Raw genomic sequence first — 52625 nt, 5'->3', positions numbered from 1 at the left:
CGGATGTGCAGGTGAATGTGCCGCCGGAAGTGTTCAGTTCCAGCGGGCAGCGAGCGCAGCCCTGTAGTCAGTGCTGTATTTACCAGGATCAAAACTATTCCGAAGGGGCGGTGATTAAAGCGGATGGTGTACTGCTTCAGTGCCAGCGCGATGATAAAACGATCAGCACGAATCCGCTGGTCTGGCGGCGCGTAAAAGAATAAAGGCTTCTAACAGCGGGATATCGGCAGGCGCCAGCGGATAACGCCGCGCCTCTTCGGGTGAACACCAGACCATATTCTGGTGTTCATACGCATTCAGTTCTCCCTGAAAAGACGGTACATGCCAGGCATGTAAATGAATCAGCCGGCCCGAAACCTCACGTTGATGGCTGGCGATATAGCGTCCAACGGCTGCGTCGATGCCTAATTCTTCACGCAGTTCACGCACCAGAGCCTGAGGCTGACTTTCGCCCGACTCAACTTTACCGCCAGCAAATTCCCACATGCCTGGCTGATCCGCATCCGGCGAACGCTGAGCCAGTAAAATTTTGCCATCACGTTCAATGATAGCGGCGACCACGTCGAGGGTTTTCATCATATTCATCAAGATCTAACAGCAGAAAATGACATACTATATTTATCTTTGAGTTATCTAAAGTATTCAGGAGTCATCGTTGAACGATCCTCACTCGTGGGTAAGTCCGTTAACGCGTATTCCCTCCAGTTTGCAACCGCTCGTCGCGACGCAGAAAAAACATTATGGCGATGTGCTGCATCCCACGCGCTGGTGGGGGCGGATGCCGTTTCTGTTTTGGCTGGTGGCGCTGTTTGTCGGGTTTCTGGAGCGTAAAAAGGCGCGCTTAACGCCGGTGATGCGCGCATTGTTAATGACCCGCGTTTCTCAGGTATGTCATTGCGCCTTCTGTGTTGATGCCAACAGCTTACGGCTGGCGGAACGCTGTGGCGCGCTGGATAAAGTCTTGCAGGTCGCCAACTGGCAAGAATCAACGCTGTTTAACGCAGAAGAGCGCATAGCGCTGGCCTATGCGGATGCGGTGACCGCCACGCCACCGCAGGTTGACGATGCGCTGAAAACGCAAATGAAGCAGCATTTTACCGATGACGTCATTACTGAAATGACCGCGCTGATTGCGTTTCAAAATCTCTCGGCGCGTTTTAATGCCGCCCTCGATATTCCTTCGCAAGGACTGTGCGACAGTTTTAAAGGACGCCCGCATGCTTGACCGTCATCTTCATCCACGGTTAAAACCGCTGTTGCATCGCGGTGTGGGCATTATTGATAAACCAGCGATTACCCCGGATGGCCTGACGCTGGTCGGTTTTGCTATTGGCGTGTTGGCCCTGCCATTTCTGGCGTTAGGCTGGTATCTGGCGGCGCTGGTGGTCATTGTGCTTAATCGCTTGTTTGACGGGCTGGACGGGGCGCTGGCACGGCGCAGAGGGCTAACCGACGCGGGAGGATTTCTCGATATCTCACTCGATTTTCTGTTTTACGCCTTAGTACCGTTTGGTTTTATTCTTGCCGCACCTGCGCAAAACGCACTGGCTGGGGGCTGGCTGTTGTTTGCGTTTATGGGTACTGGTAGCAGCTTCCTCGCCTTCGCTGCCCTGGCAGCGAAATACGATATTGATAACCCAGGCTACGCGCATAAATCGTTTTATTATCTGGGAGGGCTAACCGAAGGCACCGAGACTATTTTGCTGTTTGTTTTGGGCTGTTTGTTCCCGGGATATTTTGCCGTGCTGGCGTGGGTCTTTGGCGCGCTGTGCTGGATGACGACGTTTACCCGGATCTGGAGCGGATATCTGACGCTGAAATCGGTTCAGCGTCAGGCGTAATGTCTTGCGTTGCCGGATGAGCTTATCCGGCAATCGTGACCATTTTACTTGCTGCTGTCCGGACCACGTTCACCGCTGGCGACCGGGTTTTTCGGATTGCTGCTCCACTCATACCAGCCACCGTCGTAAACAGAGACGTTTTTCCAGCCCATCGCACGAGCATACATAAACGTTTCTGAAGCACGCCAGCCGGTGCCGCAGTAGAAAGAAACCTGCTGGTCTGGCGTGATATTCCACTGTTTCCACATGGCGGCGATATCATCCGCGCTGCGCATGGTGCCGTCCGGATTATGAAAATCTTCCATATGCGTGGAATCACTCCCCGCGTGGCCCCACCGTGCGCCTGCGATCTCACCTTTTGGCTTGATGTAGCTATAGCCGCTGGTGGTACCAATAAACTCAGGCCACGAGCGGATGCTGACCAGCGATGCATCCTGGCGATGCAACAGGCCGCGAGCCTGTTCCATATCCAGCATCAGCTGTGGTTGGGCAGGGATAGCAACGCCAAAATCAGGCTCCGCTTTCACCGTCGGCGGGGTTCCGCGTTCCACCGGTAAACCGGAATCTGACCAGGTTTGCCACCCGCCGTCGAGCAGACGCACATCTTTCACACCGGCATACAGCATGATTTGCGCCACGCGCGCGGCGGCGTAGACGTCGCGACCGTAGAGGATCACCGTGGTGTCGTGACGGATGCCGTGTTTCGCCAGCATGGTTTTAAGCTGCGCGTCGGAAACTTTATTCCATAGCGGTTCGCTTTCGACTTCGTTGGTATCAATGTAGCCCGCACCGGGGATATGGCTGAGCAGATACAGCTTCGGCGCTCCCCAGGCGGCTTCAATCACTTTCCAGTCACCCGACGGCTTGGCGGTCACGTCTTTTCCCTGCTGCAGGTCGTGCAGCCACTGCGGGTAAACCAGTTGTTCGAAGTGCGGCAGACGTTGCAGGCGGACAGGATCCGCAAGGGCGTCGCTGAGGGTTGAAATATGGCTAAAACCGACTTTCTGCAGGCGGGATTTAACGGCCTGTATCTCGCTATCGCTGCCATATAACGCCACCGGCGCATCGGTTTTCAGCTGATGCGCCTTAACCCAGGCATTGAGTTGTTCATCATTCATTTTGTCGAGCCAGGCGGCAGACAGGTTCAGTGCGGAGGGTTCATGTCCGGAAGGACCATTGAGCGATTGCGGCCAGCCGTTGTAAAAAGCGCTCTGACGGGTATCGATCGCCGCGCCTTGCTTTTGCTGTAACTGGTTGAGGGTGAGGGTCTGTGCTGTTTCAGCAGCCCAGGAAGGAGCGCAAGCGAGCCCTAAAGCCAGTGCCAGCGCGGTCATTTGAGAAACACGTTTCATCGAATAGCCCGACGTTGAAAAAAGAAGACGACATTCTGTGCCGCCGGTTAAGTTAAAACCTTGCGTTAACGCAGCATATCGCCACATTCACGCCCAGTTTTCCATCTGTAATACACGGCCTGCTGGCGGGACATCCTGCGCATCATGCGTAACTTGTACCACCGGAATATTCAACTTGCGCACCTCGGTAAAGACCCACTGGCGAAAGGTATCGCGTAGCGACGCATCCAGTCTGCTAAAGGGTTCATCGAGCAGCAGCGCCTGAGGCTGAGCCAGCAGTGCGCGCAGCAGGGCGACACGCGATCGTTGGCCGCCGGAGAGTGAGGCCGGGTCGCGATGATAAAATCCTGCCAGATCCGCGCGCGTAAGGGCGTTTTCAACAGTATGGCGTCTGGCGGATCCTTGCAAACTGGCGGGTAAGGCCAGCAGTAAATTCTGCCCAACGCTGAAATGGTCAAACAGCAACGCATCCTGGAACAGGATGCCAATCTGGCGCTGCGCGGTGGGCAGCGTGTCTATGCGCCGTTCATTGAGCCACAGTTCGCCTGAAGCCTGAAACTGAGGGGATAATGCGCCGACCATCCACGAAAACAGCGAAGACTTACCACTACCGGAAGGCCCCATGATAGTGACAATGTCACTTTTGTTAACCTGGAAATTTACGTCTTTCAGTAGCGTTATCGCGCCCCGGTACACTGAAAGGCTTTGAACGATGAGCATTAACGGAGTCCTTGTCGAAAGCGGCCGAGCCACGCGGCGAAAAACGCCGTCAGTACGAAAACGGATAGCGGTAACAGAAGTTGCCATAGCGCCTGTGTCGCTAAAATAGCCGTGCTGCCGCCGCTGCTTAATGCCACCGCCTCGGTGGTCAGGGTGGGATAGCGTCCGGCTCCTAACCACAGGGTTGGCATATATTGGGCAATACTGACCGAGAAGCCAACCGCGAAGGCGATCAGTGCCGGGCGTAACAGCAGCGGGAATTTTACCCGCCAAAATATGCGGCCTCGCGCCCAGCCCAGCGTTTGTGCAATCAGAATCAATCGTGGGTCAATGCGTTGCCACGCCGGTTTGAGCACAAACAGCATCCACGGCATCACCCACAGCAGGTGGCCCCAGATGATGGTCGTCATCAGCCCATCTTGTCCGGTATATAACGCCAACAGATACTGACCGGTGACCAGCGGCAACGCGGGCAGGATAATGGGCAGCCAGACCCAACGGTGTCCGGTTTGCGGTCCCCATTCCAGCCACGCAAAGAGTATCAGTAATCCCAGGACGCTGGAGATGAGTCCCAGTTGCAGACTATTGCTAAGCGCCTCGCTGTTGAGCGATGAATAGTTGGCGCAAAGCGCCAGTACCAGGGCGCATACCACTCCGCTGATGGGCAAAAGTTGTACCAGCGGGCGTGCGATTGTAGCGGACGAAAAACGCAGGCGTATTCCGTTTACTGCCGGAATCATACTCCGCCAGCCACGCCAGAACAGATAGCCCACCAGCGCGAAGATAAATAGCAACAACACCAGCAGCAGGCTGGAGAGTGCACCTTTGGCCTGCTGTTCGGCATCACCCTGGCTGAGCCATTGCCAGCTCAGCACGGCAAGCGTGGGCGGATTTCCGGGGCCAAGGACGATGGCCACATCCACAACGGAGAGTGACCAGGCCACGACTGCCAGCATGGCTTTGCCTAACGCAGGGGCGATGGAGGGCAGAACCAGCCAGTTCAGGCATTGCAAACGGCTGTAACCGAGCGAATCCAGGACGATAACCTGCTGTGAAAGTTGTTTTTCACTCAACAGGGCTGAGAGGATCCACAACAAAAAGGCGCTCTCTTTCACCGCCAGCGTGATGCCAAGTCCAATCCCATAGCGGTCCGGTTGCGAGTTGAGAAAAGGCAGCCACTGCCAGAGCATGCCGCCTTCGGCAAAAATCAACAGCATGCTGGTCGCGAATGCGACGTGCGGGATCGCCAGCAGCAACGGCAGGCGTGAGTACAGTCGCGCCCAGCCAGCGCCAGGCCACAAAAAGAGGATCGCCAACAGCGCAATGGTCAGTGCGCCGAACGCCGCCAGACTTACGGAAACCAGCGTTGCCAGCAACGCCTGCGGGAGTTGAGGATCGTCAAAGAGCGCCAGCCAGTGCGTGGTGCGAAGTGCTGGGGCTAGCAGAGAGAACGTTGCAGGCACCAGCGGCAGATAAACTGCCGTCATGATGCCCCACAACAACAGAATTAATGCGTACCGTAGCGGCGTAGCCATTCTTGTTCCAGAGCGTTTACCCAGGCTGCATGTGGTTCTGGCAGTACGGCAGGGAGTCCTTGCGGGATATACGTCAGCAGGGCGTCACGCTGTTCGTCTGGCAGTTTTTGCGGATCAAGCACCGAAGGATCTCCCCAGATAGCAGGGTCAGCTTTACGCAGTTGCGCTTCGGGAGACAGCAGAAAGTTTGCCACGACTTTGGCTCCGGCGCTGGCGCGGGCATTCGCCGGAATAGTGACAAAATGCACGTTGCCGATCATGCCCTGTGAGAAACCAAAACTATAGCTGGTTTTGGGTAATTCGCCGCTGGCCACTTTTTGCTGCGCGTGGGCTGGGTTAAAGGTCAATGATAAACGCAGCGTACCGGTATTCAGTAACGCATCCATCCGCGCAGGCGTGGGCGGAAAATCTTTGCCTTCACGCCATAGTACAGGGTGTAGAGCGTCAAGATAATGCCATAACGGAGCGGTAACGTTGGCGAATGTAGCGGCATCCGGCGCAACTTTCAATGCTTGCGGTTCCGTGGTGAGCATAATCAACAACTGCTCGAGAAAAGCCGTTCCGGTAAAGTCTGGTGGGCGCGGGTAGGTTACTGTGCCAGGATGCGCCTGCGCAAATTCAAGTAACGCCTGCGGGGATTGCGGCGGCTGGGCAGTGAGATCGCGCCGGGCAATGAAGGTTAGCTGTGCGCCGCCCCATGGCGATTCTGCCCCTTCCGTGGGGATGGCAAAGTCTTCACTGACCGGTTTCCGGGTATCAACATAGCGCCAGTTAGGCAACGCCTGCGCCCACTGGGTTTGCAGCAGGCCAGCTTCTTTTAATGTACGGAAGTTTTCACCGTTTACCCACAATAAGTCGACAGATCCGCCGGTTGTTCGCCCGGACGCCGCCTCGGTCTGGATGCGTTTAACGGCGTCGGCGGCATCCGCCAGCCGCACAATTTTCAGGTTAATGGCATAGTGCGTTTTCATCTCGCCGCTAACCCAGTCGAGATACTGATTAACGGCGTTATCGCCACCCCAGGCGTTGAACCATACCGTCTGACCGCGGGCGTCATTTTTGATTTGCTGCCAGCTGGCGTCCTGGGAAAAAGCCGCCAGCGGGCAGAGCAGCAAACTCAGGCACAATAAGCAGTAACGCATAATATCTCCATTGCTAAAAATGGCGTATGTCTCAGGTTTTCTTCCGTTGACGCTCAAGGTAAAGGCTTCTTGCTCCTGCAATCACCACGCTCAGGGCAAACAGGATGAACAGGCCGGTAACAAACCAAAATGTACCGCCGGTTAACAGGCTACCGGCCCACGAATAGACAATCGTGGCGGGTAACTGACCGAAGCCGGTGGCGAGGAGAAAGTGGCGAAAACGAATCGAGGTCAGGCCTGCGGCATAGCTTACCGGGTCGAAGGGCACAAAAGGCAACAGGCGACAGATGAGAATAGTGTGCTTGCCATAACGTTCGAAAAAAGAGTCCATGTTGTTCAGCACTGTTTTCCCGGTCAGCTTTTCCACCGCACTGCGACCCAAAACGCGGGCAATAAAAAAACACAGCGCTGCGCCGACCATCGCGCTGCTCCAGGACAGTACGCCGCCCCAAAACGCGCCAAACAGCGAGGCATTGGCAAACGTAATCACAAAGGCGGGAAGCGGCGCTACGATGGCCTGTAAGATCATCAGGAAGAACGATACAACCGCCGCCTGGGTCCCATACGAACGAATGAAGTTCTCGAGAGCGTGTTGATCCAGCGTAGTAAACGCCGCCAGGCTGTCCCGGAGAAAATCACTGACGCCAGGTATCCACATCCATGCCATCAGCGCGAGCAGCAGCACAACTATTAATCCTGTCCGGTAATAGCGGGTTAATCGCGCTTTGTTCAGCTTTGTCATTTACCTGCACACTCGTGGCTGGACGACGGATCGATATGTTTATATCTGGCCCAGGCTTTTGCCGCCTGAATAAGAATGAATAACGCCAGGCCCGCAACGCTGAGTTTGCCGATAAATGCCAGAGTCATGCCTTCGCTGGCCAGTTCGTGCGACATCAGCGTATAGATAAAGATGCCGGGCAAGGTGGTTACCGCAGATATCACCGTAAATGACCAGAACGGAATAGCCGTCAGTCCATAGGCGTAATTTTGAATATTATAGGGGAACAGTGGGACGAGTCGGGTGAGGATCAGAAAGTCCAATCCGCTATGGGCAATGCCTTTCTCGATTGCTTGAAACGTCGCCGTGTGCCCAACGTATTTCAGCAGTAGATCCCGACCAAGCCAGCGAGCCAGCAAAAACGATAGCGCCGAGGCGACGGTTGCCGCCACTAACGAGACAAGCGTCCCTGTGACAGGGCCAAACAGCACACCGCCGACGATCACCAGAATGCTGCCGGGGATCAGACACAGCGCCGCGATGATGAACAGCAATATATAAAGCGTATAGCCGAACATGCCGCTTTGGCGGATGACGTCTTGTAAATGCTGGAAATTGGTTATCAGGTCGGTCAGGCCGAAATAATGGAAAACTCCCGCCAGAATGCAGAACAGGACCGCGACGATCAGCAGCCGGTATTCTGCGTTATGCGAACTTCTTTTTCATGGGGGTTCTCCTGTAAAACCGAGTGTAACGCAGCGTTTTCGTCAGCGAAAAGTGCGCGCGAAGATATAATAAATTCCCGGACACAACAATGTATTACCGTCGATTTATTGATTTTACACAGAATAAACAGACTCTCCAGGCGAGGCCCGGAGAGTGAAAAATCGCAGGAGGTCAGACGCGGAATTTAGCCCATACCGGCGCATGATCGGACGGTTTTTCCATGCTGCGGATCTCATAGTCGATGCCGGTTTCTTCGCAGCGCTCCGCCAGTGGGTTGCTCGCTAACAGCAGATCGATACGCAGGCCACGGTTATCATCAAAGCCTTTTGAGCGGTAATCAAACCACGAGAACTGGTCATTTTTTTCAGGATAAGCATGACGATAGGTATCCACCAGGCCCCAGCCCAGCAGACGCTCCATCCACTCACGCTCTTCCGGCAGGAAGGAACATTTACCGGTACGCAGCCAGCGTTTACGGTTTTCCTCGCCAATGCCGATATCGAGATCGGTTGGGCTGATGTTCATATCGCCCATGATCAATACCGGATTGTCGCGTTTCAGTTCAGTCTCCAGATAGTTTTGTAGATTCTGGTAAAACGCGGCCTTGGCCGGAAATTTGGTTTCGTGGTCACGGCTTTCGCCCTGCGGGAAATAGCCGTTGATCACGGTAATGCTGCCCAGAGGAGAGGGGATTTCCGCCATGATGATACGACGCTGCGCTTCTTCGCCATCGTCCGGGAAGCCACGACGCACTGCGATTGGCGTTTCTTTCGTTAGCAGCGCCACGCCGTAATGACCTTTCTGACCATGATAAAAGACGTTGTAACCCAGCTTTGCTACCTCTTCGAGAGGGAACATGTCGTCGTGGACTTTTGTCTCCTGTAAGCCAATCACATCCGGTTGGTGTTTTTCGACAATGGCTGCCAGTTGATGAGGACGGGCACGCAGGCCGTTGATATTAAAAGAGACAAATTTCATAGTCGCTGCCGTTTTGCAAGATGAATAGTGCAAGGATGGTAGCAGAATTTCCGCTGGCTGACTGCTTCTTGTCACCTGATTCCAACAATGATTGCCAATGGTGTTAACGATGGAGCAAAAACTGCACCGTTTTGGCGCGAGGCGCGTCAGAACAGAGCAATAATTTCCGATAAATTTCGTATACGATCACAATTCCAGAATTATATTTGGCAACTGAATAAAACTGCGGTTTTTCCTCTATTTAGTCGCCTGATGCGCGAACATATTCACTTTTTATGCGCATAAAGTGAATATCGCCACGTTGTAACCTGTTGATATTCCGTCACCGACCTTTGTTTATGCACTTTTTTTGCTGGCTGGCACGAACCCTGCAATCTACATTTACACCGCAAACACTATATTTATTAACATATAAATAACTTTTTATTTACCGTTGAGGTCGCTATGTCTCTGTCAATTACGCGTGAAAATTTTGATGAATGGATGATGCCCGTATACGCTCCGGCTCCTTTTATTCCGGTGCGTGGTGAAGGTTCACGTCTGTGGGATCAGCAGGGTAAAGAGTATATCGATTTCGCGGGAGGCATTGCGGTTAACGCGCTGGGGCACGCCCATCCGGCTTTGCGCGAGGCATTAAACGACCAGGCGAGCAAATTCTGGCACACAGGAAATGGCTACACCAACGAGCCGGTGCTGCGTCTGGCGAAAAAGCTGATTGACGCCACCTTCGCCGAGCGTGTTTTCTTCTGTAACTCCGGCGCGGAGGCAAACGAAGCGGCATTAAAGCTGGCGCGTAAATTTGCTCACGATCGTTTTGGCAGCCAGAAGAGCGGCATCGTGGCGTTTAAAAATGCTTTCCATGGCCGCACGCTGTTCACCGTCAGCGCCGGAGGACAGCCTGCTTATTCACAAGATTTCGCGCCGCTGCCGCCGGATATCCGCCATGCCGTCTACAACGATCTCGACTCAGCCTGCCAACTGATTGATGACACCACCTGTGCGGTCATCGTTGAACCGGTGCAGGGTGAAGGTGGCGTCGTGCCGGCAACAAATGAATTCTTACAGGGGCTGCGTGAATTATGCGATCGCCACAATGCGCTGCTGATTTTTGACGAAGTCCAGACCGGAGTAGGCCGTACCGGCGAACTGTATGCCTATATGCACTATGGCGTTACGCCAGATCTGCTGACGACAGCCAAAGCGTTGGGCGGCGGTTTCCCCATCGGCGCGTTATTGGCGACGGCAGACTGTGCCAGCGTGATGACGGTTGGTACGCACGGTACAACATACGGCGGAAACCCGCTGGCCACGGCGGTGGCGGGCAAACTGCTGGAGATTGTTAACACCCCGGATATGCTCAACGGTGTTAAGCAGCGCCACGACTGGTTTGTGGAGCGTATTAACGCCATTAACGAACGTTTTGGACTGTTTAGTGAAATTCGTGGGCTCGGCCTGCTGATCGGCTGCGTACTGAACGCGGAATTTGCCGGGAAAGCGAAACTCATCTCGCAAGAGGCGGCCAATGCCGGAGTGATGGTGCTGATCGCCGGCGCTAACGTGGTGCGCTTTGCGCCAGCGTTAAACGTCAGCGAAGAAGAGGTTGCTAGCGGACTGGATCGCTTTGCGCTGGCCTGCGAACGCATTAAAGCAGGAGGTTCATCATGATGGTGATTCGTCCTATTGAACGCGCTGATATCACCGCGCTGATGCAACTGGCCGGTAAGACCGGCGGTGGGCTGACCTCGTTACCGGCCAATGAAGCCACGCTGATGGCGCGTATCGAGCGCTCGCTACAAACCTGGCGCGGTGAGTTGCCGAAAAGTGAGCAAGGCTATGTTTTTGTCCTTGAAGACAGCGCCAGCGGAACCGTGGCAGGGATTTGCGCCATCGAGGTGGCGGTAGGGCTTAACGATCCCTGGTACAACTACCGGGTTGGCACGCTGGTGCACGCCTCGAAAGAACTGAACGTATATAACGCGCTGCCGACGCTGTTTCTGAGTAACGATCACACGGGTAGCAGCGAGCTTTGCTCTCTGTTCCTCGATCCCGACTGGCGTAAAGAGGGCAACGGCTATTTGTTGTCTAAGTCGCGCTTTATGTTTATGGCGGCATTTCGTGACCGGTTTAATGAAAAGGTCGTGGCCGAGATGCGCGGCGTAATCGATGAGCACGGTTACTCCCCCTTCTGGGAAAGCCTCGGCAAACGCTTTTTCTCCATGGAATTCAGCCGGGCGGATTTTCTCTGCGGCACCGGACAAAAAGCCTTTATTGCTGAACTGATGCCCAAGCATCCTATTTATACCCATTTCTTGTCTGATGAAGCGCAAAGCGTAATTGGTCAGGTACATCCGCAAACCGCACCAGCGCGAGCGGTGCTGGAGAAAGAAGGATTTCGCTACCGCAATTATGTCGACATTTTCGACGGCGGGCCGACGCTGGAATGCGATATCGACCGGGTAAGGGCGATTCGTAAAAGCAGGCTGGTGGAGGTGGCGGAAGGTCAGCCTGCAACCGGCGATTACCCGGCCTGTCTGGTCGCCAATGAAAACTATCAAAACTTCCGCGTCATGTTGGTTCGCGCTGACCCGGATACCCAACGTCTGGTACTGACGGCGGCGCAACTGGACGCCCTGAAATGTCATGCGGGCGACCATGTACGTTTTGTGCGTCTTTGTGCAGAGGAGAAAACAGCATGACATTATGGATAAACGGCGACTGGGTGACGGGGCTTGGCGAGCGTCGGGTGAAAACGAATCCGGTAAGCGGTGATGTGCTGTGGCAGGGCAATGACGCCGATGCAACCCAGGTGGCGCAGGCGTGCCGTGCTGCGCGCGCAGCCTTTGCCGGTTGGGCTAAACACCCCTTTAGCGCACGTCAGGCTATTGTTGAAAAATTTGCCTCATTGCTGGAAAGCAATAAAGCCGAGTTAACGCAGATTATCGCCCGGGAAACCGGCAAACCGCGCTGGGAAGCTGCCACGGAACTGACGGCGATGATCAATAAAATTGCTATCTCTGTGCAAGCTTACCATGCGCGTACCGGGGAGCAGCACAGTGAACTACCGGATGGCGCGGCGACGTTGCGCCATCGACCGCACGGCGTGCTGGCGGTATTTGGCCCGTACAACTTCCCGGGCCATTTGCCCAATGGCCATATTGTTCCGGCTCTGCTGGCAGGCAACACGTTGATTTTCAAGCCCAGCGAGCTGACGCCGTGGACCGGTGAAGCCGTGGCAAAACTGTGGCAGCAGGCGGGCTTGCCGCCGGGCGTGCTGAACCTGGTACAGGGCGGACGCGAAACGGGGCAGGCGCTGAGCGCGTTGGATGATCTGGATGGTCTGCTGTTTACCGGCAGTGCCAATACCGGTTATCAGCTGCATCGACAGTTATCCGGCCAGCCGGAAAAAATCCTTGCGCTGGAGATGGGCGGCAACAACCCGCTGATCATTGAGAACCTGGAAGATATAGATGCGGCAGTACATCTGACCATTCAATCCGCATTTGTCACCGCCGGGCAGCGTTGTACCTGCGCCCGTCGCCTGTTGGTTAAAAACGGCGCGCAGGGGGACGCGTTCCTCGCGCGTCTGGTGGAAGTCAGCCAACGACTAATGCCGGGTCACTGGGATGCAGAACCGCAGCCGTTTTTAGGTGGGCTGATTTCTGAACAGGCTGCACAGCACGTTTATGATGCCTGGCAACGTCTGGCGTCGTTGGGGGGGCACACGCTGCTGGCGCCACGCATGGTGAAAGCCGGAACGTCGCTGCTGACCCCTGGTATTATTGAGCTGACCGACGTGCCAAACGTACCCGATGAAGAGGTTTTTGGTCCTCTGCTCGGCGTCTGGCGCTACGATAGCTTTGATGACGCGATTTGTATGGCGAACAACACCCGCTTTGGGTTGTCTTGCGGGCTGGTTTCACCCGATCGCAGCCAGTTTGATCAGCTCCTGCTGGAGGCGCGGGCCGGGATTGTTAACTGGAATAAACCGTTAACCGGCGCGGCAAGCACCGCGCCGTTTGGTGGCGTGGGCGCTTCCGGCAACCATCGCGCCAGCGCGTGGTATGCCGCCGATTATTGCGCCTGGCCGATGGCGAGCCTGGAATCGCCGGCCTTAACTTTGCCGTCGGCGCTCAGCCCCGGTCTGGATTTCTCTCGCGAGGATAAACGATGAAAGCGCGTGAGGTAAATTTCGATGGTCTGGTGGGGCTGACCCATCACTATGCGGGACTGTCATTTGGTAATGAGGCTTCGACCAGCCATCGTTTTCAGGTGTCGAACCCTCGTCTGGCGGCGAAGCAGGGGTTGTTAAAAATGAAAGCGCTGGCGGATGCGGGATTCCCTCAGGCGGTGATCCCGCCTCATGAACGTCCCTATATCCCGGCGCTGCGTCAGCTGGGCTTTTGTGGCAGTGATGAGCAGATTCTGGACAAAGTGGCGCGTCAGGCGCCGCACTGGCTCTCCAGCGCCAGCTCCGCATCACCTATGTGGGTGGCGAATGCGGCAACGGTCTGTCCTTCGGCAGATTCACTGGACGGAAAAGTGCATCTGACGGTGGCGAATCTGAATAATAAGTTCCACCGTTCGCTGGAAGCGCCGACGACCGAAGCGTTGTTACGCTCGATTTTCCGCGATGAAAGTACCTTTGCGATTCACGGCGCGTTGCCTCAGGTTGCGTTGTTCGGTGATGAAGGGGCGGCAAACCATAACCGACTCGGCGGGGACTATGGCGATCCCGGCGTACAACTGTTTATTTACGGTCGTGAAGAGGGGAACGCGTCACAGCCGAGGCGCTACCCGGCGAGGCAATCCCGTGAAGCCAGTGAAGCCGTAGCCCGACTCAATCAGGTCAATCCACATCAGCTTGTTTTTGCTCAGCAAAACCCGGACGTCATCGATCTTGGCGTGTTTCATAACGATGTGATTGCGGTGTCGAATCGTCAGGTGCTGTTTTGTCATCAGCAGGCGTTTGTCAGACAGCAAGCGTTGTTAGAGCAACTACGCCGTCAGGTGGCTGGTTTTACTGCGCTGGAAGTTCCGACAGCAGAGGTGTCGGTGCAGGATGCGGTAACGACCTATCTGTTTAACAGCCAATTACTGAGTCGTGACGACGGTTCGATGATGCTGGTTTTACCGCAGGAGTGTCGGGAGCATGCGGGCGTGTGGCGATATCTGAGCCGCTTGCTTGCAGATGACAATCCGATCGATGACCTGCGGGTCTTTGATTTGCGCGAAAGCATGTCCAACGGCGGCGGCCCGGCTTGTTTACGCCTGCGAGTGGTGCTTACCCCACAGGAGCTGCAGGCCGTGAATCCGGCGGTTATCATGAACGACACGCTGTTCAATACGCTGAATAACTGGGTCGACCGCTACTATCGCGATCGTCTTATCGCAACGGACCTCGCGGATCCGCAGCTGTTGCGCGAAGGGCGTGAAGCGTTGGATTCACTGACGCAATTGCTCAATCTCGGCTCTGTTTATCCCTTCCAGCAGGAGAGAACGAGCCATGGATAATTTTCTGGCCCTGACGCTCGCGGGTAGCATACCGGAGAAAACGCAGGGCACAATTCACGGTTTTGTCTGGCAATGGCTTGGTCGCGGGGTGCTGGAACTGACACCAACTGCGTCGGTTGAACAGTCGCTGGTGCTTTCTGCGGGGATTCACGGCAATGAAACCGCGCCGGTAGAAATACTTGATTCATTGCTGACCAGACTGTTTAACGGTGAGCTGGCGCTAACATGGCGCCTGCTGGTGATTCTCGGTAATCCACAGGCGCTGGCTGCGGGGAAACGTTATTGTCATAGCGACCTGAACCGTATGTTTGGTGGCCGGTGGCAGAGTTTTGCCGAGAGTGAAGAAACGCATAGAGCTCATGAGCTTGAGCTGTGTCTGGAAGATTTTTACTCGCGCGCGAAAGAGCCTGTGCGCTGGCATCTGGATCTTCACACCGCGATTCGCGGCTCACAGCATCTGCGCTTTGGCGTGTTGCCACAACGCAACGTTGCCTGGGACGAAAATTTTCTGGGTTGGCTCGGTGATGCGGGGCTGGAGGCATTGGTTTTCCACCAGACCCCTGGCGGCACCTTCACCCATTTTAGCGCTGAACATTTTGGCGCGCTGGCCTGTACGCTGGAGCTGGGTAAAGCGCTGCCGTTCGGGCAAAACGATCTGACCCAGTTTGCACGCACTGCAGATGCGATGGCGAAGCTGCTGCGGGGCGAGCGAGTGTCTACGGGAGAAACCTCCCCGCTGCGCTACCGTGTGGTCTCTCAGATAACACGGCGGAGCGACGATTTTATTCTCCACATGGATAACCAGACGCTCAACTTTACCCCTTTTACCGAGGGAACGTTACTGGCGCAGGACGGAGATGAACGTTTTATCGTCACCCATGACGTTGAATACGTTCTTTTTCCGAACCCAAACGTGGCCTGTGGTTTACGGGCCGGATTGATGCTCGAAAGGTTTTGATAAATATAACCGCCCTCAGGTTTATTTCTGAGGGCTTATTTTTACGTGCGCTTTAGCTTTATTACGGATTATTCCTGGTAAGTTGCTTCCTTAATAATCACAGTTCAGGTATAGTTCTTCATAATTCTTTCAAAATCATCTGGTTGTAATTTTTCATTTCAACTCTGCGCAATTTATTCTTTTTTTCTCCATAATTGATGAAAGTTTGTTTTTTACACTTTCATTGTTTTACCGTTGCTCTGATTAATTGACGCTTAAGCCGGTAAAGTTAATCTCGTCAACACGACATCACATTGCATAAGAGTCGCATGAATGTCGTAAAAATAACTGAAAGAAAGGATAGAAATTATGCGTAAACTGACTGCTTTGTTTGTTGCCTCTACCCTGGCGCTGGGCGCTGCAAACCTGGCCCATGCTGCTGACACCACAACAGCTGCGCCAGCGGATGCCAAACCAATGATGCATCACAACGGGAAGTTCGCCCCGCATCACGACATGATGTTCAAAGACCTGAACCTGACCGACGCGCAGAAACAGCAGATTCGCGAAATTATGAAAGGTCAGCGCGATCAGATGAAACGTCCGCCGCTGGAAGAACGCCGCGCAATGCACGACATCATCGCCAGCGATAGCTTCGATAAAGCGAAAGCCGAAGCGCAGATTGCGAAGATGGAAGAACAGCGCAAAGCCAACATGCTGGCGCACATGGAAACCCAGAACAAGATTTACAACATTCTGACGCCGGAACAGAAAAAGCAGTTTAATGCCAATTTTGAGAAGCGTCTGACAGAACGCGCAGCGCAGAAAGGTAAAATGCCGGAAGCTGCTGAGTAAACGCCAGGCGTCTACACTAAATTAGTCATGCTGTGTCGGCGTTCAGTGCCGCACAGTGTGCAACAAACTCAAGACCGCCGCTCTTGTCCACAACACGTTTAACGATGTGGGCAGGATCGGCGGTTTTTTCTTTCTCGCCAGGATGATGCGTTAATCTTTTTTGCAAAATACCGTATTCAGCGCTAAGGCTAACCAACCCTGTTGCCGATAACGATACTCTGCAGGGTAAATATCACAATGATGATTTATGGCTGGCTGTTCACGGCAGGTTGACGTGCTACGCCTTTCTGGAGGGGTGATGGAATATTTCGATATCCGCAAAATGCCGGTTAGTCTGTGGCGCAATGGGGCGGGAGAAACGCGAGAGATTTGCTGTTTTCCGCCAGCAACACGCGATTTTCACTGGCGGGCGAGTATCGCCTCCCTTGCAGCGAACGGAGAGTTTTCTCTTTTCCCGGGCGTAGAACGCGTTATTACCTTGCTGGAAGGAGGTGAAGTGACCCTGGAAGAGGCGAACATGTTCACTCACACCCTGAAACAGCATCAACCTTTTACTTTTGCTGGTGACAAGGTAGTAAAAGCAAAGCTGACGGAAGGACGGATGTCGATGGATTTTAATATCATGACCCGACGAGATGTTTGCCAGGCGAAAGTCAGAGTTGCCGATCGCACTTTTACGACCTTTGGTTCTCGTGGCGGCGTCGTGTTTGTTATCAGTGGCGCCTGGCAATTGGGTGAGAAACTGCTGACGGCCGATCAGGGCGCGAGCTGGCACGACGGTAAACACACCCTGCGCCTGTTGGAGCGTGAGGGGAAACTGCTGTTCAGCGAGATTAACTGGATGCCGGGACACTCTCCGGATTCAGTTCAATAATATCGTATTTGCCAGACAGAACAGGCCGACAGAGAATTTTGTAGCCATCATGGTCAAAGCCAGCCGGCATTCTCGCCAGGGTTGTCGCCTCATCCAGCGTTGAAACGGCACCCAGCCAAAACCAGTTATTGATGATATGGTACTGAGTCATTTCAGCGCGGGTTTCTTGCAGCGCAATGGCATTGTTCCACGGCCAGCAGATAACGCGCACTCTTTCCAGCGCCTCAAGCAGGCGCGAATGATGCGCCTGCGGGCTCTCTTTCCCACAGCACGCTCCGGCGCAGCGCTTTAGCGCTGAGCGAAAGCAGGCGCGCCCTCGACTCAGGGGCTCCAGCCCCAACAGGCCGTAGCACAGTTGCTGTTCATCGGCGATGCTTTGCAATGTTTGTAGCGCGGCACGACGATTGGCAAACAAACCAAACAGATTGGGGGAATGGGAGAAATCAATATCTCGTGCGTAAACAACCTGCACAGTCTGGTCGGTGAGCTGCAGGGCGCAAAGCTGACGATTGCGCCGCAGACGTTTGTTAAACAGAGGCTGTTGCTCTTTGATCAGCCGCGCCTCTAACAGTAGGGCGCCAATTTCTCCAGCCGTACAAATCCAGCTAATGCGTTTGGACTGGCGCAGCATTGCCGCTTCGTCCGTGGTACGCAGGTGCGACAACACGCGGCTGCGAATGTTGACGCTTTTGCCTATATAAAGCGGCATGGTGTCGCTTTCGCTATGAAACAGATAGACGCCGGGCACAGCGGGAAGCGCACTCAAAAATGGGCGCAGGTGCTCAGGATATTCATAAATTGCTGCTGCCTCTAATGTCAGGCGAGGGGCTGATTGACGGCGTACCACTTTTCACTCCGCTGCTGGTTATCCATCCAGTATAACAGCTGAGGGGCGATTAAAAAAGCGGCATGGCCATGCCCCTTAGGCCGGAGAGCAGCAAGAGGGACGCTATCCGGCCTGAGGCAGAAAAAATTACGCTTTTTTCCAGAAATCATCAAACACCGTGATGGGTGGGCGACGTTTGTGCTCAGTCTTCACGTACCAACCTTCAATTATTTTCGCGACGTCGGCAGCCAGGGTTTTTCCTTCCAGATAATCGTCGATGTTGTCATAGCTCACGCCCAATGCGGCTTCATCCGGCAGAGAAGGGCGATCGTCTTCAAGATCGGCGGTCGGTGCTTTCTTATATAAATGTTCCGGGCAACCCAGCGCGGCAAGCAGTTGTTTACCCTGGCGCTTGTTCAGGCGGAATATTGGGTTGATGTCAGTACCGCCATCGCCATATTTGGTGAAGAATCCGGTGATGGCTTCTGCTGCATGATCGGTACCCACGACAACGCCGCTGGTCATACCGGCGATGCTGTATTGCGCCTTCATACGTTCACGGGCTTTTTCATTGCCACGCACAAAATCACTCAGCTCAATACCCGCCTCGCGCAGCGCCTGCTCACTGGCCAGCACCGCACCTTTAATATTGACGGTGAGTACGCGGTCCGGTTGTATAAAGGCAATGGCGTCCTGGCAATCCTGTTCGTCAGCCTGAACTCCATATGGCAAACGCACCGCAATAAACTGTAGCGCGTCATTCCCTGTTTCCTGGCGGAGCTCGGAAATGGCCATTTGGCAGAGCTTCCCGGCGAGTGTTGAGTCTTGTCCGCCGCTAATTCCTAACACCAGTGATTTCAGAAAGGGGTAAGTTTGCAGGTATGATTTGAGGAAATCTACGCTGCGACGAATTTCCTCTTCTGCATTAATGTGCGGTTTTGCGCCAAGCGCTTTGATTATCTCTTGCTGCAGAGTCATGCAACCCCCTGTGAAAAATAAAATGATAAAAAATGATATGTTAAAGCTAACGCGTTGAGGCCCAAACGACAAGGGATGCAAGCCTGATATAACATCATTTTGTTTTAATAGAATTTTCCGAAACGGCCTAAGTATCATCTGATTGCTTGAAAAATGCGTTGTTGTGCTCCAGGCTTACATAACACGCTGAAAAACAAGAGGACGAAAAAATGAACAAGAATCTAACAGGAATTCTGGGTGCAGCGGCTGTTTTGACTATGCTGGCGGGGTGTACGGCCTATGATCGTACCAAAGACCAATTTGTTCAGCCCGTAGTGAAGGATGTGAAGAAAGGGATGAGCCGGGCGCAAGTCGCGCAGATTGCCGGTAAGCCTTCTTCAGAAGTAAGCATGATCCATGCGCGCGGGACCTGTCAGACCTACATCCTGGGTCAACGAGATGGTAAAGCTGAAACCTATTTTGTTGCTTTAGACGATACCGGCCATGTGATTAACTCTGGCTACCAGACCTGCGCAGAGTACGACACAGACCCACAGGCAGCGAAGTAGTAACAACTGTTTATTGCCTGAGCACTCTGAACAACCGGCCATCGCGCCGGTTTTTTTGTGCCGCACGATCTTATTTATTGCCGCGAATTATTTGCCCGAAATGTGAGGGGGGTCATAACGACAGGTCAAGGAGAGACAATTTAGTTGGTCAAGGAAATACCATCCACCGGTACAATCCCGTATACTCGTTTCAGCCACCTAAAAAAGTAATTTAGCTGACGCAAGTTACCCAGAGCATGGATGCAGGTTATGGCTTGCGGAGTGTCTGGTTGACAGATAATCGCACATGAGGATCGTTTTAATGGAAAAGAAACACATTTATCTGTTTTGTTCTGCGGGCATGTCGACTTCATTGTTGGTTTCGAAGATGCGTGCTCAGGCCGAAAAATACGAAGTGCCGGTTATTATTGAAGCGTTTCCTGAAACGCTGGCTGGAGAAAAAGGCCCAGCGGCCGATGTTGTGTTATTAGGTCCACAAATTGCTTATATGTTGCCCGAAATTCAGCGTTTGTTACCCAACAAGCCTGTGGAAGTGATTGACTCGCTGCTGTATGGCAAAGTCGATGGTTTAGGCGTGCTTAAGGCTGCTGTTGCAGCAATTAAAAAAGCCGCAGCAAATTAATTATTTTATTTTAATTTTTCCCGTCAAAGAGTTATTTCATTAACATTCACCGCAATTACTGATTGCGGTATTTAAGGGTATTTTTCTATGAGTAACGCTATTGCTTCACTTGAAAAGGTACTCCTTCCTTTTGCTGTAAAAATTGGAAAGCAGCCACACGTTAATGCAATCAAAAACGGTTTTATTCGTTTGATGCCGTTAACCCTCGCAGGGGCAATGTTTGTATTAATTAATAACGTTTTCCTGAGCTTTGGGGAGGGGTCGTTTTTTTATTCGATGGGCATTCGACTTGATGCTTCAACTATTGAAACACTGAATAGTTTGAAGGGCATCGGTGGAAACGTCTATAACGGTACGTTGGGTATCATGTCCTTGATGGCGCCGTTCTTTATCGGCATGGCGCTGGCGGAAGAACGCAAGGTCGACTCACTGGCTGCCGGGTTGTTATCTGTCGCCGCGTTTATGACCGTAACGCCTTATAGCGTGGGTGAAGCCTATGCTGTTGGTGCTAACTGGTTGGGTGGTGCCAATATTATTTCCGGTATTATTATCGGCCTGGTGGTCGCGGAAATGTTCACTTTTGTGGTCCATCGTAATTGGGTGATTAAATTACCTGATAGCGTACCAACGTCCGTATCGCGTTCCTTCTCTGCGCTGATTCCTGGCTTCCTTATTCTCTCGATTATGGGGATCATCGCCTGGGCGCTGAACACCTGGGGTACCAACTTCCATCAGATCATTATGGATTCCATTTCAACGCCGCTGGCATCGCTGGGTAGCGTAGTGGGTTGGGCCTATGTGATTTTTGTTCCGCTGCTGTGGTTCTTTGGTATTCACGGTTCTTTGGCGCTGACTGCCCTGGACAGCGGAATCATGACGCCATGGGCGCTGGAAAACATCTCTATCTACCAGCAGTTTGGTTCCGTAGACGCCGCGCTGGAAGCCGGTAAGACGTTCCACGTCTGGGCGAAACCGATGCTCGACTCCTATATTTTCCTTGGGGGTAGCGGGGCAACGTTGGGTCTGATTATCGCTATCTTCCTGGCATCGCGTCGTCCAGACTATCGTCAGGTTGCTAAGCTGGCACTGCCGTCAGGTCTCTTCCAGATTAACGAACCTATCCTGTTCGGTCTGCCGATCATCATGAACCCGGTTATGTTTATTCCGTTCATTCTGGTGCAGCCGATTCTGGCGGCGATTACGCTGGCAGCTTACTACTCAGGCATTATTCCACCGATTACCAACATCGCACCGTGGACCATGCCAACCGGTTTGGGCGCGTTCTTTAACACCAACGGTAGCGTCGCCGCTCTGCTGGTCGCGCTGTTCAACCTCGGTATCGCAACGCTGGTTTACCTGCCGTTCGTGGTGGTAGCCAACAAAGCTCAGAACGTTATTGATCAAGAAGAAAGCGAAGAAGATATCGCTAACGCATTGAAATTCTAAATTTAATCCGGCATGGCTTCACCGTCATGCCGGACTGAACCAGAGGAAAAAAGTATGTTGGATATCGAGAATATCGTCGACACGCAGTCAGAAGCAGAAGAACTTGAAGAAGTGGTGATGGGGCTCATCATCAATTCGGGTCAGGCGCGTAGCCTGGCATACGGCGCGCTCAAAATGGCCAAGCAGGGTGATTTTGAAGCAGCGAAGACCATGATGGATCAGTCTCGCCTGGCGTTGAACGAAGCGCACCTCGTGCAAACGAAATTGATTGAAGGCGATCAGGGCGAAGGTAAAATGAAAGTCAGCCTGGTGCTGGTCCACGCACAGGATCACCTGATGACGTCGATGCTGGCGCGCGAGCTGGTCACTGAACTGATTGAACTTCACGAGAAGCTGAAATAGCGAGGAGTGCACAATGCAGCTACAGATTAACGCACCGGAAATCAAAACCGTCTATGAACAGCAACTGTTTAATGGCAAAAATTTCCATGTGTTCATCTATAACAAAACTGAGAGCATCAGTGGGCTGCATCAGCATGACTACTATGAATTTACGCTGGTTTTAACCGGACGCTATTATCAGGAAATCAACGGTAAACGCGTATTGCTTGAGCGCGGGGATTTTGTTTTTATCCCGTTGGGATCGCATCACCAGAGTTTCTATGATTTCGGTGCGACAAGGATCCTCAACGTCGGTATCAGTAAACGTTTTTTTGAACAGCACTACCACCCGCTGCTGCCATTTTGTTTCGTTGCATCGCAGGTCTATCGGGCGAATAACTCGTTTCTTACCTACATTGAAACGGTTATTGCATCACTGAACTTTCGTGAGAGCGGACTCGATGAATTTGTAGAAGTGGTCACCTTCTATATTATTAATCGACTGCGCCATCATCGCGAAGAGCAGGTGCTGGATGATATTCCTCAGTGGCTCAAAACCACCGTCGAGACCATGCACGACAAACGGCAGTTTAGCGAGAATGCGCTGGAAAATATGGTACATCTGTCCGCGAAATCCCAGGAGTATCTGACCCGCGCAACCCAGCGTTATTACAGCAAAACGCCGATGCAGATCATTAATGAAATTCGCATTAATTTTGCTAAAAAACAGCTGGAAATGACTAACTATTCTGTAACGGATATTGCTTATGAGTCTGGTTACAGTAGTCCAAGTTTGTTTATTAAAACGTTTAAAAAACTGACGTCGTTTACGCCAAATAGCTATCGTAAGAAATTAACTGAATTTAATCAGTAGATATTATTTTCCAAAAACTCATTTTTTATAGCTTGCCCTAAATAGCGTCGGGACAGTCACGCTATACCTGACAAACGGGTTGAGCATAATACATGTCAGTGTTTTGACACTGAAGGGAGAACGTATGAGCCAGAAATTAAAAGTCGTCACTATCGGTGGCGGGAGCAGCTACACCCCTGAATTACTTGAAGGCTTTATTAAGCGCTATCACGAATTACCGGTTTCTGAATTGTGGCTGGTTGATGTAGAGGGTGGTAAAGAGAAGCTGGATATTATTTTTGACCTTTGCCAGCGGATGATCGACAAAGCGGGCGTCCCGATGAAGTTGTATAAAACGCTGGATCGCCGCGAAGCGCTGAAAGATGCGGATTTCGTTACCACTCAGCTGCGAGTAGGGCAACTTAAAGCCCGTGAGAAGGATGAGCGTATCCCGCTGAGCCACGGTTATCTGGGACAGGAAACGAACGGTGCGGGCGGTCTGTTCAAAGGTTTGCGTACCATTCCGGTTATTTTTGACATTGTGAAAGATGTGGAAGAACTGTGCCCGAATGCGTGGGTGATTAACTTTACTAACCCGGCAGGGATGGTGACTGAAGCGGTCTATCGTCATACAAATTTCAAGAAATTCATCGGCGTGTGTAATATTCCCGTCGGCATGAAAATGTTCATTAGCGATGTGCTGGCGCTGAAAGAGAGCGATGATTTATCTATCGATCTGTTCGGTCTGAACCATATGGTCTTTATCAAAGACGTACTGGTGAACGGCGTGTCACGTTTTGATGAGCTGCTGGATGGCGTCGCATCGGGCGAATTGAAAGCGTCTACCGTGAAGAACATCTTTGACCTGCCGTTTAGTGAAGGACTGATTCGTTCGCTGAAACTGCTGCCGTGCTCTTATTTGCTCTACTACTTCAAGCCAAAAGAGATGCTGGCGATTGAAATGGGTGAATACTATAAAGGCGGGGCACGCGCTCAGGTGGTACAGAAAGTTGAGAAACAACTTTTTGATCTCTATAAAAATCCTGAGCTGAACGTTAAGCCGAAAGAGCTGGAGCAGCGCGGTGGCGCTTATTACTCTGATGCAGCCTGTGAAGTGATCAACGCTATCTACAACGACAAGCAGACCGAACACTATGTCAACATTCCACACCATGGGCATGTCGATAACATTCCTGCGGACTGGGCGGTAGAAATGACCTGCACGTTGGGACGCAACGGCGCCACGCCACACCCACGTATTACTCATTTTGATGAGAAAGTCCTTGGTCTTATCTATACCATTAAAGGTTTTGAAGTGGCAGCGAGCAACGCGGCACTGAGCGGCGAGCTAAATGACGTGCTGCTGGCACTGAACCTGAGCCCGCTGGTGCATTCTGACCGCGATGCTGAACTCCTCGCGCGTGAATTGATTCTGGCGCATGAACAATGGCTGCCAAATTTCGCCGGGTGCATTGAGAAACTGAAAAGCGAACAACACTAACTGAGGTCGGCTATGGAACGCGTACTGATTGTAAATGCGGATGATTTTGGCCTGAGTAAAGGACAAAACTACGGCATTGTTGAAGCCTGCCGCAATGGCGTGGTCACCTCGACGACGGCGTTGGTGAATGGCGCGGCGATTGACCATGCGGTACAGCTGAGTCGTGACATACCTGCACTTGCCGTCGGGATGCACTTTGTTCTGACGCTGGGCAGACCGTTGACGCCTATGCCGGGCCTTACACGTGACGGATTGCTGGGGAAATGGATCTGGCAGATGGCAGAGGAAGATGCTTTGCCGCTGGATGAAATTTCGCAAGAGCTGGCCGCACAGTATCAGCGTTTTATAGACCTGTTTGGGCGGGAACCGACGCATCTGGATAGTCATCACCATGTGCATATGTTCCCGCAGATTTTCCCCATTGTCGCAAGCTTTGCAGCCGAACGAGGGATTGCGTTGCGTATCGATCGTCAGGCGGTGTTCCAGGCGTCTGATTTACCCGACCGGTTGCGTACTTCCCAGGGATTCAGCAGCGAGTTTTATGGCGAAGCGATTTCTGAGGCGCTGTTTTTACAAACGCTGGACGCCTCAGCAGACCGGGGAGAGTCCTCACTGGAAGTTATGTGTCATCCAGCCTTTATTGATAACACTATTCGTCAAAGTGCCTACTGTTACCCCCGCTTAACTGAGCTTGACGTACTGACGTCTTCGTCACTGAAATATGCTATTGCGGAGCGCGGTTATCGTCTTGGCAGTTTTCTGAACGTGTAATTCCTGAGTTTGCGGCGCAATTATGCGCCGCATTTTTTTAGGCAGGGATCGCGTCGATTTTTCCGGCTCGCGACCAGACACGATGCGCAGTCATCAGTGTCAGCAGGGTATCCATAAACTGTGCGTCTGCACTGTCCGCTTCTACCACGCCTTCCTCACTCTGATGTGTGATATTCAATGCAGCTTTAAGCTGGCGAGCATCTCCAGCCAGGGCGATAGGTTTCAGGTGTTTATACGCTTCGAGTAAGTAATATTTAGCATCTCCATTCATGGCGATATCTGCGATATTCCCACCCGGAACGATAACCGCATCAACCGTCAGCGACGGCGAGCCGGCAAAGGTGCCCGCGATCGTCAGGACGGAGCCATCGTCGGCAACCACATTACCCATTCTGGAATAGAGCAACTTGGCATGAACGCCTTTCGCCTGCAGGGCTTGCATAATGGTGAGCAGATCGTCCGCCTTTATCTGATCATTGAGCAGAATGGCGACCACGCGGCCTTTGATATCACCTTTTGAACCCGCATATAGACTAAGCGAAGGCGCATTGGTTAATCCGTTGACATCCGGCGGAGGGGAGATCTGGGTTTGCTCTTCGGTCAGCTCAAAACCGAGGTTGCTGGCCACGGACTGCGCCAGCGTAGTATCAATATGCGCCAGATGATCGACCACTCTTTCGCGAATATAAGGCCGGGTCACCTTACTGAGTTCGAAACTGAATCCGCCAATAATATGCTGTTGCTCTATTGGCGTCTGGCTTAACCAGAACAGGCGAGGGTGGGCATAGTATTCACCGAAAGAGGGGCTACGCTCACGAATTTTATTCCCGTCAATGCGCTCCTGATACGACTCAAATCCACCACGTTTTGGCCCCGGCGGCGTTTCTCGTGGCCAGTTGTCATTGATGGAGTTAGGTTCATAGTTGGCGGGATTGGTATCAATATCCATGCGATGCATACCGTCGCGCTGGAAGTTATGATACGGGCAGGTAGGACGATTGATTGGGATTTCATGGAAGTTGGGCCCACCCAGGCGACTGATCTGTGTGTCCGTATACGAGAACAGTCTGCCCTGTAACAGAGGATCATTGGTAAAATCGATGCCCGGAACGATGTGACCGGGATGAAATGCCGCCTGTTCGTTTTCTGCGAAGAAATTGTCCGGGTTGCGGTTTAGTACCATTTTACCGACGCGCTGAACCGGAACCAGCTCTTCCGGGATGAGCTTGGTCGGGTCGAGCAGGTCAAAATCGAATTTAAACTCATCTTCCTCCGGGATTAACTGCAGGCCAAGTTCGTATTCCGGGTAATCACCGGCTTCAATTGCCTCCCACAGATCGCGGCGATGGAAATCAGGATCGCGTCCCGTCAGTTTCTGTGCTTCATCCCATACCAGAGAAGCTTTGCCAGCCAGCGGTTTCCAGTGGAAGCGGACGAAAGTGGCTTTCCCCTGCGCATTAATCAGCCGAAAAGTATGGATACCGAAACCTTCCATCGTGCGATAACTACGTGGGATCCCCCGGTCAGACATCGCCCACATCACGTTGTGCAGGGTTTCAGGTTGCAATGAGACATAATCCCAGAAGGTATCATGTGCGCTTTGGCCCTGCGGGATAGCCCAATGTGGCTCCGGTTTTACGGCATGGACGAAATCAGGGAATTTATGTGCATCCTGAATAAAAAAGATCGGCGTGTTATTTCCTACCAGATCAAAGATGCCCTCTTCAGTATAAAATTTTGTCGCAAATCCCCGAATATCTCTGACCGTATCCGCTGAGCCTGCGCCGCCCTGGACAGTTGAGAAACGGACAAAAACGGGTGTTATCTTGTTTTCTTCGGATAAGAAATCGGCTTTTGTCGTTGCGCTTAAATCGGTATAAGACTGAAAGTAACCGTGCGCGGCTGACCCTCGGGCGTGAACGATACGTTCTGGTATACGTTCGTGATCGAAATGGGTGATTTTTTCTCGCAGGATAAAATCTTCCAGTAATGTTGGCCCGCGATTTCCGGCGCGCAGCGAGTTTTGATCGTCCGCAATGCGTACGCCCTGATTGGTGGTCAGGGCAAAATCTTCGCTTCCTTTGCGAAAACTGTCCAGCGCGTTGAGTTTGTCACTTCTGATGTCAGGTGCTTTTAAGCTGCCGGACGTAGTAGGTTGCATGCCCGGAGGCGTCGGTTCAGGCGTTGGACGATGTGAACCGTCTGCTGGCGCCAGAGAATCAAGACCAGGTTTGGACTCGCTGGCGTCATGAACCGGCGCAGTGTGATGGAGCGGATGCTTATCTTTCTGTGACATTAAACTCGTCTCCTGTATTCATCGCTGAAAGGGTCGTTGTTGCTGTCAAAAGCTTTAACTATAGACCACTCATTCAGCCCTGCAGGAATATACGGGGAGGTAAAGCGCGATGAGGCAGACAAACCGCGCACGCAAGGCAGGACGCAGGAGGGGAAAATCGGCTAAGATAGCAGTTTTCTGATTTTTAGAATTTGTCTTTAGTGAAACAACTGATTATGAAACCTCTTCGCCAACAAAATCGTCCGGTTATTAGCTACGTGCCACGCGTGGAGCCTGCTCCGCCAGAGCATGCGGTTAAAATGGATGCGTTTCGTGACGTATGGATACTGCGCGGGAAATATGTCGCTTTTGTCTTAATGGGGGAGTCGTTTCAGCGTTCGCCTGCATTTACGGTTCCGGAATCAGCGCAACGCTGGGCTAATCAGATTCGTCAGGAAAATGAACTGAGCGATTGACTGGATATAAAAAACCGCCGGGGCATTACACGCCGGCGGTTTTTTGTTTTTCAGCAAACAGGCTTAGCGATGCGCCAGTTCCGCGTTATCGTCGCTGTCCAGAATCGTTTTATCGGTCTGCTTCAGCCATTGGCTGGTCAGCGTACCGGCAGTCATGGAGCCGCTGACGTTCAGCGCAGTACGACCCATATCAATCAGTGGTTCAACGGAGATCAGCAGAGCAACCAGCGTCACCGGCAGACCCATGGCAGGCAGAACGATCAGCGCAGCAAAGGTCGCGCCGCCACCCACACCCGCAACGCCTGCGGAACTCACTGTCACGATACCTACCAGCGTGGCAATCCACATCGGATCCAGCGGGTTAATACCGACGGTCGGGGCGACCATCACCGCCAGCATGGCCGGGTACAGGCCGGCACAACCGTTCTGACCAATCGTGGCGCCAAATGAGGCGGCAAAACTGGCAATGGATTCAGGTACGCCCAGACGACGGGTTTGTGCTTCCACGTTCAGCGGGATAGACGCGGCGCTGGAACGGCTGGTGAAGGCGAAAGTCAGCACCGGCCAGACTTTACGGAAGTATTTCAGCGGGCTAACGCCGTTCACACCCAGCAGGATCCCGTGTACCACAAACATGATACCCAGACCGAGATACGAAGCGACGACGAAGCTACCCAGCTTGATGATGTCCTGCAGGTTGGAGCCTGCAACCACTTTAGTCATCAGCGCCAGAACACCGTACGGCGTTAATTGCATGACCAGACGAACCAATTTCATCACCCAGCTTTGCAGGGTATCGATAGCGACCAGAACGCGCTCGCCTTTTGGTGCGTCATCTTTCAGCAGTTTCAGTGCGGCTACACCGAGGAATGCAGCGAAGATAACTACGCTGATAATCGACGTCGGGTTCGCTCCGGTCAGATCGGCAAACGGGTTTTTCGGGATGAACGACAGCACCAGTTGCGGAACGCTGAGGTCGGCAACTTTACCAACATAATTGGTTTCGATGGCGTTCAGGCGAGCGGTTTCAGCCCCACCTTGTACCAGACCTTCGGCGGTCAGGCCGAACAGGTTGGTCACCAGAACACCTACCAGTGCGGCAATCAGCGTAGTAAACAGCAGCGTGCCGATGGTCAGGAAGCTAATTTTACCTAACTGAGAGGCGTTGTGCAGACGTGCAACGGCACTGAGTATAGAGGCAAAGACCAGCGGCATAACAATCATTTGCAGCAACTGGACGTAACCGTTGCCGACAATGTTGAACCACTGTACGGAATCTTTAAGAACCTGGCTGTCGGAGCCATAAATGGTATGCAGCGCGAGGCCAAACACCACGCCCATGACCAGACCGACCAGTACTTTTTTTGCCAGACTCCACTGTTTGTGACGGGCTTGCGCCAGCACGAACAGCAGCACTACGAACACGATAATGTTCGCGATTAATGGAAAGTTCATCCCCGTTCTCCTGATCTTATTATGCGGATCACCGTACGATGGTGATTCTGTTGGCGCAAGATTAGCAGAACTGTGACATGCCTCTTATATTCAAATGGAATTGTTTATGCCAAAAATGACATTTCGGCTGATTTATTAGTCAACCTGGTGCGTTATGAAACGATTAAACTGCATTTGTAGCGTATTTATCATTTGCGATGACCAGCGTACTGCACTGTTTTCTTGTACGGTCTGCGGCATCCAGATGGCCCAGGCAAACAGCGCCATACACAGGAATCGCTCCAGTTGATTCCCTTTTTGCGGCACAAGGATCGGCAGGCGAAAACGCCAGCGGCAGGGCCAAAGCAGGGGCACGCCCGCCGGGGTCAGCATATCGGCCAGAATATGGCTGAGATAACCGAGAACCATGCCTTGTAAGGCATCGGCCGGAATTATCCAGGTATCAGGAACTTTCAGGTAAAACGTGGCCAGCAGGGCAAAGACTGCCAGCAGGCTATGCGTAAACCCGCGATGGCCAAATGCGCGGGCAATGGGTTTTGATATCCACTTCAGACGCTGGCCGAGCAGGGATTTTGGATGATCGATATCCGGCAACAGGCACGTTAAAATGGCTGAAGGAACAATATGCCACCAGTCACCCTGCGCAAGAACGGGCGTTAGCTCGGCATTCTTGGCAAATACCGCACAGGCAATAGAAAAAAGAAGGTGGCCTTCCGCCGTCATGATAAAACCCAATAAACTGTCGATTCATACAGTATAGGGGTTTTATACAGTAGGCGGAAGAGGTGACGTTGTAACCCTTTGTCACAAGTGCGCCTTTACCGCGCCAGCCAACCGCCATCCACGGCCAGCGTATAGCCATGTATATAGTCAGAGGCAGGACTGGCGAGGAAAACGACCGGGCCTTTCAGATCGTCAGGCGTGCCCCAGCGTCCGGCTGGAATACGATCGACAATCTCCTGATTGCGCTCGCTGTCTTCACGTAATTGCTGCGTGTTATTGGTCGCCATATAGCCGGGCGCAATAGCGTTGACATTAATACCTTGCGCAGCCCATTCATTGGCCAGCAGGCGGGTGATACCCAGTACACCGCTTTTAGATGCGGTATAGGAAGGAACGCGGATCCCGCCCTGAAATGAGAGCATTGAGGCAATATTAATTATTTTCCCACCGTTACCCTGCGCCACAAACTGGCGCGCCACGGCCTGCGACAGAAAGAACACGGACTTGAGATTCAGGTTCATCACGTCATCCCAGTCTTTTTCGCTGAAGTCCAGCGCATCCTGGCGACGAATGGTGCCCGCATTATTGACCAGAATATCGACCCGACCAAATGCCGCCACCGTTTGTGTCACGATGCCGGAGAGTACGTCCTGTTGGCTGAGATCGGCCTGAATCGCCATAAAACGTCGACCGAGCGCGTTAATTTTCTCTGCGGTTTCATGCGGAGTTTTACGATTTACGCCGACCACATCACAGCCAGCTTCAGCCAGCGCGAGTGCCATACCTTGTCCAAGGCCGGTATCACAGCCGGTGACGATGGCGACTTTACCTGCGAGACGAAAAGCATCCTGAATCATATTCACCTCAATTATTCATTCCATTCACACTTCACCATGCGGAAAGAATAGGAGAGGCTGAGCAGAAATGCAATAAAAATGAAACGCTGTTTTAAAAAAATAATCTCACGGGCAATGATTCGCATTGCCCGTGAGAGGATTAGCCGCGCAGATGAACGGCTGTAAGTTCGGTGAGCGAGGACAGTTTTACGTCGGCCAGTACATAGCGAGGATCGTCCTGATTTTCATGTGCAGGCACCACGATAGAGCGCATGCGAGCCGCTTTTGAGGCGATCATGCCATTGATGGAATCTTCCAGGGCAACGCAGCTCAATGGATCAATGCCCAGTTTCGCTGCGCAATCAAGATACACCTGTGGGTGCGGTTTACTGTAGGGCAGTTTCTCCGCGGAGGCCAGCGCATCGAAGCTGTCGCGCAGATCAAACATGGTCAGCACTTTTTCCAGCATATACAACGGTGATGCGGATGCCAGCCCGACCAGAATTCCCTGCGATTTGCACAACGCCACGGCTTCACGTACGCCAGGCAACAGCGGTCTTGTCTCTTCAACTAACGCAATTGCCCGCGTGATGATACGTGCAGTCACTTCCTGACGTGTGGGACCATTCCACGGTTGCTGCGCAAACCACAAATCAACCACCATGTCGATGCGTAAGCCAAGGGTATCGGGAAGTTCATGGCGGCGAGTGATATCAACGCCTAAACTTGCCATCACATCCAGTTCGGCCTGATCCCAGAGCGGTTCTGAATCGACCAGTAATCCATCCATATCGAAAATTGCAGCAAGAATTTGACGCGGGGTTGACATCACAACCTCTCCTTTAGGGTGATAAAAGGGATTTCGAGCCAGTCATAACAGGCTCTGAGCGTTCATTATGGCTAATTCTCTATTATACCGCCTTTAAAGATCAGGCGAAAACGGTTATCAACGGGTAAACTTAGGCCAAAATGACACGTCTTTATCAAGGGGAACTCATGACGTATCAACAAGCTGGACGCATTGCCGTCTTGAAAAGGCTGGTGGGATGGGTGATTTTCATTCCCGCGCTGATTTCAACACTGGTTTCTGTACTGAAGTTTATGTATGCGCACAGCGAAAAGCAGGAGGGGATTAATGCGGTAATGCTCGATTTTGCCCACGTAATGATCGACATGATGCGGGTGAACACCCCATTTCTTAACGTATTTTGGTATAACTCGCCGACTCCCGATTTTCAAAGTGGACTCAATCTCGTTTTTTGGCTGATTTTCATCCTGATTTTTATCGGCTTAGCGTTGCAGGACTCAGGTGCAAGAATGAGCCGTCAGGCGCGCTTTTTACGCGAAGGCGTTGAGGACCAGCTGATTCTGGAACAGGCAAAAGGCAGTGAAGGGTTATCACGTGGACAAATCGAGTCACGTATCGTGGTGCCGCACCATACGATCTTTTTACAAATTTTCCCGCTGTATATATTGCCGGTGATTGTTATCGTCATCGGCTACTTTTTCTTCTCATTGCTGGGCTTTTTGTAAGCGTTGACATATCAGGCCTGACTCATTGTGTAACGCCAGGCCTGATAAGCGCGTTGCTAAGCCGCCAGTAACCTATCCATCGCTTTCTGCGCCACAACCAGATGCTGCCCTCCGAACAGAATAGCCCGATTCAGCAGCGTATAGAGCTGGTAGACAGGCTGTCTGTCGAGAAAATCCAGGGGGAGCGGCGAGACGGACTGATAACCATCATAAATTTGCGGCGGCTGTTCGGTATGTAACGGCAGCATTGCCAGATCGCACTCTCTGTCTCCCCAGTAGCAGGCAGGGTCGAAGATGTAGGGACCGTTCGGGCCGAGCGCGCAGTTCCCCGACCACAAATCCCCATGCAGGAGCGACGGCTGCGGCTGATGGGAAGCGAGGCGTTGCTGAACATGCTCGACAATGGCGTCAATATTGCCAAACGCAATACCTTTTTCAGCGGCGAGTTCCAGTTGCCAGCCAATACGCTGCTCGGCAAAAAAAGTTGACCAGCGACGTTGCCAGGTATTGGGTTGCGGCGTGGTTGAGAGCGCATTGTCGAAGTCGAGTCCGAACTGCGGCTGATCGCTCCATTCATGCAAATGCGCAAGCTGTTGGCCGAGGATAAACGCGTTGTGCGCGTCAAGCGGACGGGGAGGGAGGAAGTCCATCACCAGGAAACTGTAATCTCTGTCTGCGCCTACCGCCCAAACTTTCGGTACTGATACGGTTTGGCTGCGGGAAAGTAGCTCCAGCTGATCGGCTTCCGCCGTAAAGCCGGTTAACAACTCTCTTTCATCGCATTTGACGAAAAAATCGCGCCCCGCATAGCGTAAATGCCATGCGGCGTGGATCTCTCCGCCGGGCAGTTCATTACGCAGTTCGATTTCGCCTTCACCTAATTGCTCGCTTAAAAGACGACTGATAGCCTGCCACATGATGTCTCTCCCCATGTTGTCTGCCAGATCATAAGGTTAGCGCAAGAATGCGGTTAAAAAACACGAACTGACGCACACCACGGACGCGTCATCGCTCGAAAGGCACTTAATGTTTGTCGTTCTTCTTCATCTCGCACCGTTATGGAGACGTCCGGTTGTACATGATTCACTTCTTTGTAATCACGTGATTTTTTAGCATAGACGTATAACACCCATGCCGACAGTTTTACCGGAACATCCCCCTTCTGTTAAAAGGGGGACGGTGCCATTACTGAGCAAGGTATGCATATATTTTTTGCGTATCGTCCAAAGCGCACAGACGCGTACCCTGATTCAGGGTTGCTGCGCTACCGGCGGCGACACCGAAACGAACAATATCGTCAAAAGGTGCGTTTTCAGCCAGTTTAAGCGTCATAGCGCCGACCATGCTGTCGCCTGCCCCTACGGTACTTTGGCTCTTCACCGGGGGGGGAACCACCTGGACGCAGGTGTCGCGATCAACGCCCAGCGCCCCTTGTGGCCCAAGAGACACCACGACGCGGTGTGCTTTACCCGATTGCACAATCTCCTGTGCGGCTTTACGCACGTCATCGGGCTGGGTGAGTTCGCGGTTCACCAGCGCGCTCAGTTCTTTGAGGTTGGGTTTGACCAGTTCGATATTGCCGATGGCTAACGCCGCCGTTAGCGCCTCGCCTGAGCTATCGACGATGCAGCGAATACCCTGTTTTTGTGCTGAGGTAACGAGTCGGGTTAGCTTCTCAAGCTGTACCCCAGGCGGCAAACTGCCGCTAATCACCAGCAGCGCGCCGGACTCAATTTCCAGCACCTGATCCTGAAGTTGATAGAACTCATCATCGGTCAGCGCAGCCCCGGGCATAACGAAGCGATACTGCTCCCCGCTGGACTCAACGTGGACGTGCAGATTTTGGCGGGTCCAGTCTTTGGCTTCGACCGTAGAGACGGGAACATTTTCGTCGGCGAGCAATGCAACAAGATGCTCTCCCGTGGCCCCGCCCGCGGGGAAGATAGCCGTCGCAGTACCGCCAAGATGAGCAATTGCACGAGCGACGTTGATGCCGCCGCCACCGGGTTCAAAAACCGGCGAAGTACAGCGAAGTTTACCTTCTGGGTAGATTTGCGGAGTAATTGTTGCGCTATCGAGAGAGGGCGCAAGTGTTAACGTATAGATACGTACCATCTTTACCTCCTGTTAGGCTGCCTTCAGTCTGGCACTTAACACCCCGAAAGTGAAGTAATTAACAACATGATTTTTCATATCTTTATTTAAAATTATCGGGCCAAAGTTATATAAATAAAATAACGATTTAAGAACGCTCTTATTCAAAAAATGAAATAAGAATTTATTGCTATGTTATTCGAGTCTTTTTATAATTTGTTACCTTTCAAGGGTCTTTTGTCATTGATCCATATGAAAGTTTCCGAGACCGTTATGGTCTCTTTTTTTGTTGTACGGACTCTTAATAAATGAAGCTTTTGAAGACAGTGCCCGCAGCATTCATGCTGATGGGAGGCCTGCTTGCGTCAATGCATGCTGCCGCCGATGATTCCGTTTTTACTGTCATGGATGACCCTTCCAGCGCGAAAAAACCCTTTGAAGGTAACCTGAACGCGGGATATCTCGCCCAGTCAGGCAACACAAAAAGTTCTTCTTTAACTGCAGACACCAACATGACCTGGTATGGTCAAACCACGGCGTGGTCTCTGTGGGGAAATGCCAGCAATACCTCCTCAAATGATGAGCGTTCATCAGAGAAGTATGCCGTAGGGGGCCGCAGTCGTTACAACATGACCGACTATGACTATCTCTTTGGGCAGGCAAGCTGGTTGACCGACCGTTACAACGGTTATCGCGAGCGTGACGTACTGACCGCAGGTTACGGTCGTCAGTTCCTCAATGGACCGGTGCACAGCTTCCGTTTTGAATTCGGTCCTGGTGTTCGTTATGACGAGCACACTGATGGCACCACCGAAACGCAGCCGTTGGGCTATGCGTCCGGGGCCTATGCGTGGCAGATGACGGACAACACCAAGTTTACTCAGGGTGTATCGGTATTCGGTGCTGACGATACGACACTCAATTCTGAAACGGCTTTGAACGTTGCCATCAACGAACACTTCGGGTTAAAGGTGGCTTACAACGTGACCTGGAACTCTGAGCCGCCGGCAACTGCGCCGGAGCATACCGATCGTCGAACGACTGTTTCGCTCGGTTATCGTATGTAATGACAAGCCGGGTCAAATAATTGGCCCGGTTTTCCCAATTAAAGTTAAGTTTATTTAATATTTAATCTACGTTTTATTTTTACCACATATCAATAACGCACTATTTATCAGATGAATTCGATTTAATAGATAAATAAACGGAACCGCACGGCAGTTGCCAATAATTTAACCCCAGATCATGGCGGCCCAGCGTAGGGGCAGTATTGCCGCACAAATAACAAGCAGAATCACAACTATTCTCCAGTGTTTCTTCGCAAAGCGATTTGCTGGCATAGTTCTTTCCTGCTCATATGCGATGACTTTCGGCAAGTGTAACAAAGACGTCAGGGTGTCAGTGAATTGATTTACATCATACAGTGCGCGTTGATTGCTGCTTTGATCGGCTCGTAACACCGTGTACACTGTCAACGGTGTTATCAAAAAGCGGGTGTAGGTCCAGCGTCGCCACTAAGGCAACCAGTGACATATTTCGCAGAGTGAAGCGGGAATCAGCCCACACCTTTTTGATAATTTTAAATATTGAATCTTTGTATGTGATCTTACGTGTAAGTACCATCCAGAATTTCACCTCATTCATGTCTGTTCCTACCTGTTTCGCCAATTCCGCATCACTCCTAACTTTCTTCAATTTACCCGTTTCAATTTAGTTCATGTTGTCCGCGTTCGTGTCGTAGAATCTGTGTACCAAATCGTGTACCAATTCCGACAAAGCTGAACAGGGACAAGCATGCCTCTCAACGATACCAAGCTCAGGCGTATAGCTGGCAAGCCATATGATGGACCAGAGGAGATAGCTGACGGTGGTGGACTTTCTGCCAGGATCAGCCCAAAGGGACTTATCACCTTTCAGTACCGCTATCGCTTCAACGGTAAACCGGCCCGGCTAAAACTTGGCACTTACGGCAAGATGTCGATCAAAGAAGCCCGTGACGCGATGGAGGAATGCAAGGGCTGGTTGGAAGAGGGACGCGACCCGGCAATGCAACGGAAGAAAGCCAGGGACATCGTATCCAACTCACCAAGCATAAGCACCCTCGTTGATGAGTGGCTTGAAACACCATCAGTGAAAGAGATGGTGAAGTACGAATACTGGAAGCGGATGCTGAAGCTTCACGTTACAGACCATTATGGGCGACTGATAGCAGATGAGATGAGTCCCGTTGAATGGGAGCAGATATTCCTGCGCATAACGAAAGGTGGTTCTCCGGTTCAGGCCGGAAACGTTCTGGTGAAGATGAAGCAGGTGATCCGCTATGCGCTGCGCCGAAAACGTATAACTTCAAATTCGCTAATGTTACTCGAAATTAATGATGTCGGTAGCCGCCCGGATGACGGGGAGAGATTTCTGAATGATGATGAGATAGGCGTCTTCTGGAATGCTATCGATAAAACCAAGATGTCATGGCAAAACAAAATGCTGATCCGCATTGTGGCGCTTACCGGCTGCCGAGGCGTTGAATTGAGATTAGCAAGGAAGGGTGACTTTGACCTGAAGGCGAGGGAATGGGTTATACCGAAAGAAAACTCGAAAACGCGTAAGCGCTTTGTGCGAGGGATTTCTCAACTGACAGCCGATTATCTACAGAAGGTTTTTGATGTGTACCCCGATCAGTCAATCGTGTTTCCACCGGCTAAGCTACAGGTGGACAGGCCTATGTCAGCCAGTACATTAATTTCCATCGCGGGACAGGTGGAAGAGGTTATGGGTGGGGAGCACTGGTCTCTGCACGACCTGCGCAGAACGTGCAAAACAAAGATGGCTGAGCTTGGTGTTGCGCCTCACGTATCAGAGAAGATTCTCGGGCATAAGTTAACGGGGATGCTGGCTGTTTATGACCAGTATGATTACATCCCCGAGCAGCAGGCAGCAGCGGAGTTGTGGGCTGATAAGATTCAGACGTGTGCTGCCAACAGTCCTTTATCTTTGCAGAACTGAATAACTTCTACATAGCGGAATAGAGCACCACCTTTCGGCGGGTGGATTTCTTCCACTTCCTGCGGGAATGGGGTGCCAGATTCTTCCCACTGTTTGCGCTTACGATAGAACGTGGTTCTGGAAATACCACCAAGCATCTCCTGAACGCGCTCACGGTTAACCAGAACCGGCTGAATGCTGATTTTTGTTTGCATGCTTTTTTCCAGGCAAAAAGAAGCCCGGGCGAACCGGGCAAATGGGGGATAACGTGGCAGTGCATTCGCACCCAATAGCCAGCTCATAACTGGCTATCAGTTGCGTCATTCGTCGTCGCAATCTTCGTCAGAGTCTGGATCCCATCCCTTTAGCTCAATACTCAGGCGTTTCTCCAGTTCGTGATGTTTTTTACGATCATCACCATTGATATAACGGTCTATTGCCAGCTCTCCAGCCTGATAAGTTCTGTCGCCAAAGAACCATCCACCTTCGTCATAAAATTCATGAAAGAACATCAATTCAGGGAACCAGGTAACAAGCTCTTTGATAACAGGCTCAGGGATATTCCAGGCGGTATCGAATTTGATCACTAACTTCGATTCGGTGTGCTCGACAATGGACATGTCGTAGGCATTCCACTTGGTTCCCCATCTTTCAGGGTTAAACTTGCTCCAGTTGCGACCGGTTTTTTCCTCTCTACTACCAAAGCTCAGATTACCTCTTGATATAAAAGCCGGTACTGGGATGATCAGTTCGAAATCGAATACGTCATATGGTTCTTGAGCTTCCTGCTCAGCGATGCGATCAGACCATTCTTTGCGGCTCTCCGTGTCGGCGTTTAAATCATTTGCCTTTTCATACCAGAAGTCAGGTATCTCGCGTTTTTGTTTACGGAAGCAGGCATTAAAAAGTTCAGACAAAGACTGTTCGTCACCTGTGATTGTCAGGCGATTTGTAACGTGATTAGGCATTGTTATTCCTCATGCCGCCCGCATAGCGCGGAGGCGTTTTAAGTGTTCTGCTGTTTCAAGTTCGGCGCGTATATGTGCCGCCTCGTGTGGGTCGAGGTGCTCGAAATCGTTATTAAAGCGGTCGATTGAAGCGGTGTTGATCCGGCCATGTCGCCAGTAGCGGACTATCTGTGATGTGCAGCTGTGGATGATGACGGGCCAACCGTGATGGTCAGCGTATATCTGACCCCGTTGAATTAGCTGGAACATTGAGTGACTCCTGCAAAAGGAGGTAGACGATTGCCACGGCGCGAAGTGGGTTACGATGGATAACACTAATTCCAGATTCGTGGGATGCCTGCCATACCGTCTTACCTGATGGGGAAAGTCCGATCCGGTGTTTCTTCATTACCGGGAAAAGCTCTTCAGCACGACGAAGCGGGAAATAACCGGTATTCTGTACTGTGTTGAGCCAGTTCCATGACAGATTGGCTCCGGTAGTTTCATGCTGGTTAATGGTGGCGCTGTATTTTGGCTTGAGGAAATATGCCAGCCTGACGCTAACCTCCCAATCACTCAGCTTGCTGTAATCCATCACATCCTCCCAATCTTCTTACGCAATTCCATCTCACCCTGGCACTCGACGCACATCGTGCATCCCGGATACGCTTTCCGGCGAGCCTCCGGCAAATTGTCACCGCATTCCTCACAGTGCGTTGCTGATACTGCTGAGTGGTTGAGTCTGTGATCCCGAATAGCATGGTCGCGCATCATCTCTTCGAGAGCGCTGGCCTGATCGATGATTTCAGAAGTCATAGTTGATACCCTCCTTACTCTTCCGCAATTTCTCTTTGTAACTGGCCTTCGCTTCTTTTTTGGTTGGCTTCCACTCGCCGTAAATGCTCACATCGCGATAATTTCCTATCCTGTACATCCTGCAATTTCCGTTGCTGTCGTAGTCAACCTGCGGCCTGTTTATTCCAAGCCACTCATGAAAATCATGACCACTATCAGCATCAAGAAACTCCTGATAATTGCATTTAGCTTTATGCTTACGAGCCGTCATTTTAGGCGGCGTATACTCCACGACTTCGCCGTACACGATGCCGTCAGTGGGGTGGTAACGTTCCGGTGAGTGGTATGGAGCAGTGTCCAGCACAACTCCAATGTAGTGACCGAAATCACGAACAATCGTACCTGGCTCGCCATAAGCCACCACCCGGCGACCGACACAGGCGTTAACTCCATACTGAGAATTGATGTATTCGAAGCTCATAATCAGTGCTCCATGAACTGTCGGTTAATTCGGTTGAAGGTGAACGCCAGCAATAAAAAAGGAGCTTTAAGCTCCTGGGTGATTAGTGCCGTCATGCTGCACCGCCATCATTCTTCTCGGCTTCGACTGCCATCTGCTCAAGCCGTCGCGATAGCTCGGCGGACAGCGTCTGGAATTCTTCTTCGGTCACCACCGGGATCGGCACAAAGCGAATCCCGATTTGCGCGAGGTTATTGGCAATTTCGAGGCTCTTCCTCAAATCAACGGGCGAGGCTTTGTTCATGCGGCTTTCTCCCCGGGTAATGGTTTCAGACCGTCATTCAACGTGCGCTCAAGGTTGGACAATATTCCTCGCAACCTCTTAATCTCTTCATCCTCGGTGAGTCGGCGCGTTGCTTCCCATAGCGTCCTTGTAAGAACATACATAGGGACATTCGGGTCGAGGCCAAGCGCTTTCGCCAGATCTTGCTGAGCGTCGGTTAACCTTTCCTCCGATTCCTCCCGGCGCTTACGTCGGCGTTGCAACTCCTCTTCACTTTCTTGGCGCAGGTTCTTCAGCCTTTCATCGTTATCCCTAATATGCTGCTCAAGGCGCTCCTTAGACCGATGTGCTCGACAAACAAGATCGGCGATTTCATTGCCATGTCGCTTCATTAGTTTTTGGTCGCTGAGGTAGGTATTGATTACGCGGCTTTTTATTTTGGTTCTTTCTGCCTGCCGGGTCATGCCATCCATAAGCAGCTTCATCCAGGCATCGCGAGGAAGGGTATCAATCTGGCGCATTGTCGGCCCCTTGAGGGTATGCCATCCAGTTCCCTTCCGGATCATCAAGCCACAACCATCTGGGATGTCGCTTTTCTTGAGCATGCCTTCAGGAACTGCAAAAACAACGCCGCCTGCGTAGTTGAAGTATTTGGTGTATTTGCCTGCTGTAACGTCAGCCCGGAAATCACTTACGCTGACTTTGACCTCATAGACGACAGGGCAGAACTTGCTGTAGCTGTGAGCAATAGAGTAGACATCAGGTCGGCACGTTCCGGCGGGCCCTAGCTGCATGTCCTCCCAGCAGATGCGCGCTGTGTTCTGGCGCAAATGCTCTGCAAGGTCATGAGCAAGCTCGTTATGACCCCATTTTTTTGTTGTCATTGTTCGGCTCCAAACCGCCCGTTAAGGCGGCCAGTTTTGACGACGAACTCCAGGAGGCTAACTCCCAGAGCTTCAATTTTCTTGTGATGCTTGTTGATGATGGGAGGCACCGTTTCGTTCCAATTTGGCTTTGGTCTCTTTCGCATGGCCTGCTGTATTTCCTCGGTGCAGCGGCGGCAGGCGGCGCGGATGGCGTTGTCTGTTTCTGGCGTCATGCGGCCTCCCGGCGGGCGAGAAGTTTCGCCCCGAAAGCCATCAGTTCGTCCCGTTCCACAGTTGCGAAGTGGCAGTGTGTACGCGGGTATGGTCGCCAGATGATGAGCATCGACCCTTTATTGTTGCCGCTTACCGGCTTACCGGTTACCGGGTTGATAAATGCCAGCCGCCCGGCGGTGATGAAGCGAACCTCGCTGGCGGTCTGGATAGCCTCCTTAAACCAGCCAACCGATGTGTCTGCCGGAACCAGCATGACCGTGCCGATCTGATTTGCGCTTTCGGTAGCGGCCTTCTTAACGAACGGTGTGATGTCGCTGTATGGCGGGTTCATCCAGACGTAGCCAGGTACACTCAGGTAATCAGCCCAGGGAGTCTCCAGTGTATTCTGCTCGGCGGTGATGAACTTCCGGCACAGTGCGTTATGAGACGCCGCGGCGGCATCCAGTTGGAAGCAAAACTCAGCATCAAGGGAAGAGAAAAGGGCTGGGGGAGTGCGCCAGAGGTCTCGCTGATCTGCTGGTGTATTGCTGCCGGTGTAATCAGTCATGATTCCTCCCGCTCCGGATCGTTTACATCCCAGCCATTACGCTCATTATTGGTTTGCAGCCGCTTATCTCCGACCTCTTCGATACTCCTACCGGTAATCTCTGCTACTTCTGCGTTGGTGTAGCGCATGAGAATCGCTAACTCTTCCGTTGACCATTCACGCATAGTTAATCCTCCGTAGCGGGCCAGCGCGTCACGCTTGCTTCTGACTGAGTAAATTGTTCGACCGGTTGCCTTGGCTATCTCTTCCTCTGAGAACAGACCAAAGAGATGAAGCTCGGCTGGGGTCCATGGTCTGCCGGTCATCTTGCTGATAAGTGGTGCGCCGATACGTGATGCCTGGCGAGCGACTGCCGATTCGGAACGCTCAAGCTTTTCTGCTATTTCTGAGCGGGACATCTTCATCCCAACCTCGTGCAGAAACAGGTTTTCAAAGGGTTGCCAAAGTTCGCTCATTGGCTCTCCTTAAGGCGATACACACAGCCGCCGATCGTTCCGTTTCCCCATTCCTCAGCGATCAGGTGTTGTTGTATCTGGTCCAGCGCCGGGCCCGAGATGAATGTTTGTTGCATCTCTAAGTTAGGGGCCCATCCCTCATAATATGGCTCGTGGTAATTGAGGGTAATTCCTTCTGAGTGGCTTAGTGCGCCTGCTGAAGTTTTCCATCTATGGAACGAAGTGATGTTGTTCCGCGCGTCCTTGCGCAGAATGCTGAGGATAGTTTCTGGGGTCATATCGATAACGGCGATGCCGCCCGCTGTTAGATAGGAGAGGCGGTTATGCCGCCTGTTTGAGTTCTCTGATTCGAATGCCGGTAACGTCTTTGCATTTCGCCTGATGCTCAGCAAATCCGCTTAACAACTTCCACGTTTCTTCATAACGAGCTTTCAATTTCACGCCGTCGTTTTCTTTGCTTGCATATTGGGAGAAATCGGCGAGCACCTTGTCAGCATCCACGTCTTGAGGTGGTTCAGACTCGTTTATTGACTCTGGTGACTGTGGTTCTGGTTGATGAACAACTGATCCGTCAGGTAATGCCCAGGCTGGGAGGGCAGGCGGTTTCCAGTAAAACACGCCAGCCTCTTTTGACTTGGCATAATGGAATCCTGGTGCCCGCTGTGCCGATACAATGGCGAAGCCTTCCTCCAGGTTGTAGAGGTAACGCCCGATACCCCACTGGACAGCTGCACGCTTCATAGCTCCTGAGCGACCACCTTTAACCGCTTCTACTTGCGTGTTTTCTGCTGCGTCCCACTTGGTGATCCACTCTCCATCAACTTTGATGGAAATACCGCACTCAACCCCTCCATTGTTCGGGATATCTCGATACTCGTTACGCCATCCAGCCTTACCACATACCTCATCAAGGCGCTTCATGATTGCCCTGTTGGTTACGTAGGCCAGCACTTTTGCCCAGATACCGTTATTATTTTTCCCCGCCTGCTGAATGCGCCATTCAATATCTTCACTCGCAAATGGCGCATCTAACTGATCCAGATTCATGTAAAATCCCCCGCAAATTCGTCCATGCTGATAATCGGATTCTGTCGCTCAGCAGCCAGGTTAACCGGCTCATCTCTTTCATCTGGAGCAACGGGAATCACATCAGACATAAGCCGGATGAAAGCATCATCACCCCATCGCTCTGCAACGCTCATGCCGCTTGCTCCTGATGTGTGATTACATAACCCTGTTCAGTAAGCCATTCGAGAACTACAGCGCCGTCTAACTGCAGGAGGACTTCTCGTGTGTCTACTGTCCCATCAAGCGTCACACCATCAAGCTCCAGGACCTGATTGCGCTGACTGTCCAGATATCCGTGAGCGTGGTCATATTTGAGTTTCAGTTTCATATGCACCTCAGTAGTTAATTTGAGTTCTCGGTACCAGGCCATCCATCAGCGCTTTCAGGACTTCGATCGCCTGATCACGTGAGATGCTGGTATTGGCAGTGAGTGCGTTTACGATTTCAGTGCCGACGGCCTTGCGATGCTTCACGTCAGCTTCACGCTTTGCCTTCTCGTCAGAGATACGCTTCTCTTCCGCAAGACGGGCAGCTTCTTTCTCCTCAGCTTCACGCTTAATGCGATCTGCTTCTTCCTGAGCTTTACGCTGTTCCGCTTCAATGGCTGCTTTCTTCTCTGCTTCAGCTTTCGCCGCGGCGTCTTTTGCTTCCTGCTCTGCGCGTTCTTGTGCTTGCTTAGCCAGTAATTCAGCCTGAGCTTTTGCTGCAATCGCATCCTCTTCACGCTTCTTCGCCGCTGCCAGTTCAGCCGCAGCTTTCTCTTCGGCTTCGCGCTTTGCCTGTTCTGCTGCTTGACGCTTCAATTCCTCTTCGTGAGCAATGCGCTGGCGTTCTGCTTCTTCTGCTTTTTCTTTGGCTTCACGGTCATGTTTTTCGTTCATGAGCAAAGCAATTTCATGGTCTGACTCGAGCTGCTTACGATCTTCCTCTGCTTTAATCTTGGCGGCCTCCTCTGCCTTAATTCGTTCCTGTTCTGCTTCCCACTCGGTTAGCGGTCGGCGCACTTCATCTTTCAGCGCGTCAAGACGTTCACGAACAATGCGGCGACTCTCATCAATCTGCTTTGGCAGCGCTTTCAGTTCTGCTACAAGGTCTTTACCAGCGTTGTCGATATACGTTTTGGAACGCGCGACCTTGTGAGCCATTGACGCGATAGCATCACGACCTTTCTTGGTAGATACATCCGGTACCAGGCTGCGAGCTTCTTTCTCGATTTTTTCAATGATGGGATCGAGTTGCTCGTTATTGGTGAATACAGCCATTGCACTCGATTTTTCGATAACGACTAAATCCGTTACTTCACTCATGGTCTCTCCTGAAATTTGGTTGTGCGCTTCCCGTCTGCGATAGCCGGACGAGTAGGGGGAATGGTGTGGAATTAGTGCTGGATAGGGTTGCCGCGTCCGTCGAGAAGGACGTCAATTACGCAGTCAGTGAGTCGGATAATCTCTGCATCGGTGTGCAGGTACACCCATTTTCTCTCCTGGATGACTGCTGAAACGCGATAGGTGCGGCCCTCGTGAAGCGCCATCATTCCAGGCATTACGCACTGGCGAATCATTGGTGTCGTTCCGTAATGTGAAATCATGATTTACCCTCCACCTGCTGCAATAAACCGGCAATGTGCATCTGCCAGCGGTTCATTGTGATTTTCTCGCGAGGTTTATCGACTGATGAGAGTTGCCACTCGTTGTCGTTGAGTTTTGATGCGTGGTCCTGCTTGCCGTTGTGGGTGACTGTCATGATTCCTCCCTGGCGCGAAGCATTGCGTCAGCAATGTAATACGCATCTTCAGCTAATTCTTTGTACTGTGGTGATTCCGGTCCGCCTCCAAACGAATACCCGTCCCATCTGCGCACAATGGCTGCCATAGCCTTTGCCGCGAAGTAGTCACGGATCGTCATGTCATCTGTAGTGACTGAAACATATTCTGGATATGGTTTGTCATCAAACCGGTAAAGCAGATCGTAATCACCATCGTCGTCAAAGCTGGTGACTTCGTACGCCCAGCGGTGACCGGCCCATTCAAATGACTGACCCCTTTTGTCGCCACCAAAGCGGCTTTTAAGGTAGGCGCCATATTCAGGAGAGCTAGCGTAAACTTTCATGGTGTATTTCATAATCATCTCCGCGCTTAAGCCGCGCCGCTGAGCTAAAGACCTCTGCATGCAAACCTTATTAATGCAGAATGTTGGTAAGCGGTGGATAGCCGCCATTCATAACTAAGCGTCCTCTGAGAAGCCGCTGAGGTATGAAAAAAGCCGCACTAGGCGGCTTATCTCTCGGTGTGTTTATCGATTATTCTCATCATCCTGCGGAGCATTTTTGTGTATCGCTCTGGTTCGTCGAATTGAATCGAATATCCAGGGTCACATAGCCCGCCATTCTCGTAATAAGTTTTCTCGATCGGATGCTTAGCAAGTATCTTGGCGTGAGCCTCTGCTCTCACTGCGGCCTTTCTGGTCAGAAAGTGGCGACCGCGGGAAGGGGAGAACCAAACTTTTCGAATTGCGACAGTCACCATCGACTTACCCTCTGTTTGTATCGTGAGCTAATAAAAAGGCCGCCTAACTGGCAGCCTGTTGCTTTTGTGCTTCAAGTTCTCTGGCAATCATCGCCGTGGTTCTAATTGCCCACCGGTCAACGTATTTACCATCTTCTATGACAAGCGCCATTTCCTCCGGCCTAACCAGGCATTCAGCATCGAGCTTGCATCCTTTGCACCTATTGAACTGACCACACCATTGATTAGTGTCTACATTGGCGCTCATCCTTTTGCCCTTAACGCTTCCAGTTCGTGATTCCTAATATCTTCAATATGTTGTCTATTTTCTTCTGCAGTAATAACGTGAACATAAAACCCGTGTTCATCGCTGGTATTTATTGTCCTAAATCCCGCCGCACGAATACCCTTCTGGACAGCGTGAGCCTTTTCGGCACCGCAAAAACCAAATGTTATTTTTGCCATTGCCTCACCTCATAAGTTAATTAACGCGCCGTAACCGATTTGCTGCTGCGATGACCGGCGGCGTATAGCGCAACATCCGGCAAACATGCAGATCCGCCTGTATTGCTGTCACGCAGACTACCGAGCGAAGTGGCCCGGTCGACGCGACTCGTGTCATGCTTAACTCCCTGTAACGCGTTCTGAGCAGCCTCAGCGCGTCGTTTAGCCATCAGCTCGCCACGTTTCAGATAACGCCGTGTAACGCTGTTGCTTGCGATAAATTTGGTCATATGTCCTCCAGTGGTTGCTTTAGGGTGTGACGCTCAGGTGCTTATCTTCTGAGTTGCTGTCTATGCAGCTGCATTTCGTCACACTCCAAAGCAACTTCCTTTGGTCTCCCACAAGGGCGGGAGAAGTAACCCCATCAGTGTTAAAGAGCTGAGACTTCGTTCCGTGTCTCGGTGGTGCTTCCTGCTGATGGGATAAAGATACAGATAAAACTGTATTATCGTCAACAGATAAAACTGTATTAATTTTTATGGATAACATATGTATCTGTAAAATATTGAGATTTATTTTTTGTATAGGCGTAAAAAAACCGGCCTAAGCCGGTTCTTTCGGTGATGGCATGTGGTGCTAGCGCTTGCGTCGATAAATTCTGTGTTCAATCATCACACCGATGATTGTCAGGGGCTGGATGCTGCTGTTAATTACAGGGTAATCATCGTTCAATGGAACAAGTTCAAAGTGCTGACATCCATTCATATCAGTAAAAGTAGGGCGGTACTTTTTGAATGTGGCCTGATCACCACCATTTTTAGCCACTACGAATTCACCAGGAACCGGCTCAACTTCAGGATCGACGATAATCACATCACCAGCTTTGAAATCTGGTTCCATGGAATCACCTTCAATGCGCAGGGCAAAACTGTGCTCTGACAAATCAAGATCGGTAAGGATGTACTCTAAGCTGCCATCGAAGGCCTCTATTGGGTTCTTCTCAGCTAAGGCCCCAGCTTGCACATAACTAATCAAAGGAACTCTCCTGCTGTTCACTTCGGCTATTGGCATAAATGCGCCACCGTTCATCAACCAGTCAGCATCACAACGCAATGCCTTGGCTATACCAATTATATTCCGTGGCTTGAGAGTTTTCCCGTCTTCAATGCTCTGCCATGACTGCTGACGGATCCCGGCCTTCTCAGCCGCCTCTGTCTGCGTCAATCCGAGCTCAATTCTTTTTTGTTTTACTCGTTCTGCAAGGCTCATAAATACCTCTTTCTGTGTGCCTTGATAGTCACAGCTAAAACTGTAATTGACAAACAGAAATAACTGTCACAGAATACAGATAAAACTGTGGAGGTGATATGGAAACAATTTCTCAGCGCCTCAAACAAAAACGTGAAGAGATGAATCTGTCTCAATCCCAGCTGGCAACATTGGCAGGAATGAAACAGCAGTCCCTTCAGGCCATCGAGGCAGGGACAACGAAGCGTCCACGTTATTTGGTTGAGTTGGCTCGTGCGCTTAAGTGCGATCCGGAATGGCTGCTCTTCGGCGACAGTCGCCAAGCTCAGCACTAATTCAAAAATAAGAAATACCGCTCTTTAACATTGCTGCTCATCCTCTCCGCCCTTGTGGAGATAACAACTACGCATCACAGGATGCACATTAACTATTTCAACACCAAGGAATTTAACAAATGGAAAACTCAATTAACCGCAACAAGGTCAATGCCCGTCGCATTGAGTCCTGGTTGCTTAACCGTATCGCCATGAAAGGTGGCAACAACGTAGCTAAAGAGATTGGCGTCGATAAGGCACAGATAACCCGCTGGAAAGAAACGTGGCTGCCGAAGATGGCAATGCTGCTGGCAGTTCTGGAATGGGGTGTCGTTGATGACGATATGGCGCGGTTGGCAAGAGAAGTAGCTGCGGTGCTCACAAAGAAAAAACGCCCTGCGGTAACAGAGCGTTCTGATCAGATAACCATGAAATTCTAGCCGAATAACTGGATCAATTCACAGGAGTAATTATGCCTAAGAAAACTCGTTTTTACCAGGCGTCAGTACATAAAAATATTGCTCGTGACCGGTTCATCAAATCCTGTAACCCGGCTGTCGGTACAAAGCTGAGAGCCATTCTGGAAGAATTCAAACGTAAGGAGAACGGTCATGAGTAACCTAGCAACAGTTACACCAATCAGGCCGATTCTGGCGGCCGTGGAGCGTCAGGTGGCAGATCTCGATGATGGGTATACCCGCATCGCTAACGAGCTGCTGGAAGCGGTTATGGCTGCCGATTTAACGGCTCGCCAGCTGAAGGTTGTTCTGGCGGTGATTCGCAAAACTTACGGGTTCGGCAAAAAGTTCGACCGCATTACCAATACTCAGATAGCGATGATGACCGGCATTCACCACACGCATGTTTGTAAGGCCAAGAACGAGATGATCGCCATGAACATCATCGTGACAAACGGTCAGGCAATTGGCGTAAACAAGGTGATTTCTGAGTGGAATTTTGAGATTAGCCAAGTTAGCGAATCATTAGCCAAAACAGCTAATAAAACATTAGCCAACTTAGCTAATGGGTATAAGCCAACTCAGCTAAACACAAAAGAAACTATTCAAAAGAAAGAAAAGAAAGAAAACACACAGTCATCTGGCGATGACCGCGAACTGGTTAAACCTGAAAAGCGAAAACCAGTGAAGTTCGATTACGACGAGTATCTCTCCGTCTACAACGAGATTGTCGGCGATAGACTCCCTCACGCTGTCGAGGCCAACGAAGAACGCCAGCGCAAAATCCGCAAACTGGTTAACTCTCTCGCCACCAAAAACATCGACGGATTCCGCGCCTACGTGAAAGCGTTCATGGCAGCTGCAAGACCATTCCATTTCGGTGATAACGATCGCGACTGGGTGGCAAATTTTGATTACCTACTTCGCCCGAAAGTTCTGGTGGCAATTCGTGAGGGAACACTATGAGACAGGATATCGAGGCCAGCGTGATTGGCGGGTTACTTCTCGGCGGACTCACCCCGGCGGCAACTGACGTTCTCGCCCGGATTGATGCTGAAGCGTTCACCATCCCACTCTACCGGAAAGCCTTTGAGGTGATCCGCAAGCAAGCCAGAAATCGCAAACTGATTGACGCTCTGATGGTCGCTGAGGAATGCGGGGATCAGCATGCTACCGATGTGATGATGACTGCCAGAGCATGCCCCAGCGCTGCAAACCTGACTGGTTACGCAGATATGCTGGCTGACCAGTATCAGCGCCGATTGTTCCTGCATGCCATAGACGAGTTACGCGGCGACGTGAGCAACGGAACGCTGGACGGAGCAGCATCGGCAATGGACGAGCTAATGCGTCGCCTGAGCACCATCAGGAAGCCAAAAGGCGAGGTTAAGCCAGTTCGGTTGGGTGAAGTCCTGAATGACTATGCGGAAACGCTGGAGAACAGGCTTAAAAACGGCGAAGAGTCGGACACCATGAAAACAGGTATCGACGAACTGGACGCGATTACCGGCGGCATGAATGCCGAGGATTTGGTGATTATCGCTGCCCGTCCTGGTATGGGTAAAACGGAACTGTCGCTGAAGATTGCTGAAGGCGTGGCGAGTCGACCACTGCCGGGTACTGACACCCTGCGCGGGGTACTGATTTTCAGCATGGAGATGAGCAACCTGCAGATCGCCGAGCGAAGCATTGCAGGGCGAGAAAACATGTCGGTCAGTGTTCTGCGCAACCCGGCAAACATGGACGACGAAGGATGGGCAAGAGTCTACAACGCCATATGTCACCTGAAAGACCTCGATGTCTGGATGGTTGACGCATCCAAGCTGACAGTCGAAGAAATCCGCAGCATTGCCGAACGTCACAAACAGGAAAACCCGGCGCTATCACTCATCATGGTTGACTACCTTGGCCTGATTGAGAAGCCAAAAGCAGAGCGAAATGACCTGGCTATAGCGCACATCTCTGGCAGCCTGAAGGCGATGGCTAAAGACCTGAAGACGCCAGTTATCTCCCTCAGCCAGTTATCCCGTGAAGTTGAGAAGCGGCCTAACAAGCGACCGGTTAACGCAGATTTGCGCGACTCAGGAAGCGTAGAGCAGGACGCTGACTGCATCATCATGCTCTATCGAGAAGCGGTATACGACGAGCATAGCCCCGCAGCGAAGTTTGCAGAAATCATCGTTACCAAAAACCGTTTTGGCTCGCTTGGAACTGTGTATCAGCGATTCGTTAACGGTCACTTCATGCCATGCGATCAGGATGAGGCCCGCATGATTTCAACCAGCAAGCCTTCAACTGGAAAGCGTTATGCCAAAGGAGCAGACGTATGAACGCTAAAGACAAAATCATCACTTACCTTGAAACACACAAGCCAGCATCAAAGAAAGAACTCATCGCAGTAACAAAATTACCAGTAAACCGCATTAATCAGGTTGTGCGCGACCTCCTCGAATCAGGCCAGTTAGAAATCCACAGCGTCACCAACAAGGTTAATCACTACCGGCTTACTGATTTACATAATCAGCGCGTGAAAGCTGTTCTGGATTATTTCGAAGACGGAATGAGCGCAACGTCTGGCGAGGTTTCTGACATTACTGGACTGGACAAAACAACGGTCACACAGATTTTGATTTCGCTGAATAAGCAGGGCGAATTGCACAGGGAATGGCATGGTCATCGCAAGCTGTGGGTATACAGCAAATCAGCACCGTTTGTATTTGGCTGCGCTAACCATCTGACTGCATTCATCAACCAGAGATTAAAGGAGGTCAGGCAATGTGCGTGACTGTTCTGAAGCAATGTTATGGATGTGGCAGGACAGTTCATTACTCAGGATTTGAACCGCTTCCAGATGAGCCATTATGCGATTTTTGCAGAAAGGCATCAGTTAAACCTCGGTATGTTTACATCAATTCGACAAAAGAGATCATGCCAAAATTCGATTACAGGACAGAACTTACTAGAAGTAAGTCTCGTGAACTTATCAATCAGAGATTGAGATAGGTTATAGCGCCATGACTGAACCTTACATAGCAGAGCTATCTGCAAGTGTGGCCGTGATAGTCGGCCTTTTTTATGCCCGGAGGAAATGGTGAGCGATACACGAAACTGGAAGTGCTTCTTCGGCATGCACCAATGGCAAATCATAGAGAAACGTGAGCGGCACTTTTTCTCTGACGAGGAAAGCAAAATACCGACAAGGATTTGTGTCGTATTGCGAATGCAATGCTCCCATTGCGGAAAGTGGGAATCACAAATAATCGATTAACAGGCCTGCTTAGCGGGCCTTTTTTATGAGGGTAGGATTATGAAACCGACATACGAAGAATTAGAGCAAAAATGTGCATTGCAGCAATCAAAACTGACTGCAATTAACGAGCTAATGGGTGTAGTTGAAAAGGCCAGTGACATTGCAAAGGCAGGAATTGAAGAACTGGAACTGCAACTCGAAGAATCCCAACGCGAGTTCCGGGCAGCAGACGCGACTATTCACAATCTTGAACTGCAACTCACAGACATGGCAGTGCAGCTCGCTAACGCCGAGAGCAAGTGCAGGGAGCTGGCGGCGGAGAATGAAAAGCAGAATACGCATAGCGAGGCCCTGGCTGTAGACAATGCAGCATTGCGTGAAGTGGTTGAACGCATGGTCAATCAATTTGCAATGAGTGGTATTTCTCCAGAAGAGAAGTCAATCAACCCCGCAAAATCACTTATGTTTGATGCTAAATCAGCATTGTTTATGCCAGCTACCGATGCTTTCCTGGCTGAAGTGCGGGCGCAGGGTGTGGATGCGGCTATGGAGCATATGCAGTCGAGCGGTTCGTTAACATTCGGAGATTGCTACATATCGCTCAACGAGTTCGCCGCCCAGCTTCGCAAAGGAGCCGCGCTGTGAGAAAACCAACCGATGAGGAAATCATCCAGGTACTTCGTGACCATGGAAATTGCATGACCTATGTGGTCACTCACTGCTTACGCGATAACTACAAAGGCATCAAGACAGCGTATGTACTGCGCCGCCTGAAAAATCTTGAGGCTCTCGGTGCAGTGAAGCGAGTGAAAAGCAGTTATGCGGTTCAAATCTGCTGGGAGGCAGCCCAATGACAGCACTCAACAAACAGGTGCTGAACCCGGAAGAACTCGAATCGGCTCTACTGGAACTGAAAAGAATCAGCGAACAACCAGCTGTCAGCACTCACTATGCCCGCGTATTGCGCAAGCATATTGCCAATCTTAATTGTGCACTGGAAGCCGCAGAGAAGCGCATAGCAGAACTGGAGGGGATGATTTTTAGCGTGAAGTTGCCGGTCGCTCCACTCCAATATGAAACACTTAAACTTTGCCTTGAACCATCAGACGGATACGGCATGCAAAAAGGTGCTGAATATATGCGAGACGAAATTATAAAAGTTCTTCACGCCGCTGGCATTGGCGTGAAGGGGGAGTGAGATGGCACTGACGAAAAAACAACGTGCAGAGTTGCGCATGAAGTTTGGAGGTCGCTGTGCTTA

At 51.6% G+C, this 52625-nt stretch carries 71 protein-coding genes and 1 pseudogene (1 of these 72 running past the window's edge); 31 read left to right on the top strand and 41 right to left on the bottom strand.

Annotated elements, in window-relative coordinates; all coding sequences use genetic code 11:
• Positions 1-203, top strand: the 3' portion of a protein-coding gene (locus tag FDX11_RS09320; protein WP_170973592.1) for a YnjH family protein. It extends 58 nt beyond the left edge of the window; 203 of the gene's 261 nt are visible here — the last part of the coding sequence; its start codon lies off the left edge, out of view; the stop codon is at positions 201-203.
• Here the strand turns inward: FDX11_RS09320 and FDX11_RS09315 are convergent.
• The gene (locus FDX11_RS09315; protein ID WP_170975600.1) at positions 163-576 is read right to left on the bottom strand and encodes a pyrimidine (deoxy)nucleoside triphosphate diphosphatase; all 414 of its coding nucleotides are present in this window, start codon (positions 574-576) and stop codon (positions 163-165) included. The genes FDX11_RS09320 and FDX11_RS09315 overlap by 41 nt on opposite strands.
• Positions 577-655: 79 nt before the next feature.
• Between FDX11_RS09315 and FDX11_RS09310 the strand changes: the two genes are divergently transcribed.
• Positions 656-1225, top strand: a complete 570-nt coding sequence (locus FDX11_RS09310; protein ID WP_137397806.1) for a carboxymuconolactone decarboxylase family protein — start codon at positions 656-658, stop codon at positions 1223-1225.
• Positions 1218-1841: a CDP-alcohol phosphatidyltransferase family protein gene (locus FDX11_RS09305; protein ID WP_079224499.1), complete on the top strand. Its 624-nt coding sequence runs from the start codon at positions 1218-1220 to the stop codon at positions 1839-1841. Before FDX11_RS09310 ends, FDX11_RS09305 begins: the two co-directional genes overlap by 8 nt.
• A 44-nt stretch (positions 1842-1885) precedes the next feature.
• Here FDX11_RS09305 and FDX11_RS09300 read toward each other — a convergent pair whose 3' ends face one another.
• The 7 genes from FDX11_RS09300 to xthA all read right to left on the bottom strand — a co-directional run bounded on the left by FDX11_RS09300 (position 1886) and on the right by xthA (position 9015).
• On the bottom strand, positions 1886-3193 hold the full coding sequence (locus tag FDX11_RS09300) for a sulfurtransferase (protein ID WP_137397805.1): 1308 nt from the start codon (positions 3191-3193) through the stop codon (positions 1886-1888).
• Positions 3194-3280: 87 nt separating this feature from the next.
• Complete coding sequence (locus FDX11_RS09295) at positions 3281-3913, bottom strand: ATP-binding cassette domain-containing protein (RefSeq protein WP_137397804.1); 633 nt, start codon at positions 3911-3913, stop codon at positions 3281-3283.
• The gene (locus FDX11_RS09290; protein ID WP_137397803.1) at positions 3913-5448 is read right to left on the bottom strand and encodes a thiamine ABC transporter permease; all 1536 of its coding nucleotides are present in this window, start codon (positions 5446-5448) and stop codon (positions 3913-3915) included. The genes FDX11_RS09295 and FDX11_RS09290 overlap by 1 nt, the downstream gene beginning before the upstream one ends.
• On the bottom strand, positions 5421-6590 hold the full coding sequence (locus FDX11_RS09285) for an ABC transporter substrate-binding protein (protein WP_137397802.1): 1170 nt from the start codon (positions 6588-6590) through the stop codon (positions 5421-5423). Before FDX11_RS09285 ends, FDX11_RS09290 begins: the two co-directional genes overlap by 28 nt.
• Before the next feature lie 31 nt (positions 6591-6621).
• A complete protein-coding gene (locus FDX11_RS09280) occupies positions 6622-7332 on the bottom strand; it encodes a TVP38/TMEM64 family protein (protein ID WP_137397801.1) in 711 nt (236 codons plus the stop codon).
• Positions 7329-7985, bottom strand: a complete 657-nt coding sequence (locus FDX11_RS09275; protein ID WP_167371266.1) for a TVP38/TMEM64 family protein — start codon at positions 7983-7985, stop codon at positions 7329-7331. Before FDX11_RS09275 ends, FDX11_RS09280 begins: the two co-directional genes overlap by 4 nt.
• A gap of 223 nt (positions 7986-8208) precedes the next feature.
• Positions 8209-9015: an exodeoxyribonuclease III gene (gene xthA, locus FDX11_RS09270; protein WP_038640136.1), complete on the bottom strand. Its 807-nt coding sequence runs from the start codon at positions 9013-9015 to the stop codon at positions 8209-8211.
• A gap of 444 nt (positions 9016-9459) precedes the next feature.
• Between xthA and FDX11_RS09255 the strand changes: the two genes are divergently transcribed.
• From FDX11_RS09255 to spy, 6 genes are all read left to right on the top strand, one after another.
• Complete coding sequence (locus FDX11_RS09255; protein ID WP_137365598.1) at positions 9460-10680, top strand: aspartate aminotransferase family protein; 1221 nt, start codon at positions 9460-9462, stop codon at positions 10678-10680.
• Entirely contained in the window at positions 10677-11711 is a 1035-nt protein-coding gene (gene astA / locus FDX11_RS09250; protein WP_079224490.1) for an arginine N-succinyltransferase, read from the top strand. Before FDX11_RS09255 ends, astA begins: the two co-directional genes overlap by 4 nt.
• A complete protein-coding gene (gene astD / locus FDX11_RS09245; protein WP_137397800.1) occupies positions 11708-13186 on the top strand; it encodes a succinylglutamate-semialdehyde dehydrogenase in 1479 nt (492 codons plus the stop codon). Before astA ends, astD begins: the two co-directional genes overlap by 4 nt.
• Positions 13183-14526 carry an N-succinylarginine dihydrolase gene (gene astB, locus FDX11_RS09240; protein ID WP_137360000.1) on the top strand — a complete coding sequence of 448 codons (1344 nt, stop codon included), beginning with the start codon at positions 13183-13185 and terminating at the stop codon, positions 14524-14526. The genes astD and astB overlap by 4 nt, the downstream gene beginning before the upstream one ends.
• Complete coding sequence (gene astE / locus FDX11_RS09235; protein WP_137397799.1) at positions 14519-15484, top strand: succinylglutamate desuccinylase; 966 nt, start codon at positions 14519-14521, stop codon at positions 15482-15484. The genes astB and astE overlap by 8 nt, the downstream gene beginning before the upstream one ends.
• A 348-nt stretch (positions 15485-15832) precedes the next feature.
• Entirely contained in the window at positions 15833-16318 is a 486-nt protein-coding gene (spy, locus tag FDX11_RS09230; protein WP_003832537.1) for an ATP-independent periplasmic protein-refolding chaperone Spy, read from the top strand.
• 25 nt (positions 16319-16343) lie between these two features.
• On the opposite strand, the gene FDX11_RS25110 is transcribed toward spy, so the two are convergent.
• Positions 16344-16484, bottom strand: a complete 141-nt coding sequence (locus FDX11_RS25110) for a hypothetical protein (protein ID WP_154050572.1) — start codon at positions 16482-16484, stop codon at positions 16344-16346.
• A gap of 132 nt (positions 16485-16616) precedes the next feature.
• Here FDX11_RS25110 and ves point away from each other — a divergent pair, with 132 nt between their 5' ends.
• Entirely contained in the window at positions 16617-17192 is a 576-nt protein-coding gene (gene ves, locus FDX11_RS09225) for an environmental stress-induced protein Ves (RefSeq protein WP_061381460.1), read from the top strand.
• Here ves and cho read toward each other — a convergent pair.
• Entirely contained in the window at positions 17152-18039 is an 888-nt protein-coding gene (gene cho, locus FDX11_RS09220) for an excinuclease Cho (protein ID WP_061381459.1), read from the bottom strand. The two genes, ves and cho, sit on opposite strands and share 41 nt — an antisense overlap.
• Before the next feature lie 126 nt (positions 18040-18165).
• A complete protein-coding gene (gene nadE, locus FDX11_RS09215) occupies positions 18166-18996 on the bottom strand; it encodes an ammonia-dependent NAD(+) synthetase (protein ID WP_042308840.1) in 831 nt (276 codons plus the stop codon).
• Positions 18997-19205: 209 nt separating this feature from the next.
• Between nadE and osmE the strand changes: the two genes are divergently transcribed.
• From osmE to chbG, 7 genes are all read left to right on the top strand, one after another.
• Positions 19206-19544, top strand: coding sequence for an osmotically-inducible lipoprotein OsmE (osmE, locus tag FDX11_RS09210; protein WP_006684842.1), 339 nt, complete (start codon positions 19206-19208; stop codon positions 19542-19544).
• Positions 19545-19845: 301 nt separating this feature from the next.
• Positions 19846-20166: a PTS N,N'-diacetylchitobiose transporter subunit IIB gene (chbB, locus tag FDX11_RS09200; RefSeq protein WP_003030620.1), complete on the top strand. Its 321-nt coding sequence runs from the start codon at positions 19846-19848 to the stop codon at positions 20164-20166.
• A gap of 87 nt (positions 20167-20253) precedes the next feature.
• Positions 20254-21612, top strand: a complete 1359-nt coding sequence (chbC, locus tag FDX11_RS09195; RefSeq protein WP_006684840.1) for a PTS N,N'-diacetylchitobiose transporter subunit IIC — start codon at positions 20254-20256, stop codon at positions 21610-21612.
• A gap of 54 nt (positions 21613-21666) precedes the next feature.
• Positions 21667-22014: a PTS N,N'-diacetylchitobiose transporter subunit IIA gene (gene chbA, locus FDX11_RS09190; protein WP_038640158.1), complete on the top strand. Its 348-nt coding sequence runs from the start codon at positions 21667-21669 to the stop codon at positions 22012-22014.
• Positions 22015-22027: 13 nt separating this feature from the next.
• Positions 22028-22867: a transcriptional regulator ChbR gene (gene chbR, locus FDX11_RS09185; protein ID WP_003030617.1), complete on the top strand. Its 840-nt coding sequence runs from the start codon at positions 22028-22030 to the stop codon at positions 22865-22867.
• A 124-nt stretch (positions 22868-22991) separates the two neighbouring features.
• Entirely contained in the window at positions 22992-24347 is a 1356-nt protein-coding gene (locus tag FDX11_RS09180) for a 6-phospho-beta-glucosidase (protein WP_137397798.1), read from the top strand.
• Positions 24348-24359: 12 nt separating this feature from the next.
• Positions 24360-25118 carry a chitin disaccharide deacetylase gene (gene chbG / locus FDX11_RS09175; protein WP_137397797.1) on the top strand — a complete coding sequence of 253 codons (759 nt, stop codon included), beginning with the start codon at positions 24360-24362 and terminating at the stop codon, positions 25116-25118.
• A gap of 37 nt (positions 25119-25155) precedes the next feature.
• Here chbG and katE read toward each other — a convergent pair whose 3' ends face one another.
• Positions 25156-27414, bottom strand: a complete 2259-nt coding sequence (gene katE / locus FDX11_RS09170) for a catalase HPII (RefSeq protein ID WP_137397796.1) — start codon at positions 27412-27414, stop codon at positions 25156-25158.
• Positions 27415-27605: 191 nt separating this feature from the next.
• On the opposite strand from katE, the gene cedA reads away from it, so the two are divergent.
• Complete coding sequence (gene cedA / locus FDX11_RS09165; protein WP_071600734.1) at positions 27606-27869, top strand: cell division activator CedA; 264 nt, start codon at positions 27606-27608, stop codon at positions 27867-27869.
• Positions 27870-27932: 63 nt separating this feature from the next.
• Here the strand turns inward: cedA and tcyP are convergent, their stop codons facing one another.
• The 4 genes from tcyP to hxpB all read right to left on the bottom strand — a co-directional run bounded on the left by tcyP (position 27933) and on the right by hxpB (position 31712).
• A complete protein-coding gene (tcyP, locus tag FDX11_RS09160; RefSeq protein WP_006684833.1) occupies positions 27933-29324 on the bottom strand; it encodes a cystine/sulfocysteine:cation symporter in 1392 nt (463 codons plus the stop codon).
• A gap of 135 nt (positions 29325-29459) precedes the next feature.
• The gene (locus FDX11_RS09155; protein WP_087050648.1) at positions 29460-30059 is read right to left on the bottom strand and encodes a metal-dependent hydrolase; all 600 of its coding nucleotides are present in this window, start codon (positions 30057-30059) and stop codon (positions 29460-29462) included.
• An 83-nt stretch (positions 30060-30142) separates the two neighbouring features.
• On the bottom strand, positions 30143-30904 hold the full coding sequence (kduD, locus tag FDX11_RS09150) for a 2-dehydro-3-deoxy-D-gluconate 5-dehydrogenase KduD (protein ID WP_137397795.1): 762 nt from the start codon (positions 30902-30904) through the stop codon (positions 30143-30145).
• A gap of 139 nt (positions 30905-31043) precedes the next feature.
• Complete coding sequence (gene hxpB / locus FDX11_RS09145) at positions 31044-31712, bottom strand: hexitol phosphatase HxpB (protein ID WP_137397794.1); 669 nt, start codon at positions 31710-31712, stop codon at positions 31044-31046.
• Positions 31713-31879: 167 nt separating this feature from the next.
• On the opposite strand from hxpB, the gene FDX11_RS09140 reads away from it, so the two are divergent.
• Positions 31880-32416 (top strand): YniB family protein, encoded by a 537-nt coding sequence (locus FDX11_RS09140; protein ID WP_042308823.1) that lies wholly within the window; start codon positions 31880-31882, stop codon positions 32414-32416.
• Positions 32417-32472: 56 nt separating this feature from the next.
• On the opposite strand, the gene FDX11_RS09135 is transcribed toward FDX11_RS09140, so the two are convergent.
• On the bottom strand, positions 32473-33333 hold the full coding sequence (locus FDX11_RS09135; protein ID WP_042308821.1) for a fructosamine kinase family protein: 861 nt from the start codon (positions 33331-33333) through the stop codon (positions 32473-32475).
• Positions 33334-33601: 268 nt separating this feature from the next.
• Positions 33602-34531 (bottom strand): 6-phosphofructokinase II, encoded by a 930-nt coding sequence (gene pfkB, locus FDX11_RS09130; protein ID WP_061381454.1) that lies wholly within the window; start codon positions 34529-34531, stop codon positions 33602-33604.
• 287 nt (positions 34532-34818) lie between these two features.
• On the opposite strand from pfkB, the gene FDX11_RS09125 reads away from it, so the two are divergent.
• Positions 34819-35577 (top strand): YdiY family protein, encoded by a 759-nt coding sequence (locus tag FDX11_RS09125; protein WP_042308816.1) that lies wholly within the window; start codon positions 34819-34821, stop codon positions 35575-35577.
• A 165-nt stretch (positions 35578-35742) separates the two neighbouring features.
• On the opposite strand, the gene yniD is transcribed toward FDX11_RS09125, so the two are convergent.
• A complete protein-coding gene (gene yniD / locus FDX11_RS25420; RefSeq protein WP_227255173.1) occupies positions 35743-35850 on the bottom strand; it encodes a small membrane protein YniD in 108 nt (35 codons plus the stop codon).
• A 454-nt stretch (positions 35851-36304) separates the two neighbouring features.
• Here yniD and FDX11_RS09120 point away from each other — a divergent pair, with 454 nt between their 5' ends.
• Complete coding sequence (locus tag FDX11_RS09120; RefSeq protein WP_137397793.1) at positions 36305-37513, top strand: site-specific integrase; 1209 nt, start codon at positions 36305-36307, stop codon at positions 37511-37513.
• Here FDX11_RS09120 and FDX11_RS09115 read toward each other — a convergent pair.
• The 22 genes from FDX11_RS09115 to FDX11_RS09015 all read right to left on the bottom strand — a co-directional run bounded on the left by FDX11_RS09115 (position 37471) and on the right by FDX11_RS09015 (position 47363).
• Entirely contained in the window at positions 37471-37707 is a 237-nt protein-coding gene (locus FDX11_RS09115; protein ID WP_137397792.1) for a helix-turn-helix domain-containing protein, read from the bottom strand. The two genes, FDX11_RS09120 and FDX11_RS09115, sit on opposite strands and share 43 nt — an antisense overlap.
• Before the next feature lie 105 nt (positions 37708-37812).
• Positions 37813-38460: a hypothetical protein gene (locus FDX11_RS09110; RefSeq protein WP_137397791.1), complete on the bottom strand. Its 648-nt coding sequence runs from the start codon at positions 38458-38460 to the stop codon at positions 37813-37815.
• Between the two features lie 9 nt (positions 38461-38469).
• Complete coding sequence (locus FDX11_RS09105) at positions 38470-38709, bottom strand: DUF4222 domain-containing protein (protein ID WP_137397790.1); 240 nt, start codon at positions 38707-38709, stop codon at positions 38470-38472.
• Complete coding sequence (locus FDX11_RS09100) at positions 38672-39034, bottom strand: hypothetical protein (RefSeq protein WP_137397789.1); 363 nt, start codon at positions 39032-39034, stop codon at positions 38672-38674. Before FDX11_RS09100 ends, FDX11_RS09105 begins: the two co-directional genes overlap by 38 nt.
• Positions 39034-39255, bottom strand: coding sequence for a TraR/DksA family transcriptional regulator (locus FDX11_RS09095; RefSeq protein WP_137397788.1), 222 nt, complete (start codon positions 39253-39255; stop codon positions 39034-39036). The genes FDX11_RS09100 and FDX11_RS09095 overlap by 1 nt, the downstream gene beginning before the upstream one ends.
• Positions 39245-39715, bottom strand: coding sequence for a hypothetical protein (locus FDX11_RS09090; RefSeq protein WP_137397787.1), 471 nt, complete (start codon positions 39713-39715; stop codon positions 39245-39247). Before FDX11_RS09090 ends, FDX11_RS09095 begins: the two co-directional genes overlap by 11 nt.
• Before the next feature lie 91 nt (positions 39716-39806).
• Positions 39807-39998 (bottom strand): DUF1382 family protein, encoded by a 192-nt coding sequence (locus FDX11_RS09085; protein ID WP_137397786.1) that lies wholly within the window; start codon positions 39996-39998, stop codon positions 39807-39809.
• Positions 39995-40861: an MmcB family DNA repair protein gene (locus tag FDX11_RS09080; protein ID WP_137397785.1), complete on the bottom strand. Its 867-nt coding sequence runs from the start codon at positions 40859-40861 to the stop codon at positions 39995-39997. The genes FDX11_RS09085 and FDX11_RS09080 overlap by 4 nt, the downstream gene beginning before the upstream one ends.
• Positions 40858-41076 carry a hypothetical protein gene (locus tag FDX11_RS09075; RefSeq protein ID WP_137397784.1) on the bottom strand — a complete coding sequence of 73 codons (219 nt, stop codon included), beginning with the start codon at positions 41074-41076 and terminating at the stop codon, positions 40858-40860. The genes FDX11_RS09080 and FDX11_RS09075 overlap by 4 nt, the downstream gene beginning before the upstream one ends.
• Positions 41073-41624: a phage N-6-adenine-methyltransferase gene (locus tag FDX11_RS09070; protein ID WP_063162709.1), complete on the bottom strand. Its 552-nt coding sequence runs from the start codon at positions 41622-41624 to the stop codon at positions 41073-41075. The genes FDX11_RS09075 and FDX11_RS09070 overlap by 4 nt, the downstream gene beginning before the upstream one ends.
• The gene (locus FDX11_RS25415) at positions 41621-42079 is read right to left on the bottom strand and encodes a hypothetical protein (RefSeq protein ID WP_249360722.1); all 459 of its coding nucleotides are present in this window, start codon (positions 42077-42079) and stop codon (positions 41621-41623) included. The genes FDX11_RS09070 and FDX11_RS25415 overlap by 4 nt, the downstream gene beginning before the upstream one ends.
• Positions 42080-42400: 321 nt before the next feature.
• Complete coding sequence (locus tag FDX11_RS09055; RefSeq protein WP_134215759.1) at positions 42401-43126, bottom strand: Rad52/Rad22 family DNA repair protein; 726 nt, start codon at positions 43124-43126, stop codon at positions 42401-42403.
• Positions 43123-43281: a hypothetical protein gene (locus FDX11_RS25105; RefSeq protein ID WP_170975599.1), complete on the bottom strand. Its 159-nt coding sequence runs from the start codon at positions 43279-43281 to the stop codon at positions 43123-43125. Before FDX11_RS25105 ends, FDX11_RS09055 begins: the two co-directional genes overlap by 4 nt.
• Positions 43278-43475 (bottom strand): hypothetical protein, encoded by a 198-nt coding sequence (locus FDX11_RS09050; RefSeq protein ID WP_137397783.1) that lies wholly within the window; start codon positions 43473-43475, stop codon positions 43278-43280. Before FDX11_RS09050 ends, FDX11_RS25105 begins: the two co-directional genes overlap by 4 nt.
• 7 nt (positions 43476-43482) lie before the next feature.
• On the bottom strand, positions 43483-44454 hold the full coding sequence (locus FDX11_RS09045; protein WP_137397782.1) for a hypothetical protein: 972 nt from the start codon (positions 44452-44454) through the stop codon (positions 43483-43485).
• 71 nt (positions 44455-44525) lie between these two features.
• Complete coding sequence (locus FDX11_RS09040) at positions 44526-44735, bottom strand: cell division protein FtsZ (protein ID WP_128611476.1); 210 nt, start codon at positions 44733-44735, stop codon at positions 44526-44528.
• Entirely contained in the window at positions 44732-44890 is a 159-nt protein-coding gene (locus FDX11_RS25100) for a hypothetical protein (protein ID WP_170975598.1), read from the bottom strand. Before FDX11_RS25100 ends, FDX11_RS09040 begins: the two co-directional genes overlap by 4 nt.
• A complete protein-coding gene (locus tag FDX11_RS09035) occupies positions 44887-45267 on the bottom strand; it encodes a hypothetical protein (protein ID WP_137397781.1) in 381 nt (126 codons plus the stop codon). The genes FDX11_RS25100 and FDX11_RS09035 overlap by 4 nt, the downstream gene beginning before the upstream one ends.
• 447 nt (positions 45268-45714) lie before the next feature.
• Positions 45715-45918: an antirestriction Ral family protein gene (locus FDX11_RS09030; RefSeq protein WP_137397780.1), complete on the bottom strand. Its 204-nt coding sequence runs from the start codon at positions 45916-45918 to the stop codon at positions 45715-45717.
• Positions 45915-46115, bottom strand: coding sequence for a hypothetical protein (locus FDX11_RS09025; protein ID WP_137397779.1), 201 nt, complete (start codon positions 46113-46115; stop codon positions 45915-45917). Before FDX11_RS09025 ends, FDX11_RS09030 begins: the two co-directional genes overlap by 4 nt.
• Positions 46116-46135: 20 nt before the next feature.
• A complete protein-coding gene (locus FDX11_RS09020; RefSeq protein ID WP_137397778.1) occupies positions 46136-46384 on the bottom strand; it encodes a hypothetical protein in 249 nt (82 codons plus the stop codon).
• A 346-nt stretch (positions 46385-46730) separates the two neighbouring features.
• Positions 46731-47363: a LexA family transcriptional regulator gene (locus FDX11_RS09015; RefSeq protein ID WP_048220905.1), complete on the bottom strand. Its 633-nt coding sequence runs from the start codon at positions 47361-47363 to the stop codon at positions 46731-46733.
• Between the two features lie 98 nt (positions 47364-47461).
• On the opposite strand from FDX11_RS09015, the gene FDX11_RS09010 reads away from it, so the two are divergent.
• The 10 genes and pseudogenes from FDX11_RS09010 to FDX11_RS08960 all read left to right on the top strand — a co-directional run.
• On the top strand, positions 47462-47677 hold the full coding sequence (locus FDX11_RS09010) for a helix-turn-helix domain-containing protein (protein ID WP_048220906.1): 216 nt from the start codon (positions 47462-47464) through the stop codon (positions 47675-47677).
• Positions 47678-47796: 119 nt separating this feature from the next.
• Complete coding sequence (locus FDX11_RS09005) at positions 47797-48096, top strand: CII family transcriptional regulator (RefSeq protein ID WP_137397777.1); 300 nt, start codon at positions 47797-47799, stop codon at positions 48094-48096.
• 32 nt (positions 48097-48128) lie between these two features.
• A complete protein-coding gene (locus FDX11_RS09000) occupies positions 48129-48275 on the top strand; it encodes a DUF2740 family protein (RefSeq protein ID WP_133085964.1) in 147 nt (48 codons plus the stop codon).
• Positions 48268-49080: a replication protein gene (locus FDX11_RS08995; RefSeq protein ID WP_137397776.1), complete on the top strand. Its 813-nt coding sequence runs from the start codon at positions 48268-48270 to the stop codon at positions 49078-49080. The genes FDX11_RS09000 and FDX11_RS08995 overlap by 8 nt, the downstream gene beginning before the upstream one ends.
• Complete coding sequence (locus FDX11_RS08990; RefSeq protein WP_137397775.1) at positions 49077-50444, top strand: replicative DNA helicase; 1368 nt, start codon at positions 49077-49079, stop codon at positions 50442-50444. The genes FDX11_RS08995 and FDX11_RS08990 overlap by 4 nt, the downstream gene beginning before the upstream one ends.
• Positions 50441-50899 carry a helix-turn-helix domain-containing protein gene (locus tag FDX11_RS08985; protein ID WP_137397774.1) on the top strand — a complete coding sequence of 153 codons (459 nt, stop codon included), beginning with the start codon at positions 50441-50443 and terminating at the stop codon, positions 50897-50899. The genes FDX11_RS08990 and FDX11_RS08985 overlap by 4 nt, the downstream gene beginning before the upstream one ends.
• A gap of 522 nt (positions 50900-51421) precedes the next feature.
• Complete coding sequence (locus tag FDX11_RS25245; RefSeq protein ID WP_212734560.1) at positions 51422-52009, top strand: hypothetical protein; 588 nt, start codon at positions 51422-51424, stop codon at positions 52007-52009.
• Positions 52006-52218, top strand: coding sequence for a hypothetical protein (locus tag FDX11_RS08970; protein WP_137397772.1), 213 nt, complete (start codon positions 52006-52008; stop codon positions 52216-52218). Before FDX11_RS25245 ends, FDX11_RS08970 begins: the two co-directional genes overlap by 4 nt.
• Positions 52215-52562, top strand: a complete 348-nt coding sequence (locus FDX11_RS08965) for a hypothetical protein (protein ID WP_137397771.1) — start codon at positions 52215-52217, stop codon at positions 52560-52562. Before FDX11_RS08970 ends, FDX11_RS08965 begins: the two co-directional genes overlap by 4 nt.
• Before the next feature lies 1 nt (position 52563).
• Positions 52564-52625: pseudogene (locus FDX11_RS08960) on the top strand (HNH endonuclease); the annotation flags it as partial.

The sequence above is a fragment of the Citrobacter sp. wls714 genome (assembly GCF_005281025.1).
In the GTDB taxonomy this organism is placed as follows: domain Bacteria; phylum Pseudomonadota; class Gammaproteobacteria; order Enterobacterales; family Enterobacteriaceae; genus Citrobacter; species Citrobacter werkmanii.
The sequence above is the reverse complement of the archived record's forward strand: the minus strand, read 5'-3'. Positions and strand labels throughout refer to the sequence as shown.

Excerpts from the sequence above, each read along its gene's own strand:
- FDX11_RS09315 (WP_170975600.1), bottom strand. The coding sequence starts at position 576 with ATGAAAACCCTCGACGTGGTCGCCGCTATCATTGAACGTGATGGCAAA.
- FDX11_RS09305 (WP_079224499.1), top strand. The coding sequence starts at position 1,218 with ATGCTTGACCGTCATCTTCATCCACGGTTAAAACCGCTGTTGCATCGC.
- FDX11_RS09300 (WP_137397805.1), bottom strand. The coding sequence starts at position 3,193 with ATGAAACGTGTTTCTCAAATGACCGCGCTGGCACTGGCTTTAGGGCTC.
- FDX11_RS09295 (WP_137397804.1), bottom strand. The coding sequence starts at position 3,913 with ATGCTCATCGTTCAAAGCCTTTCAGTGTACCGGGGCGCGATAACGCTA.
- FDX11_RS09290 (WP_137397803.1), bottom strand. The coding sequence starts at position 5,448 with ATGGCTACGCCGCTACGGTACGCATTAATTCTGTTGTTGTGGGGCATC.
- FDX11_RS09285 (WP_137397802.1), bottom strand. The coding sequence starts at position 6,590 with ATGCGTTACTGCTTATTGTGCCTGAGTTTGCTGCTCTGCCCGCTGGCG.
- FDX11_RS09280 (WP_137397801.1), bottom strand. The coding sequence starts at position 7,332 with ATGACAAAGCTGAACAAAGCGCGATTAACCCGCTATTACCGGACAGGA.
- xthA (WP_038640136.1), bottom strand. The coding sequence starts at position 9,015 with ATGAAATTTGTCTCTTTTAATATCAACGGCCTGCGTGCCCGTCCTCAT.
- FDX11_RS09255 (WP_137365598.1), top strand. The coding sequence starts at position 9,460 with ATGTCTCTGTCAATTACGCGTGAAAATTTTGATGAATGGATGATGCCC.
- astA (WP_079224490.1), top strand. The coding sequence starts at position 10,677 with ATGATGGTGATTCGTCCTATTGAACGCGCTGATATCACCGCGCTGATG.
- astD (WP_137397800.1), top strand. The coding sequence starts at position 11,708 with ATGACATTATGGATAAACGGCGACTGGGTGACGGGGCTTGGCGAGCGT.
- astB (WP_137360000.1), top strand. The coding sequence starts at position 13,183 with ATGAAAGCGCGTGAGGTAAATTTCGATGGTCTGGTGGGGCTGACCCAT.
- astE (WP_137397799.1), top strand. The coding sequence starts at position 14,519 with ATGGATAATTTTCTGGCCCTGACGCTCGCGGGTAGCATACCGGAGAAA.
- spy (WP_003832537.1), top strand. The coding sequence starts at position 15,833 with ATGCGTAAACTGACTGCTTTGTTTGTTGCCTCTACCCTGGCGCTGGGC.
- ves (WP_061381460.1), top strand. The coding sequence starts at position 16,617 with ATGGAATATTTCGATATCCGCAAAATGCCGGTTAGTCTGTGGCGCAAT.
- nadE (WP_042308840.1), bottom strand. The coding sequence starts at position 18,996 with ATGACTCTGCAGCAAGAGATAATCAAAGCGCTTGGCGCAAAACCGCAC.
- osmE (WP_006684842.1), top strand. The coding sequence starts at position 19,206 with ATGAACAAGAATCTAACAGGAATTCTGGGTGCAGCGGCTGTTTTGACT.
- chbB (WP_003030620.1), top strand. The coding sequence starts at position 19,846 with ATGGAAAAGAAACACATTTATCTGTTTTGTTCTGCGGGCATGTCGACT.
- chbC (WP_006684840.1), top strand. The coding sequence starts at position 20,254 with ATGAGTAACGCTATTGCTTCACTTGAAAAGGTACTCCTTCCTTTTGCT.
- chbA (WP_038640158.1), top strand. The coding sequence starts at position 21,667 with ATGTTGGATATCGAGAATATCGTCGACACGCAGTCAGAAGCAGAAGAA.
- chbR (WP_003030617.1), top strand. The coding sequence starts at position 22,028 with ATGCAGCTACAGATTAACGCACCGGAAATCAAAACCGTCTATGAACAG.
- FDX11_RS09180 (WP_137397798.1), top strand. The coding sequence starts at position 22,992 with ATGAGCCAGAAATTAAAAGTCGTCACTATCGGTGGCGGGAGCAGCTAC.
- chbG (WP_137397797.1), top strand. The coding sequence starts at position 24,360 with ATGGAACGCGTACTGATTGTAAATGCGGATGATTTTGGCCTGAGTAAA.
- katE (WP_137397796.1), bottom strand. The coding sequence starts at position 27,414 with ATGTCACAGAAAGATAAGCATCCGCTCCATCACACTGCGCCGGTTCAT.
- tcyP (WP_006684833.1), bottom strand. The coding sequence starts at position 29,324 with ATGAACTTTCCATTAATCGCGAACATTATCGTGTTCGTAGTGCTGCTG.
- kduD (WP_137397795.1), bottom strand. The coding sequence starts at position 30,904 with ATGATTCAGGATGCTTTTCGTCTCGCAGGTAAAGTCGCCATCGTCACC.
- hxpB (WP_137397794.1), bottom strand. The coding sequence starts at position 31,712 with ATGTCAACCCCGCGTCAAATTCTTGCTGCAATTTTCGATATGGATGGA.
- FDX11_RS09140 (WP_042308823.1), top strand. The coding sequence starts at position 31,880 with ATGACGTATCAACAAGCTGGACGCATTGCCGTCTTGAAAAGGCTGGTG.
- FDX11_RS09135 (WP_042308821.1), bottom strand. The coding sequence starts at position 33,333 with ATGTGGCAGGCTATCAGTCGTCTTTTAAGCGAGCAATTAGGTGAAGGC.
- pfkB (WP_061381454.1), bottom strand. The coding sequence starts at position 34,531 with ATGGTACGTATCTATACGTTAACACTTGCGCCCTCTCTCGATAGCGCA.
- FDX11_RS09125 (WP_042308816.1), top strand. The coding sequence starts at position 34,819 with ATGAAGCTTTTGAAGACAGTGCCCGCAGCATTCATGCTGATGGGAGGC.
- yniD (WP_227255173.1), bottom strand. The coding sequence starts at position 35,850 with ATGCCAGCAAATCGCTTTGCGAAGAAACACTGGAGAATAGTTGTGATT.
- FDX11_RS09120 (WP_137397793.1), top strand. The coding sequence starts at position 36,305 with ATGCCTCTCAACGATACCAAGCTCAGGCGTATAGCTGGCAAGCCATAT.
- FDX11_RS09115 (WP_137397792.1), bottom strand. The coding sequence starts at position 37,707 with ATGCAAACAAAAATCAGCATTCAGCCGGTTCTGGTTAACCGTGAGCGC.
- FDX11_RS09110 (WP_137397791.1), bottom strand. The coding sequence starts at position 38,460 with ATGCCTAATCACGTTACAAATCGCCTGACAATCACAGGTGACGAACAG.
- FDX11_RS09105 (WP_137397790.1), bottom strand. The coding sequence starts at position 38,709 with ATGTTCCAGCTAATTCAACGGGGTCAGATATACGCTGACCATCACGGT.
- FDX11_RS09100 (WP_137397789.1), bottom strand. The coding sequence starts at position 39,034 with ATGGATTACAGCAAGCTGAGTGATTGGGAGGTTAGCGTCAGGCTGGCA.
- FDX11_RS09095 (WP_137397788.1), bottom strand. The coding sequence starts at position 39,255 with ATGACTTCTGAAATCATCGATCAGGCCAGCGCTCTCGAAGAGATGATG.
- FDX11_RS09090 (WP_137397787.1), bottom strand. The coding sequence starts at position 39,715 with ATGAGCTTCGAATACATCAATTCTCAGTATGGAGTTAACGCCTGTGTC.
- FDX11_RS09085 (WP_137397786.1), bottom strand. The coding sequence starts at position 39,998 with ATGAACAAAGCCTCGCCCGTTGATTTGAGGAAGAGCCTCGAAATTGCC.
- FDX11_RS09080 (WP_137397785.1), bottom strand. The coding sequence starts at position 40,861 with ATGACAACAAAAAAATGGGGTCATAACGAGCTTGCTCATGACCTTGCA.
- FDX11_RS09075 (WP_137397784.1), bottom strand. The coding sequence starts at position 41,076 with ATGACGCCAGAAACAGACAACGCCATCCGCGCCGCCTGCCGCCGCTGC.
- FDX11_RS09070 (WP_063162709.1), bottom strand. The coding sequence starts at position 41,624 with ATGACTGATTACACCGGCAGCAATACACCAGCAGATCAGCGAGACCTC.
- FDX11_RS25415 (WP_249360722.1), bottom strand. The coding sequence starts at position 42,079 with ATGAGCGAACTTTGGCAACCCTTTGAAAACCTGTTTCTGCACGAGGTT.
- FDX11_RS09055 (WP_134215759.1), bottom strand. The coding sequence starts at position 43,126 with ATGAATCTGGATCAGTTAGATGCGCCATTTGCGAGTGAAGATATTGAA.
- FDX11_RS25105 (WP_170975599.1), bottom strand. The coding sequence starts at position 43,281 with ATGAGCGTTGCAGAGCGATGGGGTGATGATGCTTTCATCCGGCTTATG.
- FDX11_RS09050 (WP_137397783.1), bottom strand. The coding sequence starts at position 43,475 with ATGAAACTGAAACTCAAATATGACCACGCTCACGGATATCTGGACAGT.
- FDX11_RS09045 (WP_137397782.1), bottom strand. The coding sequence starts at position 44,454 with ATGAGTGAAGTAACGGATTTAGTCGTTATCGAAAAATCGAGTGCAATG.
- FDX11_RS09040 (WP_128611476.1), bottom strand. The coding sequence starts at position 44,735 with ATGATTTCACATTACGGAACGACACCAATGATTCGCCAGTGCGTAATG.
- FDX11_RS25100 (WP_170975598.1), bottom strand. The coding sequence starts at position 44,890 with ATGACAGTCACCCACAACGGCAAGCAGGACCACGCATCAAAACTCAAC.
- FDX11_RS09035 (WP_137397781.1), bottom strand. The coding sequence starts at position 45,267 with ATGAAATACACCATGAAAGTTTACGCTAGCTCTCCTGAATATGGCGCC.
- FDX11_RS09030 (WP_137397780.1), bottom strand. The coding sequence starts at position 45,918 with ATGAGCGCCAATGTAGACACTAATCAATGGTGTGGTCAGTTCAATAGG.
- FDX11_RS09025 (WP_137397779.1), bottom strand. The coding sequence starts at position 46,115 with ATGGCAAAAATAACATTTGGTTTTTGCGGTGCCGAAAAGGCTCACGCT.
- FDX11_RS09020 (WP_137397778.1), bottom strand. The coding sequence starts at position 46,384 with ATGACCAAATTTATCGCAAGCAACAGCGTTACACGGCGTTATCTGAAA.
- FDX11_RS09015 (WP_048220905.1), bottom strand. The coding sequence starts at position 47,363 with ATGAGCCTTGCAGAACGAGTAAAACAAAAAAGAATTGAGCTCGGATTG.
- FDX11_RS09010 (WP_048220906.1), top strand. The coding sequence starts at position 47,462 with ATGGAAACAATTTCTCAGCGCCTCAAACAAAAACGTGAAGAGATGAAT.
- FDX11_RS09005 (WP_137397777.1), top strand. The coding sequence starts at position 47,797 with ATGGAAAACTCAATTAACCGCAACAAGGTCAATGCCCGTCGCATTGAG.
- FDX11_RS09000 (WP_133085964.1), top strand. The coding sequence starts at position 48,129 with ATGCCTAAGAAAACTCGTTTTTACCAGGCGTCAGTACATAAAAATATT.
- FDX11_RS08995 (WP_137397776.1), top strand. The coding sequence starts at position 48,268 with ATGAGTAACCTAGCAACAGTTACACCAATCAGGCCGATTCTGGCGGCC.
- FDX11_RS08990 (WP_137397775.1), top strand. The coding sequence starts at position 49,077 with ATGAGACAGGATATCGAGGCCAGCGTGATTGGCGGGTTACTTCTCGGC.
- FDX11_RS08985 (WP_137397774.1), top strand. The coding sequence starts at position 50,441 with ATGAACGCTAAAGACAAAATCATCACTTACCTTGAAACACACAAGCCA.
- FDX11_RS25245 (WP_212734560.1), top strand. The coding sequence starts at position 51,422 with ATGAAACCGACATACGAAGAATTAGAGCAAAAATGTGCATTGCAGCAA.
- FDX11_RS08965 (WP_137397771.1), top strand. The coding sequence starts at position 52,215 with ATGACAGCACTCAACAAACAGGTGCTGAACCCGGAAGAACTCGAATCG.